The sequence below is a fragment of the Solibacillus sp. FSL R7-0682 genome (assembly GCF_038005985.1).
Classification (GTDB): Bacteria; Bacillota; Bacilli; order Bacillales_A; family Planococcaceae; genus Solibacillus.
The window spans coordinates 577,501-634,592 of sequence record NZ_JBBOUI010000001.1 but is presented as its reverse complement, the minus strand read 5'-3'; the positions used below and the strand labels follow the sequence as shown (position 1 = coordinate 634,592).

Below are 57,092 nucleotides of genomic sequence, written 5' to 3'. Positions count from 1 at the left end.
TTGCTGTAAATAGAATGCTGTCGTTAAGCCTGTGATTCCACCGCCAACGATAACAACCTTTCTCTTTTTTAACGTCACCTTCATCATCACTCTCTATGTTAATTCGTTAATTTTTTATTAATCGCATCAACCATTGCATCAATAAATAATGGATGCGTATTTGGCATTGTTGGACGATAATAGCTTGCGCCAATTTCATCACAAACGACTTTACACTCAATGTCGTTATCGTATAAAACTTCTAAATGCTCTGTAACGAATCCAACTGGTGTATAAATGAATGCTTTATAGCCCTTTTGTTCAAATAATTCTTTTGTTAAATCTTGTACATCTGGTCCTAACCATGGCTCTGGTGTTTGACCTGCAGATTGCCAGCCAACTTCTACATTTTCAATGTTAGAAGCTTGTTCAATTAGACGCGCTGTTTCAATTAATTGCTCTTCATATGGATCACCAGCTAATTTAATTTTTTCTGGTAATGAGTGATTAGAAACGATTAAGCAACAATTATTCCGTTCTTCATCAGACATTTTTGCTAGCTCACCATTAACAGCCTCTTTCCAAAACTCAATAAACTTCGGCTCGTCATACCACGCTTCTACTGACGTAATATTTAATGTACCACCAAGTTTTTCTGCAGCTTCTTTTGCACGGCCATTGTATGATTTAATAGAAAATGTTGAGAAGTGTGGTGCTAGAACGATTGATACCGCTTCTGTAATTCCTTCTTTAACCATTGCTTCTACAGCGTCTTCTACAAATGGCTCGATATGCTTTAAGCCGATAAATAATTTATATTCCACTTCATCTTGAACTTCATTTAAGCGTGCACATAAACTTTGTGCTTGTGCTTCTGTCATTTTCGCTAAAGGTGAAATACCGCCAATTGCACGGTAACGCGCTGTTAAATCATCAATATGTTCTTGTGATGGTTTACGACCGTGACGAATATGTGTGTAATAACGTTCAATATCTTCTTCTTTATATGGCGTACCATATGCCATTACTAATAAACCGCGTACTTCTTTCATGTTTTATCACCTCTAAAAAATTTTTAAACGTCTTTTTACGAACTATTTGAAGAATGTATGTTAGCGATTTAATAATTTTTCACGGCTATAGTCATGAACGAATGTCGTTAATCGCTTCAGTACTGCTGGGTCTACTTCCGGGAATACACCGTGACCTAAATTGAAAATATGGCCGCCTTTATGAGCTAAACCTTGGTCAACAATATCCTTTGCACGTGCTTCAAGAACATTCCAGTCTGCTAGTAATAATGTTGGGTCTAAGTTACCTTGTACTGCTTTAGTTACACCGCGTGCCTCTGCGTCTCGGATTGGTAAGCGCCAATCTAATCCAACAACGTCAATCGGTAGATCATGCCAGTCACTCACTAAATGAGATGCGCCAACACCGAATTGAATTAATGGCACATTTAGTTGACGTAGCTCACCAAAAATGCGCGTCATTACAGGCTTAATGAAAATACGGTAATCTTCAACACTTAAAGCGCCAACCCAAGAGTCAAAAATTTGAATAGCTTTTGCGCCTGCTTCGACTTGCGCTGTAATATCGGCAATAATCATATCCGCTAGCTTATCCATTAATGCAAACCAAGCTTGTGGCTGTGACACCATGAATGATTTTGTTTTTGCGTAGTTACGGCTTGGCCCGCCTTCAATCATATAGCTCGCTAATGTAAATGGTGCACCGCCAAAACCAATTAACGGCACATTTAATTGCTCTGTTGTAAGTAGCTTAATTGTTTCTAAAACAAACGGCGTATGCTCTTTTGCATTAAACTCACCAAGTTTTTCAACATCCGCTACTGTGCGAATAGGATTTGAAATAACCGGGCCAACACCTGCTTTAATTTTTACATCGACACCGATTCCTGGAAGTGGCGTTACGATATCTTTATATAAAATTGCGGCATCCACATTATATTGTTCTACAGGTAAACGCGTAACGTATGCACATAATTCTGGTTGCATCGTAATTTCTTCTAATGAATATTTTTCTTTAATTTCACGATATTCTGGTTGTGAACGACCTGCTTGGCGCATAAACCAAACTGGCGTATGTTCTACTTCTTCACCGCGTGTTGCACGTAATAAGGTATCATTAAATTTCGTCATGTTTGATTTCTACCCTTCAATTTAATATTTATACTTCTAATTACTAAAAACGTCATTGATATCCATTATCGACTATAAACTTTTCATTTATTAATGTATAGTTTTCTTAAGAAAATGTCATAAAATTGTTCCTTTCTACAGGATTTTTTTGACAAATAGCTTGAACACCTTTATAAATGGAAATAATACAGTAAAAGGAGGGCTTAGCCATGAATTTTTATGTAACATCAGGGACATCTGATTATATGGAAAAGTTAATTGCAAAGCATCAACAGGAGCCACTTATTTTACTTCACGGCGATGGGAACTCTGTTGTCTTGCATGAAACGGAAAAGAAATCAATTTTTGCAGTTCCTCGTAATTTTGAAGTGCTAGATAGTAAAGGAACGTTTGAGCAAAAGGGCTTTTTCACTTTTTACAATATGCCTATTATGTCAGATGATCGTCCAGTTTTCGAGAAAAAGGTTTTAGATGTAATTCCGTCGTTAGGAACAAATGATGCTGTTATAGCATATCGTTTTTTAAGACCAATAAAAGCTGAAATATATTTATTAATTATTCAATGGGGTGGACCGGTTTCATTTGAAGTATGGAAAAACAGTGAAAACTATACTACTTCTATCGCTCCTATCATTGAAGGCACTGCTTCAGCAATGCAATCAATGTTTAATGCGTCTTCTTATCTTACGACATATAGTGCACCACCGAAAGAATAATGCTTAATAAGAGCTATTCCTAATTTAGGGTAGCTCTTCTAATTTCTAATCATTAGTTAGGAGGAAATGCCGTGAAAAGGCAGCGTGATATTTTCATCGCTTTTTTTAGATCAGGTATTTTAGGTTTTGGTGGTGGGCCAACAACCATTCCACTTGTACATAAAGAAGTCGTAAAAAACTTCGAATGGATGACAGATGAAGAATTTTCAGATGTGATCTCTATTGGGAATACATTGCCTGGACCAATTGCGACAAAAATGGCTGGCTATATTGGTTATCGTGTTGGTGGATGGCTTGGACTTATTAATGCAATTATTGCCACAGCTTTACCAACTGTAATTATATTAATTATTTTACTTAGTTCATTAAAACAATTTAGCCATTCAAAATTTGTTAGCGGGATGACCAATGGAGTTATTCCAATTGTTGCTGTAATGATGGGTGTTTTAACATGGGACTTTATAAAGAAATCCAAAGCCTCCTTAGGAATAAAAATTGCTAGTGTTATTTTTATCTTTAGCTTTGTCGGCATTGTATTATTAAATATTCACCCTGGCATTATTATCGCCGCTTTACTTGTTCTAGCATTTGCATTACCTGTTAAAAGAGAGGAGGATGCCTCATGACGTACTTCCAACTATTTTTGGCGTTCTTTTTCCCAAATATTCTTGCGTATGGTGGTGGCCCTTCTGCTATTCCACTTATTGAACATGAGGTGGTAGATAAATATGGCTGGATGACGAAAACTGAATTTAGTGAATTTCTAGCCCTTGCCAATTCTCTACCCGGACCGATTGCAACAAAAATGGCCGGTTATATTGGCTTTGAAGTAGCAGGTATTGCCGGGAGTGCAATCGCTTTATTTGCAACGATTGGTCCTTCCTTAGCATTGATGCTTATATTATTAAACTTATTATACAAATATCGGAATTCTCCGCGTGTTAAGCGATTATCAAATTTTGTCTTACCAGCAATTGCCGTATTATTACTAACGTTAACTTTTGATTTTTTGCAAACTTCATATGAATTAATCTCAATAGTGCCGACAATCTTACTTGTAATTGCAAGTTATTTAGCCTTAGAAAAACGAAACATTCATCCGGCGTTTGTTATCGCAGCAGGCTTATTAATCGGTGGTTTTTTCTTATAAATTATTTATTTTACCAACCGATACTATAAACAAATATCTTTTTGGAGGTGAGCACTATGCGAATTGGTAGCTGGAGTGCTACGGGATTAACAATTTACAATAATTATACGCGTAACTATAACGCCATGAATAAAGCGTTGTACCGTATTTCTACAGGCTATCGTATTAATAGTGCTGCAGACGATGCAGCTGGACTTGCGATTTCCGAAAAAATGCGAGCTCAAATTCATGGGTTAAATATGGCTGGCAAAAATATTCAAGATGGCATTTCTTTAATTCAAACAGCAGAAGGTGCACTAAACGAAACCCATGCAATCATCCAGCGAATGCGTGAATTGTCTGTTCAAGCTGCTAGTGATACTCTCACCGATGATGACAGAAAATTAATCGACATTGAATTTCAAGAATTAAAGAAAGAAATTACGCGCATTTCAACAGATACGGAATTTAATACACGTACTTTACTCAATGGTGACTATAAGGATCAAGGCTTAAAACTCCAAGTAGGAGCAAATAGTGGGCAAACGATTGAGGTGTTAATTGGTGAAGTAAGCAGTAATTCTTTAGGCATGGATCAATTATCTATTGCTACAAGAGAGGATGCAGAAAAATCGATTTCAGCTCTTGATGCTTCACTAAGGCAAACTTCGATGGAGCGTTCGCGATTAGGGGCTTACCAAAACCGATTAGAGCATGCTTACAATGTAACAATGAATACATCTGAAAACTTATCGGCAGCCGAATCTCGTATTCGTGACGCGGATATTGCAAAAGAAATGATGAACTTTGCAAAAGCAAGTATTTTAATGCAGGCAACTCAATATGCAATGAAACTTCATATGCAACAAGCCTATTCCATTTTAAATCTGTTAAATACTGGGCTTAAAAAATAGAGCAGTTAGCTTTTTATTCGCTAACCGCTCTATTTTTATTTTGACATCCTTAATGTGATCTCACTGACAACGAGAATCACGACAGGAATAATATAAAATTGAGGCTGCATAATTGCGCTAAGCATAACAAGTACGGCTTGTATAAACGCTAATAATCGGAGTAATTTGGCAACTGCCTGCTTACGGGTTTCACGTGGTATTGGATAGAGCATATCCATACGGAATTCGCCTGCAGACATGAGCGCATATTTTAACTGTAATGTTGTCGCAAATGCCATTGCCGCTACAACAATCCATGTGACAAACGGTATCGTAATAAACATTGCCACAATAGCAGCTATTACTGTTAATCGCACCCATAAATAAAAGTGATCATCTGTACGTACAAATGTACGATACACTAAATAAGCTTGCGTATTTTCCTTTTTGAATGAAATGCCTTTATAAAGCACATCTAGCCAAGCTCGGCGCTTAATGGACCCTTTTAAATGTGGTACGTCTGTAAAGTAATTGGCGAATCGATAAAAGCTCATCATTCGATTTTGTTCTAGTGAAATAAAGTGCTCGTACGGTACGGGTTGATTGATCATTTTTTTATTTAATGTAAAGGCGTAATAAGCGAGCATCACTAAAAACACAGCGCCAAATAATCCATCCGTTAAAAATGATTGTATCGCTAGAATAGATACGGCAATTCGAACAATACGGTCTAACGCAATCGAATGCCCACGACTAACATAGCGATAATAAAACTCGCTACGCACGTTAAGGTATTTTAATACAATAATAAACACAACAACAGACCAAATTTCAGCAACAGAAAGCTCAGTTACTTCTTTTAATAAAGGGATTGAAACAATAAATAATACGGTCGGAAGTAATAGTTGTGACCAAAACGTCCAGTTCATAGCCTTTTTAAAGTAACTTTTCATTTGACTCTCTAATGGAAGTAAATATACTTGGTCAGGCTGCTTTAATAAGGTAACTGGTCGACTAAATGTTACGAGGACACCGATAACGATAGCAATTAGCCATTCTGCTGGAAAATCTGGCTGTACAACTTTTAACCATTCACTATATTGATAGCCACCCGCTCCTATAATAAAAACTAGCACAATTGCAATATGCCCAGTAAAGACGAAGCGCATATATTTCATTACTTCGCCTATATAATGCTCAAAGCGCTTTGCCCAAACGTTATGCATGTTGTTCATCGTCTTGCTCCTTCGCCATCGCAATGTACAAGTCATCTAATGAAGCTGTAGGCATATTGAATGCTTTTCGTAAATCCTTCATTGTTCCTTGTGCACGAACGCGTCCCTCATGTAGCAAAATAATTCGGTCACAATGTTTTTCAGCTGTTGATAAAATATGTGTCGACATCAAAATCGAAGCGCCACTTTTCTTCTTCTCATCCATTTGATCAAGTAATGATTGAATACCAAGCGGGTCTAACCCTACAAATGGCTCATCAATAATATAAAGGCTTGGATTAACTAAAAAGGCACACATAATCATTACTTTTTGACGCATCCCCTTTGAAAAATGGGATGGGAACCAATTTAAACGCTTTTCCATTCGAAACTCTTTAAGTAGAACTTCCGAACGGCTTGCTAACATTTTTTCATCTAATCCATATGCCATCGCTGTTAATTCTAAATGCTCTTTTAATGTCAGCTCTTCATAAAGGACAGGCGTTTCAGGAATGTATGAGAAGCTTGAACGATACTTGTCCATATTTTCCTGTAGCGTTACACCATTTAAACGAATTTCTCCTTCACGCGGTAAAAGTGTGCCAATAATGTGTTTAATCGTTGTACTTTTACCTGCTCCGTTTAATCCAATTAGTCCAACAAGCTCACCTTTATTTATTTCAAAAGACAAATCTTGAATAACAGGTTTTCGAGTATAGCCACCTGTTACATTTTGTAATTGTAATATTGTCACAGTCGTCACTCCTCTTTTCTAAAATTTAGTTTATCAAAAGCTAATACATATTTACACTGAATGTCCCTACTACCTTTGTGATTTATAGCATTTAGTGAAGAATTTCCCTTTGGAAAAGTTAATTTCCATACTACATATGATAAAATAGAGAAAAAAATTTCATGTGAGGAGTGAAAAAAATGAGCGATTGCTTATTTTGTAAAATTATTGCTGGTGAAGTACCAAGTTTAAAAGTCTATGAGGACGAGCATGTCTATGCCTTTATGAATATTATGCCAGTAACCAAAGGGCATACATTATTAATTCCAAAAGCACATTGTAAAGATTTATTTGAAATGCCAGAAGACGTTGCACGTAATTTATATGCAGCAGCACCAAAAGTTGCAAATGCTATTAAAGCCGCCTTTAATCCAGTAGGTATGAATACGTTAAATAATAATGGTGCAGAGGCAGGCCAAACAATTTTCCATTACCACCTACATTTAATCCCTCGCTACGATGAGACTGATGGGATTAACGTTGAGTGGAATGCTGATGAAGTTGAATTCCCAATACTAACAACACTATCAGAAAAAATTAAAGAAAATCTATAATATTCAAATTTTACTAAACTTCTATTGTATTGCAATTTCAACAAAATCGACGTACAATTTGAATAAGTTTTCGCTAATGGCAACGAGTGCACATTAGGAAAACCAAATTAGCTTAGAAAAGTTAGAGGAGACGAGACAGATGAATACAAAAAATTTAGTTTTTATGGCGCTATTAATTGGTGTCGGGACGGCGTTATATATCGTTGTGCCAGGATTTGTGCAAGGAATGAAGCCGGACTTCATATTAACGATGATGTTTATTGGGATTTTACTATTCCCTACATTTAAAGAAACCTTTTTGTTAGGTGTCAGTGCGGGTGTCCTATCGGGTTTGTTTACAACTTTCCCTGCAGGATTTATTCCTAATATTATCGATAAATTTGTCACAGCATTTGTTTTCTTAGCACTTGTACTAGTATTAAAAAAGGTCGTTTCAAACATTGTTGTTTCAGCAATTTTAGTTGGGTTCGGCACATTAATTTCTGGTATTGTGTTTTTATCTGTTGCATTATTGGCAATGGGAACAGATGTAGGTTCGACTTTTATCGTATTATTCACAGGAGTAGTCTTACCAGCAGTCGCATTTAATGTAATTGCTTTCCTAGTCATTTTCCCGATTATCGTGAAATTATTAAAGCGTTCAAACTTCCAAACATCTTTGTCACAGGCTTAATTTTGATAGAAGCTATTTTGCTAAAAACCATTAGCAAAGTAGCTTCTTTTTCATTTTATCAATTCATGGTTTAATAGAAGTAGATTTTGGAAATGGATTTAGATAGTAAAATGCTTACTTCGAAAGGATGAAATAATATGAACGCAAAAACATTCATTTTAGGATTAACGACTGGACTAATAAGTGGGGCTGCAGTTGTTTTATTTTCTGCACCGCAATCTGGCGCCCAGCTCCGTCAAAATATTTTAAGCAATTCTGTTAATGCAAAATCAAAACTACAAGAAATAAAATCAGAAATTCAAAATGTATCCTATTCTGTCACTGCACTAAAATCAGAAGCCCAAAATAATATCCCTACAATAATAAATGATTTGAAGGACACTTTTTCTAACTTCACAGAAGAAATCCAGCCTCAAACTGCAAGATTAAAACAAGAAATTGAAGGTTTACAGAATTCTATAAGTGAAATCGAGAAAAATATCCCTTCAGACAAAAATAATATTTAATGAATAACCATTCATCTATAGTCAAATAATACTATTCACCTTCTAAAAAACATGCAGTTTAATCCTAATAATATCTTTTTTTAGCATTTTTTAAGCAATATTCAATTATTCAAATTTTGGAACTTTAAAGTTTTTTCTTTTATTGCTATAATATTTTAAAATGCTAATGGAAAGAAGAAGGTGATTGTTTTGACGGAAGATTTATACTCACAAAGAGAGGCTATGCTATTTAGCCAACGCGTTGCACAGCTATCAAAAGCGCTTTGGAAAGCTATTGAAAAAGATTGGCAAACATGGATAAAGCCTTTTGATTTGAACATTAATGAACATCACATTTTATGGATTTCTTATCACTTAAAAGGCGCCTCGATTTCTGATGTGGCTAAATTTGGCGTCATGCATGTATCTACAGCCTTCAATTTCTCAAAAAAATTAGAAGAACGTGGTTTACTAACATTTTCAAAACGTGATGAGGACAAGCGTAATACATATGTAGAGCTAACACCTGCTGGCTCTGAATTGATTTTACGCATGTATGAGCACTATCACGATACAGAACATACTATTTTAGAAGGCTCATTACCATTAAAAGAGATTTATGGTAGATTCCCAGAGTTTTTAGATGTGATGGCTGTTATCCGTAATATTTATGGAGATGACTTTATCGAAATTTTTGAACGCTCCTTCATGAACTTTAAGGAAACGATCGATGAAACAGGTCGACCTACAACAAAAATTTAATTTCCTTAAGTTAAAAGAAATGGCACTCAATTTATTTGATGTCGTTTCTTTTTTATTTTGCTGATTTCGATTATAGTTGTTTTAAGATGTTTAACCTATTAGTATCAATGACATAACATATTTAGGCTTTTTTTAGGAGGATGTTTGTGCACTGCTGGAAAACAATCAATATTGAACGGGAATATGGTACAACTAGACTTTATTTGTTATCAATCATTTTATTCGTATTAGTATTTTGTTTCTCTTATATACTTTTTAGCTTTAATTTTACTGGGCGCCATATGGATCGTTTTCTATGGTTACTTGTGTTAATTTCGCCTTTTATTTATCCATTGCATAAGGCACTGCATTATGTTGCTTTATTTAAACACCGACACTCTATTAAATATCGTTTTAAAATCCAATATCATTTCGTACCGATTGTGCGTATGCGGTTGCAAAATAGTATTCCAAAATGGACTTATATCGTAGCACTAGTCACACCCTTTTTTGTTTTAAATAGTTTGTTCATTTGGGGTGGGTTTGCAGTACCTCAATATGCGCATTATTTTAGCTTTTTATTAGCTTATCATTGTAGTATTTGTTTGATGGATTTTTTATATGTGAAAAATTTAATGTCTGCACCAAACAATGCTATAATTGAGGAAACACCAAGGGGCTATGAAATATTAGTACCACTTGATATTTAATATGCGTGTTTTTATAATACATGAAACTTAAGTTGTAGAGAGGAGGAATAGTTTTGCTACTACTTATTGTAATCCTATTCTCAGTAATATACTTATTCCAAATCAATCGTATGACAGCTGCACTTTGTTATCGACGTGAGATACCAGAAGAAAAGCAACCAAAAATTTTCAGAACGATTAACGTACTTATTACGATTTTACTTGTAAGTCTATATGTAGAAGTTTTATTAGCTGTTTAACTTGTTAAATAAAATTCAAAAGAAAACATAAATAAAGGTGACGCGCAAACGTCATTAGTTACGATTTTGCGCCACCTTTAAAAAGCCTTTAACGCCTCATCTTATGTTAGAGAGTTAGTATAGAAACGCTGCTCCTACGATGATTAATAAGATGAATAATACAACTATTAACGCAAATCCAGAACCATAACCGCCGCCGCCATTATAGCCACCGCCGCCCATAACGTCACCCCCCTTCTCTAAAACTATCCTATGCATGTGTGTTTGTAAAACTTAGGCAATTCAGTAGTGCAACCATTTTGTTTTTGAAACGTTTATGTTATAGTTACAATTGCATTAAATGAAAGTTAGGAGCGTATATAAAATGAAAAAAACTCTTTTCGCATTAACAGTTGCTGCATCAATTGGTTTAGCAGCATGTAGTAATCCTGGTGATGAGGTTGTCGTTTCAACTAGCGTTGGTGACATTACTCAGGAAGAATTTTATAACCAAATTAAGGATATCGCTGGCGACCAATTATTACAGCAGGTTGTTGTCGAGAAAATTTTAAATGACAAATACAAAGTAACAGATGAAGAAATCGAAGAGGAACTAAAGGGTGTTAAAGAGCAGTACGGCGAAGGTTATGAAGCTGCATTAGCTCAAAGCAACTTAACTGAGGATGCGTTAAAAACGAATATTCGTTTCACTCTTTTACAACAAAAAGCTGTTGCTGACGTAGAAGTTACAGATGAAGAAATTCAAAAATACTACGACCAAGCTTCTCAAGAGCTTAATGCTCGTCACATCTTAGTTGAAGACGAAGCATTAGCAAAAGAACTAGTTGCAAAATTAAAAGCTGGTGAAGATTTCGCTAAATTAGCGAAGGAAAATTCAGTTGATACTGGTTCAAAAGAAAAAGGTGGCGAACTAGGTTGGTTCTCTGTTGGTACAATGGTACAAGAGTTCAATGATGCAGCGTATGCACTTGAACTTAACACAATTAGTGAGCCAGTAAAATCAGATTTCGGCTACCACATTATTGAGGTAACTGAAAAACGTGATGTGAAAGATTACGGTACTTTAGAGGACAAAAAAGAAGAAATCCGCAAATCAATCGCTGCTACTAAAGGTGACTGGGATACAAAAATGGCGGAATTAATTAAAGAAGCAAAAGTGGATGTTAAAGATAAGGATTTAAAAGAAGCATTTACACAATTCGACTCAGCTAAATAATTTCTGTTTACGAAATTTCAATAAAAACAAAAATGCGAAGCCCGTAATTATGGACTTCGCATTTTTTTAGTTTTTCTTCACAAACTCTGATTTCAGCTTCATTGCACCAAAGCCATCGATTTTACAATCAATGTTATGATCGCCTTCCACTAGACGGATGTTTTTTACGCGTGTTCCAATTTTTAACGTAGAGGAACTTCCTTTTACTTTTAAATCTTTAATGACAGTCACTGTATCCCCATCCACTAATACGTTGCCATTCGCATCACGAACAACTAACCCTTCCTCTACTTCAGCTTCCGAAGTTTGTGACCATTCATGAGCACATTCAGGGCACACATAGTTTAAACCATCTTCATACGTATATTCAGAACCACATTTTGGACATTTTGGTAATTGATCCATAAAATAACCCCCCTACTATTTCTACGTCTATACTGGCACACTTAAGTATTAGAAACAAGCTAATGGTCATCAACATGCTTTATTTGTACACAACTCAATTAAAAATTAAGTTGTCACTTAAAATTTCCGATCCTTTCCATGCTCAGTGAGCCAAAGTCCTATTCCTAAAATGACCGCTCCACCAATAATATTTCCAATTGTTACAGGAATTAAATTATGTACTACTCCACTAAATGTAATTGTATCACTATGGGGAATCAGCATTGCTAATGAGAAGAGCATCATATTTGCAATACTATGTTCAAACCCTGATAAAATAAACGGATAAATACAGCAGAAAATAAGTAAAATTTTTGCCACTTCATTTTTTACACGATAAGTACACCAAACAGCTAAGCATACAAGTATATTACATAGAATTCCTCGGAATAAAAGCTCCATTGTTGTAGCAGACATTTTAATGATTGTTACCTTTTCTACAAAAGCCGCCATATCTCCCACTACATAGCCAGTCATAAATAGCATCCATGCACAAAAGTATGCACCGACAAAGTTTCCACTATAGCTGATTGTCCAAACTTTTATTAAATCAAGCCATGTTGTCCTTTTCTCTAATGCACCAATCGTCATTACTAAATTGTTTCCAGTAAAGAGATCTACGCCCCCAAATGTGACCATACATAAGGCAATACCAAATGTTACTCCTTGTATAATTTTCATCGTTGGTACTTCTGTTGGTGACAGCAAGCCTCCTATTACAATAAAGGTTATCATGCCAAAGCCAATAAATAAGCCGCCAAAAAAAGCGAGCATTAAGTAGGCAAAGATACTTCTCTTTAATATACTCGCCTTCTTTTTCGCCATTTCCCCCATCACTTGGAAAGTTTCGTTCATTTCATTCCCTCACTTCGTATAACTATGTAAAAATTATAACAAGGAATGTTAGCTGTGCGTCATATATTTAGTACAGTTCAATGTGAAAAGCTGTATAATCGTACTTAACATAAATACTTTTTCGTTCTAAAACCGAACATTTCATTTTTGATTTGTACAAAAATTCGTGTATTTGAGATTCATTTTTCTCATTTATGTGTTTTCAAAAAATAATTTCATGAATTTTCCCACATTTATTCAAAAAGAGTATATTATCAGACTATAGATAATTTATAAATCATAAGGAGTGTTTCCATTGACAGTAACAACTAAACGCGCATACAACTTTAATGCAGGTCCTTCTGCATTACCAATCGAAGTATTACAAAAAGCCCAAGCAGAACTTGTAGATTTTAAGAGCACAGGCATGTCAGTTATGGAACTTAGTCATCGTAGCGCTACTTTTGAAGAAGTCCATAATCAGGCAATAGCACGTCTACGTAAACTTTTCGACATTCCAGAAAACTATGAGGTGTTATTCCTACAAGGCGGCGCTAGCTTACAGTTTACAATGATTCCGATGAACTTCTTAGCAGAAGGCCAAAAAGCAAGCTATATACAAACTGGCGCTTGGTCAGAAAAAGCATTCAAAGAAGCAAAACTTTTTGGTACACCAGTAGAAGCAGCTAGTACGAAAGAAAACAATTATAAAAACATCCCTGCGATTACAGATATTAATATCGATGCGGATGCAGCATACGTTCACTTAACATCAAACAACACAATTTTCGGAACTCAATGGAAAATATTCCCAAAAACTGGTGACATTCCATTAATCGCTGATATGTCTTCTGATATTCTTTCGAAAAAAGTGGATGTTTCAAATTTTGCCATGATTTATGCTGGCGCACAAAAAAACCTAGGTCCTTCAGGAGTAACAGTTGTCATTGCTCGTAAAGATTTCCTTGAAAAAGCAAACACAAACATTCCTACTATGCTAAAATACGAAACACATGTAAAAAATAACTCTTTATATAACACACCTCCAACATTCGGTATTTACATGTTAGGTGAAGTTTTAAAATGGGTAGAGCAACAAGGCGGCTTAGAAGCGATTGAAAAGCAAAATGAAGAAAAAGCAAAATTAATTTATGATGCAATCGATCACTCTAACGGATTCTACTACGGCCATGCAACAGAAGATTCTCGTTCATTAATGAATATTACGTTCCGTGTTGCGGATGAAGTTTTAGAGAAGAAGTTTTTAGCTGAAGCGAAGGAAGCAGGATTCGTCGGCTTAAATGGTCACCGTTCTGTTGGCGGCTGCCGCGCATCTGCATACAATGCTGTACCAGTTGAAGCATGTAAAGCACTTGCTGACTTCATGGTGAAATTCCAACAAGCAAATCAATAAATTATGTTAGTTAAGTTATAAAATTTAATATCCCCCTTTTAGTAAATAGACATCTATTTTATACTCTGTTTATTAAAAGGGGGTTTTTCATTAGCTTAAAACTTTAAGGGGGTGGAGATATGAGAAAATGGCATTACAGCTGGATTATTTTGATAGTAACCTTCATTGCCATTATTGTCGCTGGCATTATTCGTTCGTCTGCTGGAGTTTTTATCGTACCGTTTGAAAATCAATTTGGCTGGAGCCGTCCATCCATCTCTTTTGCATTTGCATTAAGCTTATTTTTATATGGTTTTTCAGGACCATTCATGGCTGCATTTGTTGAAAAGTATGGTCTTAAACGAATGATGCTAAGTTCGATGACTTTCCTTTCTATTGCCCTAGCTTGTACATTCATTATGCAAAAGGAATGGCAGCTAATACTTATTTGGGGTATTATGATGGGAATTGGCTCAGGTTTATTTTTAACAGTTCTAAGTACACAAGTTGCAAATCGATGGTTTGTAAAGCGCCGTGGTTTAGCTGTGGGGATTTTAACAGCGGCTACTGCGACGGGGCAGCTAATATTATTGCCTGTGCTTGCTACTTTAGTAGAAAACTATTCCTGGCAAACTGCCATTTTTTTAATTTTTATTTTGAGTTTACTAATGATTATCCTTATTGCTATTTTTATGCGAAACTTCCCATTCGAAAAAAACATTGCACCCTATGGTAGTGATGAAATAATCCAACCGAAAACATCAACGGACAGCAACCCTTTTTCAATGGCTATTCATGCCCTACTTGAAGGTTTGAAAGCAAAAGAATTTTGGCTATTAGCTGGGAGTTTTTTTATTTGTGGCTTATCAACAAGCGGCTTAATCGGCACTCATTTTATTTCTTATTGCATTAGCTACGGTATTCCTGTTGTAACAGCAGCAGCCATGCTTTCTTTTATGGGCATCTTTGATTTAATTGGAACAACACTTTCAGGCTGGCTGTCAGATCGATTTGACAATCGTTGGTTGCTATTTTGGTATTATTCATTACGTGGGCTTTCACTATTAGCATTACCCTTTGCTTTAGCTTCAGGATCTTTCATTTGGCTCATGATATTTGCTATATTTTATGGTCTAGATTGGATTGCTACAGTGCCACCAACAATCGGTTTAACGCGGCAACGCTTCGGACTTGAAAAGAGTGCAATGATGTATGGCTGGATGGTTGCCTTTCATCAAGTTGGAGCAGGTGTTGCAGCTTACTATGGTGGCGTATTTTACGAGGCGTTTGGCTCTTATAAAATGGCCTTTTTATTAGCGGGTGGCTTCTGTCTGCTTGCTAGCTTATTCGTCATTTTATTAAAAAAGCAGCCTAAAATGGGAACGGTATAATAAAACGGCTTGAATCCTTGTTGAGGACTCAAGCCGTTTTATGTATGTTAAATTTTTGGTTTATAAAATGAACGGTTATCTAATGGGAATAGGCGCTCTGTAAATTCACCAGGTTTTGTTTTATCTAGGGCACGTGTTAGCATATTCATTTTAGCATCAATATTATCAATATAATGCAAGATTTCTGCTTCCTGAATCATCGGTTTTTTCGGACTTCCCCACTCTTCTTTCCCGTGATGAGACAACACTAAATGTTGTAAGAGCATTACTTCTTCTCCATCAATTTTTAGCTCTGCTGCGGCAAGTCCAATTTCATTCACCATAATTGAGATATGTCCGAGTAGATTCCCTTCAACTGTATAGGCTGTGCCAACTGGACCACTTAATTCAATGACCTTACCGATATCATGTAAAATAACCCCCGCATAAAGTAAATCTCGGTTTAACGTTGGATATAAATCACAAATCGCACTACTTAATTTTAACATTGAGACAACATGATCAATTAAACCAGAAGCATAATCATGGTGATTTTTTGTTGCTGCTGGAAAAACCATTAAGCTCTCTTGATGTTTTTTTATAATATGACGTGTAATACGTGAAATATTTGGATTTTGAATTTGGAAGAAAAATTCATTTACTGCTTCCATTAACTCTTCTTTTGGTATAGCAGATGTCGGCAACAAATCACTAATTTGCACACCTTCATCTTCTCTCGCAGGACGAATTTGTTTTACTCGTAGTTGGTTTTTACCACGGTAATCATGGATTTCTCCGCCTACTTTAACGATAACTTGTGCGCGATATAAATTTTCGTGCTCTTCATTTGTATCCCAAAGCTTTGCCTCAATGTCTCCACTTCGATCTTGCAAAATTAGTGACATAAATGGCTTACCAACAGTAGTTACTCCCTTTTTTGCCTCTTTAATTAGTAAAAATTGTTCCACTTGTTCACCAGGCTGGAGTTTTGTAATTCCATTCACAAGCAATCGCTCCTTTATACTCTATTAATAAATATTGTATCATGCATTACAACCTTTTTTCGATTAAAAGGACACTTTTTTATGTTCATGAGCACGCCATATATTTCTATATATTTTAAAAATTTGCGCAATGTTTCGTGAATTATGAAGCTTTTTTTTGTATAATAGTACTATCTTTCTTATAAAGGGTGGTTTAAATGGAGAATTATCGTTTTACTGCATTTGAAAAAACGGGAGAAACTTTATTTGATGAAGTGTGGACTTTTGAAAATGATGACGCAGCAAAAGTTGAGGGGCAAAAGAATATCGAAGAAAAAGGGATTGCGGAAAAGACTCATCGTTTAGTAAATTCTGCTGGAAAGTTAATTTTATTCCACGTTTAGTGTACATATTAAAATCGACATCTTATGAAAACGTTGAATACTATTTTGCTTCCCATTTTTAAAACTTAAAAGAGGTGCCCTCGAAAAGGACACCTCTTTTTTTTATGCTAATCGTTTAATTTTTTCAAACAATTCTTGAGTAGTTGGAACTTGTAAATACATACGCATACGTACAATACGATTTAGTTCTTTTTTAATCATCTCATTTGCAAAAACTGCGCGATCAGTTGAGGAGTACATAGCACGCATTTCTTCTGGCATATTATAAATTTCATTAAAATCGTGTAGCACTTGCTGAAGTTCTTGCTCATTCAATAAATATTGCTCAGAAAGCTCTACTAATTGTGTATTAAAAATTTCAAGCATTTTCACGGCATCATCCTTTATAACTAAGTCTAGCACTTTTTTCACGATTTTCGTCGTAACAATGCTCCCTAAAATTAAACCGATAATCCCACCAATTAAACTAATAACAGCTGTACTAACATTTGGAATTGTAAAACCAATCCCTCCACCAACGATAAGCCCGATAATACTTCCTACAACACTTGCAGCAGTTTTTGATACGTTTTTAAATAATTGGGCAGGTGACATTTGTCCTTTAATCGTTCGGACAATATCTACAGTAGACATAACACCCGTCACAATTGCACCTGTAACAACATTCGCATTTAAAAGCATAATAGCTTTTTTAGCTACAATTGAGCTGTACATTGCTTTTTTTGTAGCACTGCCTGCCATTTTTTTGACGACAGCCTTTGCACCATTTTTTTTGATTGCACTTGAAACACCTTCATCTAAATTTATGTGTTCAACAATGTTGACTAAGTGAATCTGCTCTTCAATGACTTCTTCTGCAAAGGATTCACCGATTACAGACAAGCCTGTTAATACTGCATTTTCAACTGCGTCATCTCGGTTTGCACCATTCCATTTACTTTGTGCAAACGAAATAGCTGTACTCATACCAATCGTTTCATGCAAAAATGAAATGCAGCCTTGATCATCCATCTGTAGGTGATGAATATTGCCTGCTTCTGCAATGTGACGAACTTGGAAATACGTAAATGCACCTTTTTTAATGTATTTATTTTCATTAAAATATTTATATACTTCATCAAATTGATCGAATGCTACTTCTAAATAATTGATTTGTCCCTCATCAAGATCACTTAATTGGATTTCGCATACTTCAATTGTTTTTTCGACTGTCGGGTAATAGACATTATGCAAAATTTTTCTATGATTCTTTGATTGCAGTTGTTGTTCCACGAAGTTACCTCCAGTTTTTAATCCTTCATAATCATAAATGGATTCGCGAAAGTTGTACAGATTTTTTAATTGAATAAAAAAAGATACCTTACTAGCAAACGCGAGCAAGATATCTTAAGTTCATTATTTTCCTGTAAATTGTGGTGTCCGTTTTTCAACGAATGCTTGAATGCCCTCTAAATGGTCTTTCGTATGGCGCATTTTTACTTGACCTTTTGATTCTCCGTGTAAAATTAAATCAAGTTCCTGTAAATTTGCCTCATGTAAAATTTGCTTCGTTTCGATCATCGCTAATATTGGAGATGCAAGTAGCTTCCCTACCAACTGGTCTACTGCTGTAGAAGCCGCTCCTTCTGGTACATTGTGGTCGATTAAACCTAAGTTTAACGCCTCTTCTCCGTTCAGCACTTTCCCTTCCCAAATCATTTGCTTCGCTTTTACTGTTCCAAGACGCTGTTTCATAAAGAAATGTCCCGCACCGTCCGGTATTAGTCCAATCCCGATAAAATTCATCGCAAGTTTACTTGTTTGTTCCGCAACTATAACATCGCTACCTAACGCTAAACTAAAGCCTAGTCCAGCCGATGCACCGTGGATTTGGGCAACTGTAATCATTGGTAATGTATAATAGGCCTTAACTAAACGAGCAATGTCCCCCATAACTGAACCAAAATCTGAAAAGTCCTCAGATGCGACCATCATTTTGACGTCGCCACCAGCTGAAAATACCTTTCCTTCTCCTTTAATGACAAGAATTTGTACATCCTTTTCATTATGTAATGCTTCAAAGCAATCTGCCAATTCCCGCATCATTGTAAAATCCATTGCATTCATCGCCTGTGGACGATTTAATGTCAATGTCGCTTTACGCTCAGCAATTTCTAAATTAATCGTTTCATAATTCATCCTATACACCCCTTATAAATGAATAATCATTCATTTCGACAACTGTATCGATATTTCCTCTATTTACTTAAATATTTCCCCACTTTTAAGCCGGTAAATAAACATCCACCCACAAAAGTTCCTTCTAATGAGCGGTAGCCATGTACTCCTCCTCCACCAAAGCCACTTACTTCCCCTACAGCAAATAAGCCTGGAATTGGATCCCCATAATTATTTAATACTTGACCATTTAAATTTGTTTGCAAGCCGCCTAATGTTTTACGGGTTAGAATATTGAGGCGCACCGCAATAAGCGGACCAGCTGTTGGGTCGAGAATTTTATGTGGCTTTGCGGCACGAATTAATTTATCCCCTAAATAATTGCGCGCTCCATAAATTGCCGTCACTTGCGCATCTTTCGAAAATGTGTTTTCAATTTCCCGATCACGTGCCAATATTTGCTCCTTAATATGCATAAAATCAAGTAGGGTACTACCTGCCAATTTATTCATGCCTTCTACAAGCTCCTTTAAACCGTCTGCAATAACAAAATCCTCTCCATGATCTTTGAATGCCTGAACCGGTGCCGGTGGGCCAGGTAACACACGTTTTAATAGATCTTTCATACTTTTATTCGTTAAATCTGGATTTTGTTCAGAGCCTGATAAAGCAAATTCCTTTTCTATCATTTTTTCTGTTAAAATAAACCAAGAATAGTCATAGCCTGTTTGTTGAATAGCTTCTAGTGTGCTTAATGTATCGAAGCCTGGAAAGTTTGGTGCTGTAAATCGATTGCCCCTCGCGTCAAACCACATTGACGAAGGTCCTGGTAATATGCGAATCCCATGGTTTTCCCAAATTGGATCCCAATTTCTTAACCCTTCTGTGTAATGCCACATACGGTCTCGATTGACTACTCGTCCACCTATCTGTTCTGTAATTTCTAGCATTTTCCCGTCTACATAGGCAGGTACACCGCTGACCATTTTTTTCGGCGGCGCACCTAAGCGAGAAGGCCAATTTCTTTTCACAAGCTCCAAATTTGCCCCGATACCGCCACTTGCAACAATAACTGCATTTGCCGTATATTCAAATGCCCCAATTGCCTCACGTGAGCTTGCTTCACCACGTCTTATAACACTAGCCTCTAAAACGTTTCCGCGAACACCTGTTATTGTGTTATTCTCTGCAATAAGCTCTGTTACTTGATGACGAGGTTTATAATGAATTGAGCCTGACTCCGCTGCTTCGAGTACTTGATTTGCAAATGGTTCAACCAGCGCTGGACCTGTTCCCCAAACAATGTGAAAACGTGGCACTGAATTACCGTGCCCTCCTGCAAGTGACCCCCCACGCTCTGCCCATCCGACTACAGGGAAAAATTGAATTCCGTAAGATTTTAACCAACTATATTTTTCTCCTGCAGCAAAATCTACGTATGCCTTTGCCCATTTAAATGCCCAGCTGTCTTCATCTTCGAGCCTATCAAAGCCTGCCGAGCCACACCAATCTTGCCAAGCAAGCTCTTTGCTGTCTTTTATGCCTAATCGACGTTGTTCGGGGGAATTTACTAAAAATAATCCACCAAAAGACCAAAACGCTTGTCCACCAATTGAATTTTCTGGTTCTTGATCTAGCAATAATACTTTTTTTCCTGCATCAATTAATTGGCAAGTTGCTGTTAATCCCGCTAAGCCCGCTCCTACAACGATTACATCATAATGCATATCCCCATCTCCCTTGCAAATGTGTTATTTATACAAATTCGTTTCATTTCTAATTTCCCCTTCATTCATTTTTTGAAGAAAATTTTATGAGTTTCCATTGTTCACAAAATTATGTCACTTTGATAAACACGAAAAACTTAATAAAAATTTGAATAATTAAATTTTCTGTATTTTCAATAAAAAAGCAGTATATCAACATCGTTAGCGCTTACAATTTATTTTTACAAATACGAACAATTCAAATAAAAAAATAATTATAGTTCGTAAAAACGGTTTATACATTCCTTTTCTATCAATAAATTTTTATTAATTTTATTTTTTTCGTTGACAAAGGTGAACAATCGGGTTTATGATGTTAACAAATTTAATCACGACAAACTATTGTGATAGAGACATGCTTTTCGTTTCGTATAGCAAAGAGAACTGGTGGTCGGTGTAAACCAGTGTATACTTCGAATTAGTTCCACTCTTGAATAGAATAGCTGAAATTTTTGAGTAGGTTATTCCGTCCCATGCACGTTACGCATATGATAAGGTTGAACGTAATTTTTTCTGAATGTTGCGTCAACGAATAAGGGTGGTACCGCGATTCTATTGTTTTTATAGCCTTTCGCCCCTTACAGTAACATGTAAGGGACGGAAGGCTTTTTTATTTTGAAATGTGAATTGGGAACAGTTAAAAAAAGGGAGAGAATTTTATTATGGCAACAGAATTAATCGAAAAAGCAACAAAAACAATTAATGTATTTATCGCAGATCCACTAAGTGATGACGGTATTTTCCCGTTACGTCAGGAAAGTGAATTAAATTTAAATATTATTGTAGATACAGGGCTTGCACCAGAGGAATTAATCGCTAAAATTGCGGATGTACATGTACTACTTGTCCGTTCTCAAACAACTGTAACACGTAAAGTTATCGAAGCGGCTAAAAACTTAAAATTAATCGGTCGTGCCGGTGTAGGTGTTGATAATATCGATTTAGCTGCTGCAACAGAACATGGGATTATCGTAGTAAATGCTCCAGACGGTAACACTAACTCTGCAGCAGAGCATACAATTGCAATGATGACTTCTTTAGCTCGTTTCATTCCACAAGCTTTCAATACACTTAAAAATGGGAAATGGGATCGTAAATCTTACGTAGGTGTTGAGCTTAAAAACAAAACATTAGGCGTAATTGGTATGGGACGTATTGGTGCGGAAGTAGCTTACCGCGCGAAAGGTCAACGCATGAATGTCATTGCCTATGACCCATTCTTAACAGAAGAGCGTGCTAAGGAACTTGGTGTTACGAAAGGAACAGTTGATGAAGTTTGTGTAGCAGCAGATTTTGTAACAGTTCATACACCATTACTACCTGAAACTCGAAACATCATTAATAAAGAACGCTTTGCAATTATGAAAGATGGCGTTCGTATCATTAACTGTGCACGTGGCGGTATTATTAATGAGGACGATTTATATGATGCCATTGTTGAAGGTAAAGTTGCCGGCGCTGCCCTTGACGTATTCGTTGAAGAGCCTGCAACAGATCACAAGCTACTTACATTACCACAAGTAATTGCTACACCACACTTAGGTGCATCTACTGTAGAAGCACAAGAATCAGTAGCAGTAGACGTTTCAAATGACATTATTAAATTCTTTAAAACTGGAACAGTTACAAATCCAGTAAATATGCCTTCAATTCCAAAGGAAAAGCTTGCAGAAGTAGCACCATTCTTTGAATTAGCTGAGAAGCTTGGTAAATTCTTAATCCAAGTGACAGAGGAAAGCATTCAAGAATTAAATATTTCATATGCTGGTGAAGTAGCGAACTTTGATGTTCGTCCATTAACAGCTAATGCAATTAAAGGTTTATTGTCAACAAACCATGGAACACATGTTAATGATGTAAATGCACGCTATCTAGCGGAACGTATCGGCATTAAAATAAATGAACACAAAACAACTACAGCTAAAGGCTTCACAAACTTAATTACTGTTGAAATCATAACAGATACTGAAAAGCATACAGTTGCAGGTACTTTATTAAATGGTCTTGGTGCACGTATCGTAAAGGTTGAAGGATTCGTAGTAGACGTTATCCCTACAGGAAACCTTCTATACATTAAAAATACTGACAAACCAGGCGCAATCGGCCGTGTCGCTACAAAGTTAGCTGAAAAAGATATCAACATTGCAACGATGCAAGTAGGTCGCGACCACGTTGGAGGATCTGCTGTCATGATGCTTACTGTTGATAATGAAGTAACGACGGAAGATTTAATTTATGTCGCTAAGCTTGAAAACATTGATGAAGTAAAAGCTATTTCTCTATAATTTTCCTCTCCCTATAGTAGCCTTCCACTACTATAGGGCTTTTTTTATAAATGAAGCATGAAATAAAGCAATTGCACATACTTTATAAAGTTACAGTTCCTATAAAGTGTTTATTTATGTTTGATAACAGGAATTGTATACTAATATTAACTAACAGAATTTCCCTTGTGTTTAGATTAACCAGAAAGAAGGCGTTTCTCTATGCGTAAAATAAAATCTATTCCGTTCCTTATGTTAATCGTAACTTTTTGTTTAATCGTTTTCTCTCCATTAACAAATGCTGAATATAGTCCTATTATAAAAATTACAACAGCCGATGTGGATCTTTACGATGAAAACTTACAAGAAAAATCACTTTCATTGTCTAAAAATAGTATTGTAATCGTACTTTCAGAAGAAAATGGTTGGGCAAAAGTAAACTATAAATCGAGTGTTGGCTATGTACAAAGTAAAAGCTTAAAGCAAGCAGTAGGTCAACACATGATTGTCAAATCAAAGGTAGAACCACTCGTACGTATTACAGATACACAACAAAGTGAGGCAACAGGAAATTTACCAGTAAATAGTATTGTTGAAGTTTTTGAAGTGGGTTCACCTAGCTTTGTCTTTGTACGGTCTGAATACTTAGCTGGTTACGTTTACAAAAATACACTCGTTAATCCTACAGAAGAAGCTCGAGTTGTTAAAGAACAAGCTGGATTAATCGTTTATAGCGCAATGAAAACGTCCAGTAATCAAATTGGGCATCGTGCTGTTAATAGTAAAGTGACAATGCTTGCAAAATATAATGGTTGGGTATTTGTGAAAACAAAGGACTACGCAGGCTATGTTCAAGGCAGTGGATTAAAACATGATTTAAAGCCTTCAAAGGAATCGATAAAAAAACCTACTGTTCCTAAGCCAAACCTTACAGGCACAAAAAAAATAGCCTTAACATTTGATGACGGTCCAAATGCTAAAGTGACACCACAAGTTTTAAAAACATTAAAAAAATATGATGCAAAGGCTACCTTCTTCGTTGTCGGAGAAGCTGTAAAAAAACATCCAGCTGTTTTGAAGGAAGTTTTTAATGATGGACATGAAATTGGCAACCATACGTATAATCACACTAAATTAACGACACTTACTGTAAAGCAAATGCATCTACAAATCCAATCAACGGATTCTGTCGTACAGGCAGCGATTGGTCAAAACCCAACTGTTTTCCGCCCACCATATGGTGCCTATAATAAAACGGTAACGAACCAGTTAAACGTGCCAAACGTATTATGGACAATTGATACCTTGGATTGGAAGCATCATGATCCTAAAAAAACATTACAGGCAGTTAAGGATAACGCCAAACCTGGTAGTATTATTTTAATGCATGATATTCATCAAGCGACAGCAAATGCTTTAGATGACATTCTTGCAATGCTGCAAAAACAGGGCTATGAATTCGTTACAGTATCTGAGCTGTTAAATAATAAATAAACTCAAAAAAAGTTCCGCTTCGCTTAATGGGAAGAGGAACTTTTTTATTTATAACGATTAATTTCTGCAAAAGTTAAGTATTCTGATACGGGCTTTGTGTCTGGCTCGAGATGTGTAGTAACTACTGTTAAATCTATATTTTTTGAAACACCTAGCGCAACTATGAAAACTAAAAATAATGTACCTACCGCGAGTAACGCTGATAAAACTTGATGTACTTGTCGCATGTCTTTATTCGAATGTTTTTTATCTTTCTTTCGTACAAGTTGTAAAAACCGAGCTTCGTTTTTTGACAATGTGAGTACATGGGCGCATGCTAGGCATAGCTCGGCAACATGTTTCTTAATTGTAATAATACTAATCTCAACATCTTTACTTGAACGACCGCAATTTTCACAATAACACATCCTATCTCTCATCGTTCACACCCTCTCTTAGCTTTTTACTTTTTGCATTTACCTGCAAATTGAAGCTACTCCTATTTTACCATAAATTTTTAGAAAATTCTTTATTTTAAAACATTATTATTATATGACCAAATTAAAAGGAGGCGGGACATAAAAAAAATTAGGCTTTTCCTAAAAGAAAAAGCCTAATTTTTTGCTATAGAAGGAATTGATATCCGTTCTGGGTTATTATGTAGTTACTACAACGTTTTTACTAATTTTAAAAACTCAGTTAATGAAGTTACTTCGTAGGTTGGTGTTACATCTGGGTTTTGTTGCTTATTTTCACGGTTAATCCATACATTACGCATGCCTACACGTGAAGAACCTAAAATATCTGTCATTAAGTTATCCCCTACCATGATACCATCATCTTTTGTTATTTGTGCTTTTTCCATCACATATTCAAAAATCGACGCGTCTGGTTTGCCTTTACCAAAATCTCCTGAAATAACAATGTGATCAAAATATGGAACAATTTCAGGCGTAATTTCTAATTTTAAATTTTGTAAGCTTGGTGCCCCATTTGTTAATAAAACAAGCTGGTATTTTCCTTTTAACTCATCTAATACCGCAAATGTATCTTCATAGAAGAACGGTGCTGTTTTACGCTCAGCAACAAAACGCTCACCTAACTCTGCTCCAAACTTAGCATCCTCTATACCTAATGCCGCCAAACCATTCGTCCATGCTTGTGAACGGTAACCGGGTACAATTTCTTTCATCTTTTGAAATTGCGGTGTTGGGTCATCGAATGCTCCCCATAATCCTTCAAAAGGGTTAATACCGATTAAAACTGTATAATCATAAGTTTCATATCCCTCATATAAAGCACGAGCAGCAACACGTACAGCTTCCTCAAGCTCTACTGCATCCACATTCTTTTCAACACTTGCATATGCACAAGTTTTTTCAAAAGCTGTTTTTACAGATTTTTGATCAAATAATAAAGTGTCATCTAAATCGAAAATAATTGTTTTAATCGCCATCATTTCGCTCCTAAAATGTATGTATTTCGTTCTCATTTTAACATAGTAAAGCGTGGATTTTTCATCCCATTTTGATTTTTCTAAATTTTTGTATTAAAAAGAGCTTCCTAGGAAACTTAGCTAGATTTTCTATTCTATCAAAGTCTCCCTAAAGCCCTTATTTTATTACTGCTTATTCCGTAATTGTTGCATTAAATTTTGAATGCGCTGTTTTTGTTCAATTGTTTCTTCTTCAAGAACTTCAATGTGGTACGTGATGCCATCGTCTTGAATTCGTACGATGTCTCCTTCTTTAACTGTTACCAAAATTTCTGAGCGTTCGATTAAAAGCTGTTCCGTTTCTTCTGGGCGCTTTAAAAAAATCGCATAATCTCCTTCAAATCGGTCTAATGTGTAGTTATGGGATTTCACTTACAACTTCTCCTTTCGCATTTCGTAATTGAGCGGCATCTCCCGAATTTAACCAAATTTGTTTTTTTGTCCATAGTAATGAATCGTTACCTTCTTTTGCATCTGATCCGCTTGTTACATAAATTGTTTTTCCTACGGCTAATTGTATGTTCGGGAATTTGTATACTTGATTTCCTTCTACGGAAACTAGCTGCCAACCTTGCAGATTGATTGTTTCCTTACTATTATTTTGAATCGCTACGATTTCTGCTTGTAAGTCCTTACTAATCAGCTCTACTTTCCCGGTAGTTGGTAATGTAATCGAACTTGTCGCACCAATACCAGTCCATTGTGGGCTGTTCACTTCATAGGTATCACCATCTGTAGTTACAACAATTGTACCTGCCTCTGCTGTACTAAATATATCACTATCTACTTGCTTTAATACATCGATTACTTCCGCATGAGGATGCCCATATTTATTATCTTGCCCATAGCTTAAAATTGTTGCTAGTGGTCTAACTTCTTTGACGAATTGTAATGAGCTACTTGTATTTGAACCATGATGCCCAGCTTTTAAAATCGTCGCCTCTACATCTATACCCTTTGCGAGCATTTGTTTTTCCATTGATTGGTCAGCATCTCCCATTAATAAAAACGAAATATCACCATAAGCAAGCCGCAGCACAATGGAGGCGTTATTATTGTCTGTTGCATGCTCATCAGCACTTAATACATCCACACTTAAAGATGAATCAAGTGCAATTTGATCACCAACTTTAGGTACTGTAAAAGGTATATTTTTATTATTAATTAAACGAAGCATCTCTTCATAGGTTTGTGATGTATGTACTTTTCCCGAATCAATAAATTCTTTAACAGAAATCGAATTTAATACAGATATTAACCCACCTATATGATCGGCATCTGGGTGGGTTGCCACAACATAATCTAATTTTGTAACACGTTGTTCTCTTAAATATTGGACAATTGTTTCCCCTGCACCTTTTACACCACCATCAACAAGCATTGTCTTACCATTTGGGGCTTGAATAAATATTGAATCCCCTTGTCCAACATCAATAAAATGAACCGACATCTCCTCACCGGTAATAGGGCTTTGTTTTGTTGTATTTTCTGATACCTCTGAACAGCCCGCTAAAATCATTAGCACCGCTATTAATATAAATAATAATTTTTTCATTGCTACAAATCCTTTTCTTTTTCTATTTCGTAGTTTACATATTCACTAATTAAAAAGGTGACTGACTCAAAAATAAAACTTCATCATTTTGACTTAGGTCAAAATGATGAAGTTTTGTATTTCACAAATTGATTTTGGTTCCAATCTTGAAATCATTATTTATATAGCTCGTCTAAAATCGCTATTTTTTTCTCGATGGCGTCCTCGAATGTCATAATGTATGCTGCTGGATCTTTTGGGTTGTGGAATTGAGTAATCTTCCCTGTTTCGGGATGTACAAATTTTGAAGAGGCACCACAGCCAATTCCCAAAATTGTTTGCACCTCTTCCATAATAACAATATTGTAGATCGACTCTTCACTCGGCTTACAATATCCTACATTTTCTAAGTTACCTAAAATATTTTTTTGTCTGTATAAATAATATGGTACATAGCCATTTTCAGCTGTCCATTTTGTCGCCATCTGCATCATCTGGGCTACAGTATCTCGGTCTGCTACTTTATATTTATCTTTATTGCGTGTCATTTCTGACGCACGTTTAAAGCTTAATGTATGCACTGTTAAACTTTCAGGCTGCATTTTCGCAGATTCTTCTAATGAATGCTGGAATTCTTCAATGCCTTCGTTTGGTAAGCCAATAATTAAATCCATATTAATATTGTTCATGCCTAAATTACGAGATAGCCAGAACTTTTCAATAGTTTCGTCAACCGTATGATGGCGCCCAATCGCTTTTAATGTTTCTTGTGTATAGCTTTGTGGATTCACTGAAATTCGGTCAATGCCCCATTTTTTCAACACGTCAATTTTTTCTGGCGTAATCGTATCTGGACGACCGGCTTCTACCGTAATTTCTCGGATTGACTCTGGATTTGGGAATGCATCAAACATTGTTTTATATAATGCGTCCATTTCATCCGCTTCAATCGAAGTTGGTGTACCTCCACCCCAGTAAATAGAAGTAATACGCATATTTTTTTCCGTCAGCCATTTACCCATTTCACGAAGCTCAATGTGTAGCCCGTCAATAAATTTTTCAACGCGACCTGCTTTACGATTAGACTGAATCGCATAAGCTGGGAACGTACAATATGCACACATTGTCGGACAGAACGGCACGCCAATATAGATTGAAATTTCACGGCCAAGCGCATCTAAATCTGGGATAATTGTCAATTGACGCTCCACAATAGCTTTCATTAATGCAATCTTTTGATTAGAAATACGGTAATCTGACTTTAGTATAGCCGCGATTTCTTCATCATTCATTCCGGCTTTACGGTATTTATGATAAAGCTTTGTTGGACGTACTCCTGTTAAAATTCCCCATTGCTGAGTCATGCCAGAGTATTGCTCTAAAACATCTAGCATCACATGGGATAACGCACGCTTCATGCGAATACTCTGCTCTTTCTCTGTACCTTCATTCGTATACCCAATCGAATAATTACTCGTATAAGTTTGTCCATCAACGATTAATGTGGCAGCAGTTGAAATCGTATAGTTTGCATCAATTGCATGTTTAAACTGAATCGTCATATCCGATCCATCTTGTTCAATTTGAATAACCGAATCCTCATAAAATAGATTCGCAATATGGTTTAATACACGTGTCCAATCTTCTTTAAATTGTTCATTTATATGAATTGTTTTCATTATAATTCTCTACTTTCATTTTATATAACAAAATCCATCTCATTGTAACAAAAAATGTGATGGAATAAACGGATGATGCTTAGCTCATTTTATCCTATTAATAAACTCGTTAAAATAGATAATTTTAGATTAACCACTATTCATTATACTCCATAAATAGAACGGGTAGTTATTAGTAGTTTACACTGTGGCAATGTTATTTATCTAACATTTTTGAAAATTTTTGGATATTTTTGTTAGACTATAATGACTGAATATTTTATAATTTTAATAAATAGTCTTTATGGAGGTGAAAATATGAATATTTTAGAGGGCAAACCATCATTTCGTTTTAAAAACATTATCAATCAACTTTCTGTCGGTATCGATACATTTGATTTAAATCGCTGTGATGAACGTACATTTTATATAACTATTATAGTGGGACATGCCAATCATTCTACTTGCTGTGATTTAATTTTTTTAATCGACCGTGATGAGCTTTTTGGAGCAATTTCGTTAAATAACCTTTACGATAATATCCAACAGTTCTTTTCACGACACTTTAATTACCATTTACTTTATACAGATGAGATGCAGCTTGCACATATTGCAACGAAAAATCATAAATTTTTAGAGAGTATACGACTATACACCCAAAAGTACCCAAAAAATCAAATGAAATTATCCATTTAAAAAGGTCCACACAATTGTGTGAACCTAAGGATTTTAAAGGCCATCGTACAAGGATTGAATTGGTTGCGTTATAAGACGGTTTACCTCTTCAATTACTGAGCTTAATGCCATTTCCGCTTCAAGCATTGCTAATATTTTTACGTCTTGCTGTGCTAATTGAGCCGTTTTTTGTAGAAAAACATATTCCTCTTCTGTAATTTCCTCGCCTCCAGCTTGTTTTTGCTGAAGTTTCATTTGTACATCACGGAAGTTTGTGAATAATGCTTTCGATTGCTCGTCTGCACGAACGTCTTCTACTGCCTTTTGTAAATTAACAAACTCCTCTGTTTGACGGAATGTTGCTTGAAGCTTATTAATATCATCATAAATGTTAATCATCTTTAGCCTACTCTCTTTATTTAATTCGTCATGAAGACGATAACCGCTTGGATAATCCCAACAAGACCTCCAATAATACCACCTAGCCACGTAATTAACTTCAACTCTTTACTAATGATTCCTAATACAAGTTCCTCTAGCTTGGCAATCGGGAAGGAATCAACTTGCTCGCGTACAACTTCCGCTAAGTTAAGACGCTTTAAAACATCCTCAATCTTTTCTTCAGCTGCTATGAACAGTTTATTCACAACTTTAGGTAACATTTCATCTGTAGCCCATTGTTTTCCATTTGGCCAATAATCATTAATTGTTTTATCTAAACGAGCCTCTATTTTTAATTCACGCTTCGCATAGCTTTTGATACTATCCTCAATCGTATCAAAGTTTATATCATTCATAAAGTCCATTGCAGGGCGATTTTTTATTTTCTCCCATTCAGTGCTAAAAATGCGATTTAATAATGCCGCTGTCCCTGGTGCTTGTAAGAACTTTACTAATTCACGTTGTACTTTTTCTACAAGCGTTGAAGAGTCACCTAAAAACATTTGAATCATCCCACCTAATGACCCCTTCGATGATAAAAAATCATCCAACATGTTTTTAATTGTCATTGAACCTTCAGGAGATAAAAAGTAATCTTCGCCCTTTTGTAAAATTTGCTCGACGGCCTCTTCTATTTTCCGATCCAATACTGGCTCGATGTCTGATGGTAGCATTTCTCGAATGGTCTTCGTCGATAATGTATTTTTTACAGATTCAAATTGAGAAGCAATGATGCCATCTACTTTATTTTCTACCATCATTGGTACATTATTAAATCCAGTTAGCTTAATCCAATCGTGGATTGTTTTATCCTCTGTAAACACTTCTTGCGTCGCTTTTTGCCGAACAAAAGATAAAATATTGGCGCGTATATCTTCTGATAAAAACTTCTTTTTAATCGTTTCTGGAGTTAATAAATAGTCCGATACAGTTTTTCCTAGCTGAATCGCTAAATCTTCACGACGTTTTGGGATAAGTCCCGGTGTTAGTGGTAAACGCCATTTTTTAAAGTAAATAGGTTTATATGGTCGGAACAACATCTTGATTGCCATGTAGTTTGTTGCTGCACCAACAACTGCTCCGACAACACCTAATAAAAATAGTAATGAAAGAAATTCTCCCATTTATCTCACTCTTCCTTATTAATTTCTTCTAGTGAAGTTAATACTTAATTCCCTAAACTAGAGCATCTAATTTCTATTATTTCGAATTTCCAATAAAAATTGCAACAATGTACTACTTTCCTGTACGATAAAATAGGGAGGGAAGTTTCATGATTCAACATTTTAGCTATAAACCATTATTTGAAAATAGCCAAATTCCTGGCTGGTCAATTACTTTCTTTTATGAGCAACAACGTTATACGGCAGAATATTATAAAGACGGTAGTATACAATTTATCGGCCCAACACCTGGGCACGAACAGCTAGCCAATGTAGAAAAAATGATCCATGAATTAATGTTATTCCATGTTTATGAGTAAAAAAAGAAGTATAAAACAATCTAAATAACTTAAAAATAGTAAAAGAGCACCTCAAAAGGAGATGCTCTTTTTATGCGCGTTCGAGTTAATCATAAACTAACCCTAATATTGGTAAGTAGTTTGAATGCTGGCGATTTTTTTTATAACCCTTTTCCAATGGCTAATTTATCATTATCTACCATTTTACAGTATCATAATCATTCTAATAATTCAATATTTCAAAAATTTAATTAGCTTCTCTATTTTTATTAATAGTTTTCGTCGGTTACTACATTCATTATAAGGTTTAACCAATTAGGCATTAGCTAGCCACCAACCTCCAACTATATTTTTTATACTTATATTGGAATTTTGATTGTTCATATACGTTACTATAGGATAAAAGTATTTACACCTTTATAAAAAATATAAGATTTACAACTTATTGTAGATAAATATGAAGCTAGTAAACATTTTTTTCCTCTTTTTTCAAATTCATAATTTGTATTTTTTTTTAAAATAATTTATCATTGTGGTATTAAATTTTTTTTAGGAGGTGTACTCTTTATTAGCCACGCCCATTTGCGCCGCTAATAGAGAATATATTTGGACGTAGACATAGTTGAGCTAACCATTAGGTTGACAGCATTTGCTGTCCTAATTGCCGCTACGGCATTTTTCGTTGCAACTGAGTTTGCAATAGTTAAAGTAAGAACAACAAGAATTGACCAGCTCGTTGCTGATGGTAATAAACAGGCAATACGCGCTAAAAAAGTAATTTCAAATTTAGACGAGTATTTATCAGCTTGTCAACTTGGTATTACTATTACTGCTTTAGGACTTGGGTGGCTTGGAGAACCAACCTTTGAAATTGTTCTTCACCCATTATTCGAGTTCTTTGGCTTAAGTGGTAGTATTACTTCTGTTCTTTCATTTATTGTTGCCTTCTCACTCGTAACGTTTTTACACGTTGTCGTAGGGGAATTAGCCCCAAAAACTCTTGCTATTCAAAAAGCAGAATCTGTTACATTAAAATTATCTGGCGTGTTAATTCTTTTCCATAACATTATGTACCCGTTTATCCGCGCTTTAAACGGATCAGCACGTGCATTGACTGGATTATTTGGCTTAAAAATGATTTCTGAAAATGAAGCAGCACACTCTGAGGAAGAGCTTCGTATGATATTATCAGATAGCTACAAAGGTGGAGAAATCAATCATTCTGAATACGAATACGTAAACAGTATCTTTGAGTTTTCTGAGCGTATTGCGAAGGAGATTATGGTACCTCGAACTGAAATTATTAGTATCGAAAAAGACCAAACAATTCGAGAAGTATTTGAATTTATGGGCATCGAGCAATATACACGTTATCCGGTTACAGATGGTGATAAAGACCATGTCATCGGTTTAATCAACATGAAGCATTTATTAACTGCTTACATTAAGGATCCTTCAAACGGAGACAAAAAAGTAGAAGAATATATGCAGCCTGTAATCCGTGTGATTGAAACAATACAAATTAGTGATTTATTATTAAAAATTCAAAATGAACGTATTCATATGGCGATTTTAATGGATGAATACGGCGGTACTTCTGGTTTAGTAACAATAGAGGATATTATTGAAGAAATTATCGGCGACATTCAGGATGAATTCGATGAAGATGAAGTTCCTGAAGTTCAAGAAATCGCAAAAGACCATTACATCCTAGATTCTAAAATGCTTTTACAAGAAGTAAATGATATTTTAGGAATCGATATTGAAGATGATGATATCGATACAATTGGTGGGTGGTTCATGACGCAGCGTTTTGACGTTGAACAAGGTGATACGATTGAAGAACAGGGCTATCAATTTAAAGTGACAGAATTAGATGGACATCATATCCTATATTTAGAAGTGACAAAGCTTCTTGAAACAGATAAAATTGAAGAACAACTAGACTAATATGTATTCGACACTCCTTTTCATTTAAAGGGGTGTCGTTTTGTGTTGAAAAGAAGTTTTGCTAGGAGGAAACATTGTGGAGCTATATACAAACTTACGCGCAGGAGAAAAGGGCGCATGGCTTTCAATCGGTACGTATATTTTATTAAGCGCGGTAAAACTTATTGTCGGTTATTTCGGGGCATCGGCAGCTCTTATGGCAGACGGTTTAAATAATACGACCGATATTATTGCCTCTATCGCTGTACTTATTGGATTAAAAATTTCTCAGAAGCCACCAGATTCAAATCATCAATACGGTCATTTACGTGCTGAAACAATTGCATCGTTAATTGCAGCTTTTATTATGATGATGGTGGGATTACAAGTATTAACAAGTACGATTCAAAATTTAGGGAACGAGTCGCACGAGGTGCCATCAATTTTAACCGCAGTTGTTGCATTAATTTGCGCCGTCGTGATGTACTTTGTTTACCGATATAATTTAGCTCTTTCTAAAAAAATTAAAAGCTCTGCCGTTAAAGCAGCTGCATATGATAACCGCTCAGACGCACTTGTAAGTTTAGGTGCGGCAATTGGGATTTTAGGAGCCATTTTCGGGATGCCCATCATTGATAAAATTACGGCAATCATTGTTGGTGTAATTATTATAAAAACAGCCATTGAAATCTTTTGGGAAGCAGTTCAAACTCTTACCGATGCCTTTGATATAGAAGAGGCTGAAACACTAAGTAAACTCATTGAAAATGTAGATGAAGTTGTATCTCTTGTTGATTTAAAAGGTCGATCCCATGGAAATATGAGCTTAATTGATGTAACCGTAACAGTGAATCCTTTATTAAATGTTCGTGAAAGTCATGAAATTACAGAAAAAATAGAGCATACAGTAAAATGCCTCAACCCTTATTGTATGGTGCTAGTCCATATTGAGCCTCATGAATTACCTCATGCCACAGAAGAAGATTATCACTTCTAGCAACAAATAAGCCACGCATTTTACTTGAAAAATGCGTGGCTATATTTAATATCCACTACCTTCTGTCAAATTATGCTTCACTGCATAAAGAGCGGCTTGTGTACGGTCCTGTACTTGCAACTTTGTAAAGATATTAGATATATGTGTTTTAACTGTCTTTTCTGTCACATAAAGTGATGACGCAATTTCTCGGTTGCTCTTTCCTTTTGTAAGCTCAGCTAATACATCTTGCTCTCGTGGTGTTAAAGGATTTATAATGTGTGGTTTACTTTCTTCTTCACGCAAGCCTTCTTCAAGCTGTGTAGTTGCTTCTGGATGCAACGTATTTTCTCCGCGCATTATTTGACGAATGGATTCCACTAAATCGTCTGGTTCAATATCTTTTAACTGATATCCCGATGCACCGGCTTCCATTGCAGGAAGGACATGGTCTTTGTCTGAAAAGCTTGTCAGCATTAATACTTTAGTATTTGGCCAGTTCTTTTTAATTTTTTTTGTCGCCTGAATTCCATCCATTTCTGGCATAACTAAATCCATTAATACAATATGTGGCTCTAATAGCTTTACTAGCTCAACAGCTTCTAAACCATTTTTTGCTTCCCCAACAACTTCAATATCCTTTTGGGTTTTCAAAAAAAACAATAAGCCCCTTCGAACAACGTGATGGTCATCTGCAATTAATACTTTGATCATGGCGCTCCCTCCCTAATACGGCAAACGAATTAATAATTCCGTTCCTTTTCCTATTTCACTTACCCAATCTGCTGTCCCACCGACTGCATGTGCACGGTCCTTAATGGATTGAATACCAAACGATGGAATGTCACTATGTGCCTCAATTTTAAAGCCACGCCCTGCGTCCTTCACAACGAGTAGAACATCTGTTGAAGTTACTGTCACATATAACTGTGCAGATGTAACACCCGCATGACGTCGTACATTATTTAAAGCTTCCTGTGCGATTCGGAATAATGTCTCCTCTACCCTTGATGGAAATTGAATGACACCAGAAACATTTACGGTTAACTTCAAATTCAGCATTTCAGCGTAGACCTTTATTGCCTCAATTAAACCACTTTCTAATCCTTTTGGTCGCAACTGCCAAATTAATGCACGCATTTCAGTTAAAGCTTCTTGTGTAAGCTGTTGAATGTCCTTAAAAGTTTCTTTGATTTCTTCCTGGTCGCTCATTTCTATACCAGCTCTTGCTGTTAATGTTACAGAAAACAACAGTTGGTTGACAGAATCATGTAAATCCCTAGCGAGCCGATTTCTTTCCTGTACTAGTGCAATTTCTTGTTGCTCATTTGTTAAATAAATTCGTTTGATCGCTGAGCCCATTTGAAATGCTACCGATTCTAATAAATCAAGCTCTTCATCTGTAAAACGCACCGTATTTTTTGACGCTACATTTAATAAACCAAATCGCTCTTGCCCCGATTGCAGTGGGACAGTTGCATGGTGCGTAATGGAATTATGATCGCCTATATTCGCTTCAATCGCACTTTCAATTCGTTGGCACTCTATTATATTAGATGCTTTTTCGAGCTCGTTGTTACGAAAACGTGACACGCACCAACAACCGCCGCGCTTCAAATGCTGACAATTATTATAAGCAAGTGCCTCCGGTAAATTTTGTTTGACGACGAGTTCAGATTTCCCCTTTTCATCAATGAAAAAAATCCATCCTGTTTCAAACTTCGTTCCACTTAGAAATTTTGATAATGCCTCGTTTAGCATTGGCACCATTTCGGTTTCTTCGTTCAATAATTCAGCTATTTCTTTTAATATTGCAATATTTGAATGGTCAGTTGTCATAAGTTCAGTCGTCCTTTTCATTCTTTCCTTTATCATACCATTAGCCTAATTAAGTGCGCATCGCTTTCCATCTCATACTTTTGAATGAAAAAATCCTGCTACTTATGAGGTAGCAGGTTGTCTTTCTTATTTCAAATAATCTACGCGATATACATCATGTCGACGGTCTTTCAAATGCTTCACTGTACCATCTTGACGTTGGCGTCGTAAAATTTCTAAATCAACATCACCGATGAGAACCATTTCTAAGTTGGGACTGGTCTCTCCGACAATACCGTCTCGTGCAAATTCAAAATCACTTGGAGCAAAGATACCCGATTGAGCATATTGAATGTCCATATTTTCAGTTTCTGGCAGGTTACCCACTGTTCCTGAAATGACTGTATAAATTTGGTTTTCTACAGCACGTGCCTGCGCACAATAGCGAACCCTTAAATAACCTTGACGATCTTCTGTACAGAACGGGGTAAAAATAATGTTAGCCCCCATATCTGTCGCAATACGAGCAAGCTCTGGAAACTCAATATCATAGCAAATTTGAATAGCAATTTTCCCACAATCGGTATCAAACACTTCTACTTTGTCGCCACTACTAATGCCCCACCATTTCCGTTCGTTCGGTGTAATATGCACTTTATACTGCTTTTCAATCGTGCCATCACGTCTAAATAAATACGCAATATTGTAAATTTCCTCGTCTTCTTCCTCAACGAAATGCGATCCACCAATAATATTAACGTTATAGCGCACCGCTAAACTTGTAAATAATTCAATATACTGTGGTGTATATTCTGTTAACTTACGCACGGCCTGAGATGGGGACTTTTCATTTAAAAAACTCATTAGTTGCGTTGTAAAAATTTCTGGAAACACGACGAAATCCGATCCCGCATCTGATCCAACATCCACAAAGTATTCACATTGCTTTGCAAAATCATCAAAGGAATCAATCGCGCGCATCATATATTGTACGACACAAATTCGCACGGGATAACTCGTTTTAAAATGACGCTTAGAGTTTGGACGATAATCTACATTATGCCATTCCATTAATGTCGCATATTTCCCTGATGCAACATCATCATTTAAATAATTTGGATTAATGCGCATCAATATAAAGCCGTTCATCATTTGGAATGTTAACACTGGATCGTATATTTTATGGCGACTTACTGCATCAACATATTCACGTGGACTCATTTCACTAGAATGTACATGGAAATTTGGTATACGCCCTCCAATAATAATGGATTTTAAATTGAGTGAACGAGCTAAATCTTTCCGCGCTTCATAAAGTCTTTGCCCTACCTTCATACGGCGATATTCAGGGTGTACCATCACTTCAATGCCGTATAAATTATAGCCTTCTGGATCATGGTTTGTAATAAAACCATTATCGGTAATATCGTTCCACGTATGGCGATCATCATATTCATCAAAGTTTATTCGTAAACTTGAACATGATCCGATTACTTTCCCATCAAGTTCTGCTACAATTTGTCCTTCCGGAAAAATCGATAAATGACTATATAAATGAGCCCTTTCCCAAGGCTCCATTCCTGGAAATGATATACGCTGAATTTCTAATATTGAATCTATGTCCTCAGTCGTCATATTCCGAATAATCATTGGTTTTTCAAATTTTGAAATGTCTAAAGCATCTGTCATAAAAAAGCTCCCCCTTTACCATTAAACTTTCCCTAAAAATTAGATCTATTAAACGTAGTAATTTACTTTTTCTCGAATTCAAACTATAATCAAATAAAGTTAAAATAAGAAATTCGAGGTACTTTTATTTATGTCTAAAAAACTTGAAAATGCCTTACTCATGATTTGGATTGTTTCTTTAACTGCGACGCTTGGGTCCTTGTATTTTTCTGAAATACGAGGCTATATACCATGTACTCTGTGCTGGTATCAGCGCATCCTCATGTATCCAATTGTCATTATTGCGACTGTTGCCTACATACAAAAAAATTCAAAAATTGCTTTAACAACAGCCGTATTTTCATGTATCGGTGCAGTAACATCCTTATATCATTACAGTTTACAAAAGTTAGATTTTTTACAAGATGCTGCTCCTGCTTGTGGTCTTGTCCCATGTACGGGTCAGTATATTAACTGGTTCGGATTTGTAACGATTCCATTTTTAGCTTTAACAGCATTTCTACTAATCGCCGGAACTAGTCTTTATATGTTAAAGGTTTTAAAGGAGGAAAAATAACGTGAAAAAATTAGCCATCTTTGGTGGAATAATCGTTCTATTATTTGCAGCGATTATTTTCTTAACTAACATGTCAAATGAAGATAAGCTTAAGGACAATCCATATGGAACAGATGAATTAAAGCAATCAACTATTGATTTATTAAATGATAAAAACTACCAAAATATTATTTTACCCGATGCTTTAGCAGAGAAAATTGCAACTGGTGAAGGTGTCGTTGGTTATTTCTTCAGTCCTGAATGCTCACACTGTAAAAATTACACACCAAAACTAATGCCGATTGCTGAGGAATTAGATATCGAGGTCGATCAATTAAACGTATTAGAGTATCCAGACGAATGGGCAAAATACAACATCGAAGCTACACCAACATTAATTTACTTCGAAAACGGTGTAGAGGTAAATCGTATTACTGGTGATGCACCAGATGAAACAACTCGCCAATTTTTTAACGATGTTGTGTTAAAATAAACATAAGACAAAAATCGTGTTCACTCTAGAACACGATTTTTCATTTGGAGGAAAATAAATGTTTACTTATACAATTAACGAAAACGGACTGACAGTTGAGGAGCTATTACGTACAAAATGGCGTCTTGGGAAAAAGATTGTGCATGAATTACGTATGGCAAAAGCTGTAACAATCAGCGATGAACCGATTTTATGGAAAGAGCCTTTAGATAAGGGGACGAAAATTCAGTTTGCGTTTGACGTTCCAGCATCAAATTATGAACCAACAACAGAATGTAACGTTGTAATCCGTTATGAAGATGAACATTGCTTAATCGTCTCGAAGCCTAAGGGTATGGCAACACATCCGAATTCACCAGATGATAAAAATACATGCATGAACCATGTCATGCGCCACATTTTAAATAATGGTGGTCATTATGTAGAGCATGTTCATCGCCTCGATCAAGGGACAAACGGCTTGTTATTAGTCGCGAAGCATCCGATCGCGAAATCCATTTTTGACCGTATGATTGAGGAAAAGACAATCATACGCACATATGCAGCAGAAGTACAAGGAAACATTCGCACCGATAGTGGGACAATCCGTGAAGCCATCGGAAAAGATCGTCACCATAATACGCGTCGTGTCGTATCCCCTACTGGACAACATGCTGTGACGCACTATGAAGTGGTGAATCGCTATAAAGGGACTTGTGTAGTTCATGTCGTTTTAGAAACAGGGCGTACCCATCAAATCCGTGTGCACATGGCACATTTAGGTCACCCAATTGTAGGTGATACAATGTATGGCGCACGCGAAACAAGCTCTGGTGATTACGCCCTTCATGCCATTCAACTTGCTTTCGAGCACCCATTTTTAAATGAATCGGTTGTAGTAAAAGATCAATAAAAAAACAAAAGATGGGCTACCTTATGCTCATCTTTTGTTTTACATAAATTTATTAAAAATCAAATTTAAAATGATCTGGATTTTGACCAAAACGTTCATTACGATTTAAACCATTAAGCTGTGCCATTGTTTCTAAAGATAGCTCGAAATGGAATAGCTCAGCATTTTCTTTAATACGGGCTGGTGTTACCGATTTTGGAATGATAATAGTGTCATTTTGCAAATGCCAACGTAAAATGACCTGAGCTGGTGACACATTGTACCGCTTTGCGATTTCTTGAATTTGTGAATCATTTAACACATGCCCACGACCAAGTGGTGACCAAGCTGTTACGGCAATATTATTACGATCACAAAATGCCTTTAGCTCCTGTTGATTTAAGTACGGATGCACTTCAACCTGGTTAACCATTGGCGCAATATTACAGCTCGCTAATAATTCTTTTAAATGATTTTCATGATGATTCGATACACCTGGCACACGAATTAATTTTTCATCATATAAACGTTCAATGGCACGATACGTATCCACATATTTTTCAGCAACTGGCCAGTGTGTTAAATATAAATCAACATAATCCATATTTAGCTTCTTTAATGATGTTTCAAAAGCGCGTAATGTATTGTCATAGCCTTGATCGCTATTCCACACTTTCGTTGTCACAAAGATATCTTCACGAGGAATTTTAGCATGACGGATCGCCTCACCTACCTCTTCTTCGTTAAAATACAATGCTGCTGTATCAATCGCACGATAGCCAACGTCAAGTGCAGTTGCAATTGCCTGTAATGTTTCTTCCTTGTCCGTCATTTTGTAGACGCCTAACCCTACAAGCGGCATTTCAATCCCATTTTCAAGAATTTTTGTTGAATGTAAATTCATAATGTCACCTCTTTTATAGAATATGCTAATTATACATAGAAAAATTTATCTATTCGACTATTTCTACTGCTAGTTTGAAAGTTTCAAACATATATTAATTAATGTAACATTTAGTAACAAAAATTCTTTCTTCAGCAAGTATTAAATACCTTTCATTTAGGAGCTGATTAACTATGATGGACACACAGTTAACTTTGACAGGATTTTTAAAACGTGGAGAGCGGTTTTTTCCAAACAAGCAAATTATATCAAGAACAAGCCCTACTATGACTCATCGATTTTCGTTTAAAGATTATGTAAAACGCACGCATCGTTTAGCTGATGCCTTAAAGAAGCTCGGTATGAAGCGTGGGACAAAGGTTGGGACATTTGGATGGAATCACCACCGTCATTTAGAAGCTTATTTTGCCATTCCATGTAGTGGTGCTATTTTGCATACAATTAATATTCGTCTAGCACCAGAACATATTGTTTATATTATTAATCATGCAGAAGATGAGATTTTATTAATAGATGGAGATTTATTTCCTTTAGTGGAACCTGCATTAATCCATTTAAAAACGGTGAAGCATGTCATTGTCATGACTGATGATGTAACTTTACCTGAATCAAGTTTCCCAAATGTACACAGCTATGAGCAACTCTTACAAGAGGCTGATGAAAGTTTTGTATTCCCTAAGGATTTAGATGAAAATATGCAAGCTGGTATGTGCTATACATCTGCTACTACAGGTATGCCAAAAGGTGTCATGTATACACACCGAAGCATCGTTTTGCACAGTATTGCCCTTGGCTTATCAGAATCTTTTGGGCTAAAGGAAAGTGATGTGGCGCTTCCTGTTGTACCAATGTTTCACGTAAATGCATGGGGATTCCCTTTTGCTGCTTTAAACTTTGGTTCAAATATTGTACTTCCTGGTCCGATGTTTACACCTGCTCTATTACTTGATTTAATCGAGCAGGAAAACGTGACAATTACTGCGGGTGTACCAACAATTTGGATGGGTGTGCTTGCTGAGCAACAAAAGCAACCACGTGATTTATCTTCTATTCGTTTAATCATTTCGGGCGGATCTGCCTCACCAAAAGGGCTGATTCAGGCTTACATTGAAAAATTAGGTGTACCATATGTCAATGCTTACGGTATGACTGAAACTTCACCACTTGTAAGTATGTCACACCCTACAACTGAAATGACTAAATACGAAGCAGAGGATTTATTAGATATCCGTGTAACTCAAGGATTAACCGCCTCACTAATTGATACAGAAGTAGTTAACGAAAAAGGAGAAGTACCTTGGGACGGTGTAACGATGGGTGAACTAAGAATTCGTGGACCATGGATTGCTTCGGAATATTATAAGGATGAACGGACGAATGAAGCATTCCGCGATGGCTGGCTCTATACAGGCGATATCGCAGTCATGACTAAAGAGGGCTATATTAAAATTACAGACCGTACAAAGGATTTAATTAAATCCGGCGGTGAATGGATTTCGTCCGTTGATTTAGAAAATGCGCTCATGTCCCATCCCGCTGTATTAGAAGCTGCGGTAATTGCCATTCCACACCCAAAATGGCTGGAACGCCCTCTTGCTTGTGTCGTATTAAAGGAGAATGCATACGCTTCCAAAGAAGAACTTATCTCTTCTCTTGAAAATGACTTTGCCAAATGGTGGTTACCGGACGACGTGGTATTTTTACAAGAGATTCCAAAAACATCTGTTGGAAAGTTTTTAAAAGCAAAGCTTCGTGAAGACTTGAAGAGTTATGAGTTACCTATAGATTAATTAAGAGTATGAGGCTGGGTCAGAAGTGAAAATTTCTCTATATACGGTAAAGTACAGTATTAAAAATTGGATACTTAATAAATTGGTTGTAGCGGAGGGGCGACTCCTGGGGAATAATGTGACGTCTGAGACTACAGGCTCAGGCCACGCACCCGGAAAGCGTCCCCCGCAACGGAAACCAATTACGAAAAAACATCATTTTTCTCACTCGAGAAAAATGATGTTTTTGTTTTGTCCCAGCCTCACGCTCTTTTATTTTTCTTTTTTCTTCTTTGTTTTTTCAAGTAACTCTTCGTCATCAAACTGCTGAGGATCTGCAATGCGGGCAGTTTCTTCTAGTTGCTGCTCATCACGCATATTTTCCATTTGCTTCCCTAATAATTTCAATTCATCAAGAGAATTAGCCATATTTCCATTTACAATTTCATCTCGATTAGTCATATGAACACCTCCTTTTTAAAATTTAAATTTACCAAATCCGATCCATTTCTGACATAAAATAAAGTAGTAATAACCATAATTTGTGATATACTGAATGGAGATATAATTAGAACATGAGGAGGATACTTCCATGAAATTAATATTAATTCTTGGAGTTTGCGCATCATTTTTATGTGCCATCTTTACAGCTGGTTATGATAGCAAACCATTCTCTAAAGAAAACTAATCACTATTAGCTTTCACATGAAAGGCAATCGTATTTAATGACGATTGTCTTTTTTAATTTAGAAAAGTATTTTCTAGTTTGACTTTTACTTTTGTTGCGATTATTATTAGTTACATTAAGTAACTTAATGATTAAAAATAACTTAAAGAGGAGATTTCATTCCATGGCAATACATTTTCATAAAAAACCAAACTTATATGCTTCTCATGTTCAACTAAAGGTTTCCAACTTAGCACGTTCACTTGAATATTACACAACAATTATCGGCTTCAAAATTCTAGAACAAACATCGAATACTGCTTATTTATCAACAGATGGGAAAACAAGCTTGCTATCGTTAGTCGAAGTGCAAAATGCCAAACCTTTACAAACTGGTTTTGCTGGTCTTTACCACTTTGCTTTACTATTACCCTCTCGTAAGGACTTAGGAAACATTGTTCAGCATTTTATAAATTTAAATGTGCGCCTTGGAGCGGCGGATCATGATGTTTCAGAAGCTTTATATTTAAATGATCCAGATGGTAATGGAATTGAAATTTATATTGATCGTGATGAATCTGAGTGGACTTGGTTTGAAGGTGATCAGGTGCATATGGTAACTGAGCAATTGAATTTCCAACCTATTCTTGCAGCAGCAGATGGTAAATGGGCCGGTCTACCAGAAGACACAGTAATGGGACATGTGCATTTATCCGTAGCTAACCTTGATAAATCTGAACAATTTTATACAAACGTTTTAAATTACAATGTTGTTACTCGTTATGGTGCTCAGGCGTTATTCGTTTCTACAGGAAAATATCATCATCATTTTGGCTTAAATACGTGGAACAGTGCAAACGGGCATGCACCAACAGATGATATGGTTGGTTTAAATTCTTTCACTATCGTCTTAAAAAATGCCGATTATGCAGAAGCAGTTAAACAAAATCTACACGAAAATGGGTATGCTATTGAAAACTATGTTGGAGCACCAATTCATGGTGGTACACAAGCATTTTCAACAGTTGACCCAAATGGTTTACGCATCATATTTACAATTGATGGTGAATAAAATGATAGTTATAATCATCGCTTAAAAATAAGCGATGATTTTTTATTAGGAATGAAACTTCCTGATACATTCGACCGTATAGTAATTAACTCAATTACAGACGGAGGAATTATAATGTCTCTTTTTAACAAAGTATTAGCAAGTGTTGGTATCGGTGCAGCTACTGTCGATACAAAATTACACAAGTCTACGTATTCAATTAACGAAACAATTACAGGTGTTGTGGAAATTGTTGGCGGTAATACTGAACAGCAAATTGATGCGATTTATTTATCTCTTTACACAAACTATATTCGTGAAATTGATGATAAAAAAGTTACAGACACAGCCGTTTTACAAAAACACAAAATTAATGAGCCATTCACAATTCAAGCAAATGAAAAACGTGAAATTCCTTTTTCTCTCCCTTTACCTGCGATTGTTCCCGTTACCACTGGCCAATCACGTGTATGGATTCAAACAGGCTTAGACATTAAAAATGCAATCGATCCAACAGATAAAGACTTTATCAATATTCAACCGACTCGTTTAGCGAGCAATGTTTTATCAGCAATTCAAAACTTAGGATTCCGTTTACGTAAGGTTGATTGTGAACAGGCACCATCTTATTTACGTAGCCGCAGTCCGATCGTACAAGAATTTGAATTTACTCCGACAAACAATACTTATCGTCGGTATCTAGATGAATTAGAGGTCGTATTTTTAGATCAATCACCAAATGCAGTTGAAGTTCTACTGCAAGTGGATCGCCGCGCACGTGGCTTAGGTGGCTTTTTATCGGAAGCATTAGATATGGATGAGAGCTTCATCCGTCTAACGCTCTTTGAAAACGACAATCTTTCTACAAAAATAGCTCAGGCGATCGAAAACAAAATGAGATAATTTCATGTTAAAAAGGCATGGTACACAAAGTTCGTGTACTATGCCTTAGTTTATTTTAAGCCAGGATAATTTTGCTGACGTAATGCTTCGTAAATAACGATCGCAGCAGTATTTGACAAATTTAATGAGCGAATATGATCACTTTGTGGAATGCGTAAACATTTATCTGCACGCTTCTGAGCGAAATCTTTCGGTAAGCCAGTCGTTTCACGGCCAAACATGAAATATATATCCTTCGATGTATCGCTAAAGTCATGTGTTGTATATGGCTCATCACTGTATGTTTCGATTAAATAAAGATCTCCATCCCTACTATAGTCAAGAAAATCCTCTAATGAATCATGGTAGACCACATTCACATGTTCCCAGTAATCTAATCCTGCCCGTTTTAACATTTTGTCATCGGTAGAAAAGCCTAAAGGGCGAATTAAATGAAGTGATGTATTTGTACCAGCACAGGTTCTTGCAATATTACCTGTATTTGCTGGAATTTCTGGTTGGTATAAAACAATATGATTTGGCACGATAAATCCTTCTCTCGTTTATTATTCATTAAGATAACTAGAAATTTCCGGCTCTAAGCATCAATAAAAGCTAAGCCTTTTTCTATTTCAACTAATACTTCTTCGTCTTGTTCCTTTGCTTTGGCGGCAAGTAAAATCTCCTTTGCCCCTTCAGCTCCAATTTTTCCGATTGCCCACGCCGCTGTTCCTCGAATGACGGGACGCTCATCTTTTTTTAACACATCAATAAGTTGTGGGATGGCAGACTGTTCTTTAAAATGCGCAAGCGCTAAAATAGCATTTCGCTGAATCGGCTTTTTTCCGCGCCATGAACCTGAGACATGTCCAAACTTTGCTTTAAATTCTTTATTTGAAATCGATAATAATGGTTCTAACAAGGGTTTTGCGAGTTCTGGATCGGGTGTAAATTCATCATGTATCCAGTTCAGCTTTCCTTTATTTTTTGGACAAACCGTTTGACATGTATCACAGCCATATAAACGATTACCGATTTTCGTGCGAAACTCTTCAGGTAAAAAACCTTTTGTTTGCGTTAAGAAGGCAATACAGCGCTGGGAGTTCAGCTGCCCTGGTGCCACAATCGCACCGGTCGGACAAACATCAATACATAAATTGCAATCACCACAGCCGTCTTCTAACGGCTCATCTGGGGCAAACGGGATATTGGTCATCAGTTCACCTAAATAAACATACGAACCAAATTCGGGTGTAATAATCGAGCAGTTTTTCCCGCTCCAGCCAATGCCTGCTCGTTCAGCAACAGCACGATCTACAAGCTCCCCTGTATCCACCATTGACTTTATTTTAACATTTGCCACGCGCTCGACTAACCATTGCTCTAAAAGCTGTAATCGCTCGCGCACAGCGGTATGATAATCGATACCCCACGACGCGCGACAAAATATGCCTCGTCGCTCTCCTTTTTTTCCTTGTGGTGCGTCCTTCATGCGAGATGGATAAGCAACTGCTATTGCCACAATACTTTCCGCACTGTCTAATAATTTTAAGGGCTCTGTTCTAAGTTCCACATCGGATTCTTCAAAGCCTGATTGAAAGCCAAGCTCCTGCTGACGGCGCAAGCGATTTTTCAACTCGTGAAATGGTGCTGCAGTCGTAAAGCCAATTTTATCGACACCGATTGATTTTGCATATTGTATGAATTCAGCCTGTAACTGATCAACTTTCATTTCACTCGCTCCTTACAAATGGTACACTTTACATAAATAATTTTAGTAGGTGATCTATATGAACATTTCTATTAATGATTCCCTTTTCACAATCAACAACCAATTTAAAATTGGCATTATCCATTATAACAAAATTATTGTAGAAGAATCCCCTCAAATGATTAAAGGACGCACACAGCTTTATCAAGAAAACTTATTTTTTGAGCTTCAGGATACGCCAGTTACAGAACGTGCAGGTATTAAAGAATGGCGACAACTCTGGAAGGCTCTCGGTGCAGATCCAAACAGATACCGCCCCTCTGCTGAGAGCTTAATGCGCCGTATTGCTAAACAGCAATATTTAACTCCGTCTCACTTAGCTGTAGACTTAAACAATTTCTTTTCATTGCAATATGAGCTACCAATTGGTATTTATGATGTCCATACATTAGAAGGAGATATTGAAATTACCTTAGGTGATGACACAACAGGCTATGAAGGATTAAATGGACGTCATAACACATTAGCAAATATTCTATATTCAAAAGATGCACTCGGTGCTTTCGGTAGTCCTTACGTAGACTCAAAACGTAGCGCGGTAACGAAGAATACTATAGAAGCTCTACAAATCTTCTATTTACGTCCCTCATTATCAGATAGTAATTGTGAGCAATTGCTGGGTAGTTCTGGTAAAATGTTTACACAGATAAGTGGTGGTGATTTCAAAACCGCACTACTTACGAGCGAAATTCGAACAGTTCACATTTAAGGAGTGATTGTAATGGCCATCAATTTAGCTGAGGCAGTAAAATTAAAAAGTATTATTATGAAAAAAATTCAAGAGCTTTCACATTCTACTCATCAATTAACTCATGTCATTATCGAAAAGGGCGAACAGCCTACAAAGCCTGAATACTCTTTAGAAATGCTAGAGGATGAGCTAAAAACATTACGTAAAGACTCACGCAAGCTTGATGCACTCACGTGCCAATATTGATCATACAATTACGTTTAACGATGAAGATATGCCAATCGTGGAGGCCATTGAATTGGCCAATCAGCTCCGTGCAGAAGTAGCCTTTTGTAAACAATTAGGCTCTGAAGAAAAGGAATCCTATTATCATAACTCTGGCGATGCAATGCTTTACCGGGTGGCTTTATTCGAGCCAATGAAATATCGAAATCGTGCAAACGAACTAGAAAAAGAAGCACATCGCTTATCGAACACTATTAATGCCAAAAATTATCAAATCCAAATTGATTTTGACGATAGCAATTACTTCTAACCTCAGGGCGGTGAGACTCCAAACTGAGTAATAACGAGTGAACTTTATGCTTTAAGCAAACTTAAATCAACCGATTAACATTCACCTGTTACACTGTTACCCTTTACTAATAACCAACCATAGTAAAAAACAGACAATCCGTGAATTAGATTTTCTGTTCACTCGTTATTAAAAGGCACCTCTCGCAATTTTTGCGAAGGTGCCTTTGTTTTATTTCTTTAAGTAATTGGCAAACACATAATTACTCTACGCCTGGTAAAACCCGTACATATTTCTCATCCGCATTTAAAATGACATCGACCCCTAATGGAACTGCAATGTTTGGCTCGCAATGACCGATCTTAAAGCCAGCAATAGTTGGTTTGTTAAGTGGTTTTAAATACCCTCCTATTACGTTTAATACCTCTTCCTCGCCGCTTGAGCCCAACATATTAAAGTCTCCAATCATAAAGCCTGCTGCCAACTCTAGCTTTCTCGATAAGCGCAATTGATTCATCATATTATCAATTTGCTCGAGTGATTCACCCATATCCTCTAGAAGGACTACTTTATTGCGTACATCGACTTCAAATTTCGTTCCTAATGTACTTACAAGGCGATTTAAGTTTCCACCTGTTATTTCCCCACGCACAGCTCCAGGTACGATTGTGCGAAGTGGTGAGATGTTTTCACCGTATTGAATTTCCATTGGCATGAATAACTGCTGGAACATCTTTTTTGAAAGCTCATCTAGCTCCCCTGTTGGACTTGATAGCATCGGCCCATGGAAAGTAACCAAATTCGAATACTCATTGACTTGTGTATGTAAAGTCGTTCCATCAGAAAAGCCCCAAATGATTTTCGGATGATCTTCAATTAATGGGTAGCTAATTTTATCAATAATACGTGAAATTCCATAACCACCTCTCACTAGAAAGACTGCCTTCACTTCAGGATCACGAATCATTTGGTGGAAATCTTCTAACCGTTCCTCATCGCTACCAGCTAAATACCCATTGTATGATTGTATTGTTTGTCCAATTTTATATTTAAGACCTAACTCGTCTAATAATGCTAATTTATCGCCTAATGCTTCCAGCCTGATTGGACTACTTAATGCAACAAGTCCAACTGTGTCACCAACGTTTAATCTTTCTGGACGGATCTTCATCTTCTATCTACCTCCATTTTCTACTGTCGTAATTGTATCATAGCGTTTTACGTAAATCCCATTGCAAATCGTTCCTATCAGCTCCTATAATAGTAAAATGAAACTTTAAACAATATTTCCACGGAATAATAGATTTCACCATCCACGCTTTTATAGGGCGAAATCATTTCTTACATAAGGAGCTGTACGACTATGAAATTTCCACCACAGCTACTACTCCTGTTAGCTACATTATTATGGGGTGGTAACTTTGTTATTGGACGTGCGATTTCTGGAGACATTCCTCCTATCACGCTCGCATTTTTACGCTGGATCGTCGCATTTTTAATTTTTTTCCCAATCACCTATCGCCGTACTAAAAAAGAATGGCCTATTCTTAAACAACATTGGGGTATTGTCCTTATATTAGCATTCACTGGGGTTGCAGCATTTAATACACTTGTCTATATCGGACTTCACTATACAACCTCTATTAATGCTTCATTAATGAATTCTTCGACGCCCATTATGATATACATATTAAGCTTTATTTTGTTAAAGGAACATTTATCGAAATATCAAATTTTCGGGACATTACTATCCCTTACTGGAGTTATCTTTATCATATCAGGTGGTTCCTTGAAAAGCCTTCTTTCATTTACGTTTAATAAAGGAGACTTAATCGTACTTATTGCTGTATTTTGTTGGAGTATTTATTCATTGCTCATCAAAAAATATGCAGGTAAATTACCAGGCAACTCTACATTTTTAGTAACGATTGCGATCGGTGCAATTATGCTTATTCCGTTTACTGCTTATGAATTACTTGCAACAGAGCATTCGATTACATGGAGCATTTCTACAATAAGTGGCATTTTATACGTAGGTATCGTTGCCTCTATTATTGCTTTTCTAAGTTGGAATACTGGAGTTGTTGCATTAGGAGCAAATAAAGCCAGCATTTATTTAAATTTCATCCCTGTATTTGCAACCATTTTTGCTGTGCTATTTTTAGATGAGCGATTATTCGTGGCTCAAATAATTGGTGGCTTAACAGTAATTGCAGGTGTAATCGTCTCTACAATAAAAAAATAGACAAAAGGAGTGCAGAAAATAATTGCACTCCTTTTCTTATTTTACCTCTGTGTAAATAACGACAACATCTGCATGAGTGTGTAAGGCACTTGCAGGGAAATCCTCGGAAATCACACCACTACGTAAGCGATCAAATGCATCTTGCTTAGTAGCCCCAGCAATTAATAATACTACCTTTTTGGCATTTAATATTGTTTGGATCCCCATTGTAATTGCTTTAGTCGGTACATCATTAATCGAATTAAAGTATATTTTATTAGCTTCACGAGTTGAGGCAGTGAGATTTACAACATGCGTACCTGTTTTAAAGGATGTACCGGGCTCATTAAATCCAATATGACCATTAACACCAATACCTAGTAATTGAATATCAATATCCCCAGCCTGTTCAATCAGTTCCTCGTAATGAGCTGCAGCATTACATAAATCATCCGTATTACCTTTTGGCACAAATATATTTTCCGGTTTTATATCAATATGATTAAATAAGTATTGATTCATATAATAATGATAGCTAGCTTTATTTGCTGGATCAATTCCAACATACTCGTCCAAGTTAAACGTTTTTGCCTCAGCAAACGAAATGTCCCCAGCTCTATACGCTTGAACAAGTTCTTGATAAAATCCTTTTGGCGTGCCACCTGTCGCCATCCCAAACACCGTATTCCTATTTTTCTTTAACTGATTTTTAAATATGTCAGCGGCTAGTTTACTTAACTCATCATAATTATTAGCCTCTATCCATTTCATATTAGTTTCTGTATTATTCAAGTAACTTCCCTACTTCCGTAAATTTAGCAAATACATTCTAATGAGGTATAATGATTTAAATTAAACTACAATATGTCCATTCTAATTGAATTCCATTAACATTTCTTCGATATAAATTAAAGTTCACAATTTTATTGAAATTATAACTGTTTTTATTAAATGAATAGCAACTCGTTCATATTAAATAAAAAAAAAAATCCTTAATTTCTTAAGGATTCTTCACGTGAATTGATACGGATACTCTAGATATTACTTAATAAACAAAACCACATACTTGCAATAATTTAGCACCCTTCGACAGTAAATAAAAAGATGACGTTTGCTATATTCAGGCTTCACCGTTTGCTATATGCCATAAAGAGTAGGAATTTATTTAATAGTAAAAACCAATTCATTATTTAACTTATAATCTTTTTGATTTAGATAAAATTCAACAGTTGCATTAACTGTAACTTTGCCAAGATCTAAATGCGTTGTATCAATGTCAGTTGTATTAAGTATGACGGGTTGACCTTTTGCAAAAGTGTAAGGAAGAGCAATATCCTCTCTCGAATAGCGTGGACTAATTTCTTCTCCAAGTTCATTCAATACTTCCGAGGTGATTAAATTTCCTCCACCTCTTACTATTACTTCGGAAGATTTCCCGTTATACAAAAGGTTTGCTTCAATATCAACTTTTTCACCTTTGGAGTATATTTTTTTATCGCTTGTAATTGTAAAAGTAAAATCATCTTCATCTGAAGAAACTATTTGCATCTTATTTAGTTGTTTATTATTTTGTTTTTCATGACTAATTGTGTTTTCATCATTATAATTACAACCAAATAGTATCAATACTAAAAGAGGAATTAAAATTGACTTAATTTTCATCTTGCACCTCCTTTTATATTAATTGGTAATAGGTGTTCTACCTAAATTCACAAAAAGCGTCAAACCCTTGTTTAATAAGGCTTTGACGCTTTTATTGTGTAAGCTACATTAAGCTAAGTATACCGATAGTCGGGGTCGAACCGACACTCCAGAAGGAACCGGATTTTGAGTCCGGCGCGTCTGCCAATTCCGCCATATCGGCAAAACAAAAAAAGAGTAAAAAAAAACCGGTTTAACCGATTTGATAAATTATGGAGGCGGCAACCGGATTTGAACCGGTGATAAAGGTGTTGCAGACCTGTGCCTTACCACTTGGCTATGCCGCCATAATATTGGAGCGGAAGACGAGGTTCGAACTCGCGACCCCCACCTTGGCAAGGTGGTGTTCTACCACTGAACTACTTCCGCAAAATAAAAAAATGGCTGGGGTACCTGGATTCGAACCAGGGCATGACGGAATCAAAATCCGTTGCCTTACCGCTTGGCTATACCCCAAAGCTTTAAATGTTTTATATTAAAAATGGGGCGACTGATGGGAATCGAACCCACGAATGCCTGAACCACAATCAGGTGCGTTAACCACTTCGCCACAACCGCCATGAAAATTATTATGTTTATTTTAAAAATTGGCAGGGGCAGTAGGAATCGAACCCACACTGACGGTTTTGGAGACCGTAGTTCTACCTTTAAACTATGCCCCTATAAAGATGGTGGAGGGGGACGGATTCGAACCGCCGAACCCTAAGGAGCGGATTTACAGTCCGCCGCGTTTAGCCACTTCGCTACCCCTCCAGGTAATGGTGCCGGCGAAAGGAGTCGAACCCTCGACCTACTGATTACAAGTCAGTTGCTCTACCAACTGAGCTACACCGGCAAAATCTTTATATGGTGGGTCAGGACGGAATCGAACCGCCGACACTTAGAGCTTCAATCTAATGCTCTACCAACTGAGCTACTGACCCATATAAATTAAATTTATTAAAATGGCGGTCCCGACCGGGATCGAACCGGCGATCTCCTGCGTGACAGGCAGGCATGTTAACCGCTACACCACGGGACCATTTGGTTGCGGGGACAGGACTTGAACCTGCGACCTTCGGGTTATGAGCCCGACGAGCTACCACTGCTCCACCCCGCGATAATACTATTTTTTTATGGTGGAGGATGACGGGCTCGAACCGCCGACCCCCTGCTTGTAAGGCAGGTGCTCTCCCAGCTGAGCTAATCCTCCATGCTGGATTTAATAATGGAAATGGTGACCCGTACGGGATTCGAACCCGTGTTACCGCCGTGAAAGGGCGGTGTCTTAACCACTTGACCAACGGGCCATTAATAAAATTGGCTGGCGGAGAGTAAGGGATTTGAACCCTTGATGCAGGGTTACCCGCATACACGATTTCCAATCGTGCTCCTTCGGCCTCTCGGACAACTCTCCAAGATTAATATGGCTCCGAAGGTAGGACTCGAACCTACGACCAACCGGTTAACAGCCGGTTGCTCTACCACTGAGCTACTTCGGAATGATTTATATGTAAGCCTAGCGACGTCCTACTCTCACAGGGGGAAGCCCCCAACTACCATCGGCGCTAAAGAGCTTAACTTCCGTGTTCGGTATGGGAACGGGTGTGACCTCTTTGCCATCATCACTAGACTTATTTTGAAAGACATTACTTATTATACTACATCTTGCATAAATATCAAGTGTTTTTTAATATTTTTTTGATGATTTTATTCATCTTTTGTTCTTTCAAAACTGGATAAACGTTTCATTGAATTTGCAATAAAATGTGGTTAAGTCCTCGACCGATTAGTATTCGTCAGCTCCATACGTCACCGCACTTCCACCTCGAACCTATCTACCTGATCGTCTTTCAGGGGTCTTACTTACTTGCGTAATGGGAAATCTCATCTTGAGGGGGGCTTCATGCTTAGATGCTTTCAGCACTTATCCCGTCCACACATAGCTACCCAGCGATGCCTTTGGCAAGACAACTGGTACACCAGCGGTGTGTCCATCCCGGTCCTCTCGTACTAAGGACAGCTCCTCTCAAATTTCCTACGCCCACGACGGATAGGGACCGAACTGTCTCACGACGTTCTGAACCCAGCTCGCGTACCGCTTTAATGGGCGAACAGCCCAACCCTTGGGACCGACTACAGCCCCAGGATGCGATGAGCCGACATCGAGGTGCCAAACCTCCCCGTCGATGTGGACTCTTGGGGGAGATAAGCCTGTTATCCCCGGGGTAGCTTTTATCCGTTGAGCGATGGCCCTTCCATGCGGAACCACCGGATCACTAAGCCCGTCTTTCGACCCTGCTCGACTTGTAGGTCTCGCAGTCAAGCTCCCTTATGCCTTTACACTCTTCGAATGATTTCCAACCATTCTGAGGGAACCTTTGGGCGCCTCCGTTACCTTTTAGGAGGCGACCGCCCCAGTCAAACTGTCCGCCTGACACTGTCTCCTACCCCGCTAAGGGGCATGGGTTAGAAGTTCAATACAACCAGGGTAGTATCCCACCGACGCCTCCTTCGAAGCTGGCGCTCCGAGATCTCTGGCTCCTACCTATCCTGTACAAGTTGTACCAAAATTCAATATCAGGCTACAGTAAAGCTCCACGGGGTCTTTCCGTCCTGTCGCGGGTAACCTGCATCTTCACAGGTACTATAATTTCACCGAGTCTCTCGTTGAGACAGTGCCCAGATCGTTACGCCTTTCGTGCGGGTCGGAACTTACCCGACAAGGAATTTCGCTACCTTAGGACCGTTATAGTTACGGCCGCCGTTTACTGGGGCTTCAATTCGCAGCTTCGCTTGCGCTAACCACTCCTCTTAACCTTCCAGCACCGGGCAGGCGTCAGCCCCTATACGTCACCTTACGGTTTTGCAGAGACCTGTGTTTTTGCTAAACAGTCGCCTGGGCCTATTCACTGCGGCTCTCATGCGCTTGCACGCTCAAGAGCACCCCTTCTCCCGAAGTTACGGGGTCATTTTGCCGAGTTCCTTAACGAGAGTTCTCTCGCACACCTTAGGATTCTCTCCTCGACTACCTGTGTCGGTTTGCGGTACGGGCACCTCTCACCTCGATAGAGGCTTTTCTTGGCAGTGTGAAATCAGGAACTTCGCTCATACGAGCTCGTCATCACAGCTCAACGTTATAGTGTGCGGATTTGCCTACACACACGCCTTACTGCTTGAACAGAGACAACCAACGCTCTGCTTACCCTATCCTACTGCGTCCCCCCATTTCTCAAACGGTGAGGAGGTGGTACAGGAATATCAACCTGTTGTCCATCGCCTACGCCTATCGGCCTCGGCTTAGGTCCCGACTAACCCTGAGCGGACGAGCCTTCCTCAGGAAACCTTAGTCATACGGTGGACGGGATTCTCACCCGTCTTTCGCTACTCATACCGGCATTCTCACTTCTAAGCGCTCCACCAGTCCTTCCGGTCTGACTTCAACGCACTTAGAACGCTCTCCTACCACGCATACCAACGGTATGCATCCACAGCTTCGGTGAATCGTTTAGCCCCGATACATTTTCGGCGCAGCGTCACTCGACCAGTGAGCTATTACGCACTCTTTAAATGATGGCTGCTTCTAAGCCAACATCCTGGTTGTCTAAGCAACGCCACATCCTTTTCCACTTAACGATTACTTTGGGACCTTAGCTGGTGGTCTGGGCTGTTTCCCTTTTGACTACGGATCTTATCACTCGCAGTCTGACTCCCGTGTATAAATATCCGGCATTCGGAGTTTGTCTGAATTCGGTAAAGCGAGATGCCCCCCTAGTCCAAACAGTGCTCTACCTCCGGTATTCTCAATCACGAGGCTAGCCCTAAAGCTATTTCGGAGAGAACCAGCTATCTCCAGGTTCGATTGGAATTTCTCCGCTACCCACACCTCATCCCCGCACTTTTCAACGTGCGTGGGTTCGGGCCTCCAGTAAGTGTTACCTCACCTTCACCCTGGACATGGGTAGATCACCTGGTTTCGGGTCTACGACCACGTACTAATTCGCCCTATTCAGACTCGCTTTCGCTGCGGCTCCGTCTTCTCAACTTAACCTCGCACGTAATCGTAACTCGCCGGTTCATTCTACAAAAGGCACGCTATCACCCATTAACGGGCTCTAACTACTTGTAGGCACACGGTTTCAGGATCTATTTCACTCCCCTCCCGGGGTGCTTTTCACCTTTCCCTCACGGTACTGGTTCACTATCGGTCACTAGGTAGTATTTAGCCTTGGGAGATGGTCCTCCCGGATTCCGACGGAATTTCACGTGTTCCGCCGTACTCAGGATACACTCAAGAGGGAATGACTTTTTGACTACAGGGCTTTTACCTTGTTTCGCGGACCTTTCCAAGTCGCTTCATCTAAATCATTCTTTTGTAACTCCGTATAGAGTGTCCTACAACCCCAAAGAGCAAGCTCTTTGGTTTGGGCTCTTCCCGTTTCGCTCGCCGCTACTCAGGGAATCGAATTTTCTTTCTGTTCCTGCAGGTACTTAGATGTTTCAGTTCCCTGCGTCTGTCCTCATCACGCTATGTATTCACGTGTAGATACTATCCGATTAAAGATAGTGGGTTCCCCCATTCGGAAATCCCCGGATCAAAGCTTACTTACAGCTCCCCGAGGCATATCGGTGTTAGTGCCGTCCTTCATCGACTCCTAGTGCCAAGGCATCCACCGTGCGCCCTTATTAACTTAACCAAAAGTTAACACTTAAAGCATTCGCTTTAAGATTTGAGTTACACGTCAATGTTACTTGACTTGTTCAATATCTA

The 57,092-nt window shown here is 37.3% G+C and carries 59 protein-coding genes, 15 tRNA genes and 2 rRNA genes (1 of these 76 running past the window's edge); 30 read left to right on the top strand and 46 right to left on the bottom strand.

From position 1 onward, the window contains the following. The 3 genes in view from hemG to hemE are tightly spaced (at most 60 nt apart) and all read right to left on the bottom strand, a layout consistent with a single transcriptional unit that may run on beyond the window. A protein-coding gene (hemG, locus tag MKZ17_RS03295) for a protoporphyrinogen oxidase (RefSeq protein ID WP_340722372.1) crosses the window boundary here: on the bottom strand, nt 1-84 show its 5' end (the start). The gene continues 1,350 nt to the left of window position 1, outside the view; only the first 84 of its 1,434 coding nucleotides appear in the window; the start codon lies at nt 82-84; its stop codon lies off the left edge, out of view. 14 nt (nt 85-98) lie between these two features. Continuing rightward, nucleotides 99-1,031, bottom strand: a complete 933-nt coding sequence (gene hemH / locus MKZ17_RS03290; protein WP_340722371.1) for a ferrochelatase — start codon at nt 1,029-1,031, stop codon at nt 99-101. A 60-nt stretch (nt 1,032-1,091) separates the two neighbouring features. Next, nucleotides 1,092-2,141, bottom strand: coding sequence for a uroporphyrinogen decarboxylase (gene hemE / locus MKZ17_RS03285; protein ID WP_340722370.1), 1,050 nt, complete (start codon nt 2,139-2,141; stop codon nt 1,092-1,094). Nucleotides 2,142-2,350: 209 nt separating this feature from the next. Here hemE and MKZ17_RS03280 point away from each other — a divergent pair, with 209 nt between their 5' ends. The 4 genes from MKZ17_RS03280 to MKZ17_RS03265 all read left to right on the top strand — a co-directional run bounded on the left by MKZ17_RS03280 (nt 2,351) and on the right by MKZ17_RS03265 (nt 4,900). Further along, complete coding sequence (locus MKZ17_RS03280) at nt 2,351-2,857, top strand: Target of RNAIII-activating protein (RefSeq protein WP_340722369.1); 507 nt, start codon at nt 2,351-2,353, stop codon at nt 2,855-2,857. Nucleotides 2,858-2,928: 71 nt separating this feature from the next. Beyond that, the gene (locus MKZ17_RS03275; protein WP_340722368.1) at nt 2,929-3,483 is read left to right on the top strand and encodes a chromate transporter; all 555 of its coding nucleotides are present in this window, start codon (nt 2,929-2,931) and stop codon (nt 3,481-3,483) included. Beyond that, nucleotides 3,480-4,007, top strand: coding sequence for a chromate transporter (locus MKZ17_RS03270; RefSeq protein ID WP_340722367.1), 528 nt, complete (start codon nt 3,480-3,482; stop codon nt 4,005-4,007). Before MKZ17_RS03275 ends, MKZ17_RS03270 begins: the two co-directional genes overlap by 4 nt. A 56-nt stretch (nt 4,008-4,063) precedes the next feature. Beyond that, nucleotides 4,064-4,900, top strand: coding sequence for a flagellin N-terminal helical domain-containing protein (locus tag MKZ17_RS03265; protein ID WP_340722366.1), 837 nt, complete (start codon nt 4,064-4,066; stop codon nt 4,898-4,900). A 35-nt stretch (nt 4,901-4,935) separates the two neighbouring features. On the opposite strand, the gene MKZ17_RS03260 is transcribed toward MKZ17_RS03265, so the two are convergent. Together MKZ17_RS03260 and MKZ17_RS03255 are read right to left on the bottom strand one after the other, a co-directional pair. Further along, on the bottom strand, nt 4,936-6,114 hold the full coding sequence (locus tag MKZ17_RS03260; RefSeq protein ID WP_340722365.1) for an ABC transporter permease: 1,179 nt from the start codon (nt 6,112-6,114) through the stop codon (nt 4,936-4,938). Beyond that, nucleotides 6,098-6,847: an ABC transporter ATP-binding protein gene (locus MKZ17_RS03255; RefSeq protein WP_340722364.1), complete on the bottom strand. Its 750-nt coding sequence runs from the start codon at nt 6,845-6,847 to the stop codon at nt 6,098-6,100. The genes MKZ17_RS03260 and MKZ17_RS03255 overlap by 17 nt, the downstream gene beginning before the upstream one ends. Nucleotides 6,848-7,026: 179 nt before the next feature. On the opposite strand from MKZ17_RS03255, the gene MKZ17_RS03250 reads away from it, so the two are divergent. From MKZ17_RS03250 to MKZ17_RS03225, 6 genes are all read left to right on the top strand, one after another. Further along, a complete protein-coding gene (locus tag MKZ17_RS03250) occupies nt 7,027-7,440 on the top strand; it encodes an HIT family protein (RefSeq protein ID WP_340722363.1) in 414 nt (137 codons plus the stop codon). A gap of 139 nt (nt 7,441-7,579) precedes the next feature. Continuing rightward, a complete protein-coding gene (locus tag MKZ17_RS03245) occupies nt 7,580-8,113 on the top strand; it encodes a tryptophan transporter (protein ID WP_340722362.1) in 534 nt (177 codons plus the stop codon). A 137-nt stretch (nt 8,114-8,250) separates the two neighbouring features. Next, a complete protein-coding gene (locus tag MKZ17_RS03240; RefSeq protein WP_340722361.1) occupies nt 8,251-8,619 on the top strand; it encodes a YtxH domain-containing protein in 369 nt (122 codons plus the stop codon). Nucleotides 8,620-8,802: 183 nt separating this feature from the next. Next, nucleotides 8,803-9,360 (top strand): HTH-type transcriptional regulator Hpr, encoded by a 558-nt coding sequence (locus MKZ17_RS03235; protein ID WP_340725493.1) that lies wholly within the window; start codon nt 8,803-8,805, stop codon nt 9,358-9,360. A 146-nt stretch (nt 9,361-9,506) separates the two neighbouring features. Further along, nucleotides 9,507-10,049 carry a DUF3267 domain-containing protein gene (locus MKZ17_RS03230; RefSeq protein WP_340722360.1) on the top strand — a complete coding sequence of 181 codons (543 nt, stop codon included), beginning with the start codon at nt 9,507-9,509 and terminating at the stop codon, nt 10,047-10,049. Between the two features lie 53 nt (nt 10,050-10,102). After that, on the top strand, nt 10,103-10,288 hold the full coding sequence (locus MKZ17_RS03225) for a hypothetical protein (protein WP_340722359.1): 186 nt from the start codon (nt 10,103-10,105) through the stop codon (nt 10,286-10,288). Between the two features lie 114 nt (nt 10,289-10,402). Here the strand turns inward: MKZ17_RS03225 and MKZ17_RS03220 are convergent, their stop codons facing one another. Continuing rightward, nucleotides 10,403-10,510 carry a YjcZ family sporulation protein gene (locus tag MKZ17_RS03220; RefSeq protein ID WP_340722358.1) on the bottom strand — a complete coding sequence of 36 codons (108 nt, stop codon included), beginning with the start codon at nt 10,508-10,510 and terminating at the stop codon, nt 10,403-10,405. A 142-nt stretch (nt 10,511-10,652) separates the two neighbouring features. Between MKZ17_RS03220 and MKZ17_RS03215 the strand changes: the two genes are divergently transcribed. After that, nucleotides 10,653-11,504, top strand: coding sequence for a peptidylprolyl isomerase (locus tag MKZ17_RS03215; RefSeq protein WP_340722357.1), 852 nt, complete (start codon nt 10,653-10,655; stop codon nt 11,502-11,504). 66 nt (nt 11,505-11,570) lie between these two features. Here the strand turns inward: MKZ17_RS03215 and MKZ17_RS03210 are convergent, their stop codons facing one another. Continuing rightward, the gene (locus MKZ17_RS03210) at nt 11,571-11,909 is read right to left on the bottom strand and encodes a zinc ribbon domain-containing protein YjdM (protein WP_340722356.1); all 339 of its coding nucleotides are present in this window, start codon (nt 11,907-11,909) and stop codon (nt 11,571-11,573) included. 117 nt (nt 11,910-12,026) lie between these two features. Continuing rightward, the gene (locus MKZ17_RS03205; protein WP_340722355.1) at nt 12,027-12,803 is read right to left on the bottom strand and encodes a formate/nitrite transporter family protein; all 777 of its coding nucleotides are present in this window, start codon (nt 12,801-12,803) and stop codon (nt 12,027-12,029) included. Between the two features lie 295 nt (nt 12,804-13,098). Between MKZ17_RS03205 and serC the strand changes: the two genes are divergently transcribed. Further along, entirely contained in the window at nt 13,099-14,196 is a 1,098-nt protein-coding gene (serC, locus tag MKZ17_RS03200) for a 3-phosphoserine/phosphohydroxythreonine transaminase (protein WP_340722354.1), read from the top strand. 119 nt (nt 14,197-14,315) lie between these two features. Next, entirely contained in the window at nt 14,316-15,566 is a 1,251-nt protein-coding gene (locus tag MKZ17_RS03195; protein WP_340722353.1) for an MFS transporter, read from the top strand. 47 nt (nt 15,567-15,613) lie between these two features. On the opposite strand, the gene yhaM is transcribed toward MKZ17_RS03195, so the two are convergent. Continuing rightward, complete coding sequence (gene yhaM / locus MKZ17_RS03190; protein WP_340722352.1) at nt 15,614-16,549, bottom strand: 3'-5' exoribonuclease YhaM; 936 nt, start codon at nt 16,547-16,549, stop codon at nt 15,614-15,616. Between the two features lie 197 nt (nt 16,550-16,746). On the opposite strand from yhaM, the gene MKZ17_RS03185 reads away from it, so the two are divergent. Further along, a complete protein-coding gene (locus MKZ17_RS03185) occupies nt 16,747-16,932 on the top strand; it encodes a YhzD family protein (protein ID WP_340722351.1) in 186 nt (61 codons plus the stop codon). 102 nt (nt 16,933-17,034) lie between these two features. On the opposite strand, the gene MKZ17_RS03180 is transcribed toward MKZ17_RS03185, so the two are convergent. From MKZ17_RS03180 to MKZ17_RS03170, 3 genes are all read right to left on the bottom strand, one after another. Further along, nucleotides 17,035-18,204 carry a hypothetical protein gene (locus tag MKZ17_RS03180; protein WP_340722350.1) on the bottom strand — a complete coding sequence of 390 codons (1,170 nt, stop codon included), beginning with the start codon at nt 18,202-18,204 and terminating at the stop codon, nt 17,035-17,037. A 123-nt stretch (nt 18,205-18,327) separates the two neighbouring features. Then, nucleotides 18,328-19,110 carry an enoyl-CoA hydratase gene (locus MKZ17_RS03175; RefSeq protein WP_340722349.1) on the bottom strand — a complete coding sequence of 261 codons (783 nt, stop codon included), beginning with the start codon at nt 19,108-19,110 and terminating at the stop codon, nt 18,328-18,330. A 59-nt stretch (nt 19,111-19,169) separates the two neighbouring features. Next, a complete protein-coding gene (locus tag MKZ17_RS03170) occupies nt 19,170-20,816 on the bottom strand; it encodes an FAD-binding dehydrogenase (protein WP_340722348.1) in 1,647 nt (548 codons plus the stop codon). 701 nt (nt 20,817-21,517) lie between these two features. On the opposite strand from MKZ17_RS03170, the gene serA reads away from it, so the two are divergent. Both serA and MKZ17_RS03160 read left to right on the top strand, forming a co-directional pair. Beyond that, entirely contained in the window at nt 21,518-23,140 is a 1,623-nt protein-coding gene (gene serA, locus MKZ17_RS03165) for a phosphoglycerate dehydrogenase (RefSeq protein WP_340722347.1), read from the top strand. 201 nt (nt 23,141-23,341) lie between these two features. Further along, complete coding sequence (locus tag MKZ17_RS03160; protein ID WP_340722346.1) at nt 23,342-24,613, top strand: polysaccharide deacetylase family protein; 1,272 nt, start codon at nt 23,342-23,344, stop codon at nt 24,611-24,613. A 44-nt stretch (nt 24,614-24,657) separates the two neighbouring features. Here the strand turns inward: MKZ17_RS03160 and MKZ17_RS03155 are convergent, their stop codons facing one another. The 5 genes from MKZ17_RS03155 to MKZ17_RS03135 form a co-directional block, all read right to left on the bottom strand. After that, on the bottom strand, nt 24,658-25,032 hold the full coding sequence (locus MKZ17_RS03155) for a DNA polymerase III subunit delta (protein ID WP_340722345.1): 375 nt from the start codon (nt 25,030-25,032) through the stop codon (nt 24,658-24,660). Between the two features lie 227 nt (nt 25,033-25,259). Next, the gene (locus tag MKZ17_RS03150; RefSeq protein WP_340722344.1) at nt 25,260-26,048 is read right to left on the bottom strand and encodes an HAD family hydrolase; all 789 of its coding nucleotides are present in this window, start codon (nt 26,046-26,048) and stop codon (nt 25,260-25,262) included. Between the two features lie 165 nt (nt 26,049-26,213). Beyond that, a complete protein-coding gene (locus MKZ17_RS03145) occupies nt 26,214-26,459 on the bottom strand; it encodes a DUF3006 domain-containing protein (RefSeq protein ID WP_340722343.1) in 246 nt (81 codons plus the stop codon). Continuing rightward, nucleotides 26,446-27,642, bottom strand: a complete 1,197-nt coding sequence (locus MKZ17_RS03140) for an MBL fold metallo-hydrolase (protein ID WP_340722342.1) — start codon at nt 27,640-27,642, stop codon at nt 26,446-26,448. The genes MKZ17_RS03145 and MKZ17_RS03140 overlap by 14 nt, the downstream gene beginning before the upstream one ends. Nucleotides 27,643-27,797: 155 nt before the next feature. Further along, complete coding sequence (locus tag MKZ17_RS03135; protein ID WP_340722341.1) at nt 27,798-29,300, bottom strand: coproporphyrinogen III oxidase; 1,503 nt, start codon at nt 29,298-29,300, stop codon at nt 27,798-27,800. A gap of 297 nt (nt 29,301-29,597) precedes the next feature. Between MKZ17_RS03135 and MKZ17_RS03130 the strand changes: the two genes are divergently transcribed. Beyond that, nucleotides 29,598-29,975: a hypothetical protein gene (locus MKZ17_RS03130; RefSeq protein WP_340722340.1), complete on the top strand. Its 378-nt coding sequence runs from the start codon at nt 29,598-29,600 to the stop codon at nt 29,973-29,975. Nucleotides 29,976-30,008: 33 nt separating this feature from the next. On the opposite strand, the gene MKZ17_RS03125 is transcribed toward MKZ17_RS03130, so the two are convergent. Together MKZ17_RS03125 and MKZ17_RS03120 are read right to left on the bottom strand one after the other, a co-directional pair. Beyond that, entirely contained in the window at nt 30,009-30,353 is a 345-nt protein-coding gene (locus tag MKZ17_RS03125) for a YlbF family regulator (RefSeq protein WP_340722339.1), read from the bottom strand. A gap of 20 nt (nt 30,354-30,373) precedes the next feature. After that, entirely contained in the window at nt 30,374-31,519 is a 1,146-nt protein-coding gene (locus MKZ17_RS03120; protein WP_340722338.1) for a DUF445 domain-containing protein, read from the bottom strand. A 149-nt stretch (nt 31,520-31,668) separates the two neighbouring features. Here MKZ17_RS03120 and MKZ17_RS03115 point away from each other — a divergent pair, with 149 nt between their 5' ends. The 3 genes from MKZ17_RS03115 to MKZ17_RS03105 all read left to right on the top strand — a co-directional run bounded on the left by MKZ17_RS03115 (nt 31,669) and on the right by MKZ17_RS03105 (nt 34,783). Further along, nucleotides 31,669-31,878, top strand: a complete 210-nt coding sequence (locus MKZ17_RS03115) for a YheE family protein (protein ID WP_340722337.1) — start codon at nt 31,669-31,671, stop codon at nt 31,876-31,878. A 618-nt stretch (nt 31,879-32,496) separates the two neighbouring features. Further along, entirely contained in the window at nt 32,497-33,807 is a 1,311-nt protein-coding gene (locus MKZ17_RS03110; RefSeq protein WP_340725492.1) for a hemolysin family protein, read from the top strand. Between the two features lie 76 nt (nt 33,808-33,883). Further along, the gene (locus tag MKZ17_RS03105; RefSeq protein ID WP_340722336.1) at nt 33,884-34,783 is read left to right on the top strand and encodes a cation diffusion facilitator family transporter; all 900 of its coding nucleotides are present in this window, start codon (nt 33,884-33,886) and stop codon (nt 34,781-34,783) included. A gap of 45 nt (nt 34,784-34,828) precedes the next feature. On the opposite strand, the gene MKZ17_RS03100 is transcribed toward MKZ17_RS03105, so the two are convergent. The 3 genes from MKZ17_RS03100 to MKZ17_RS03090 form a co-directional block, all read right to left on the bottom strand. Further along, nucleotides 34,829-35,476: a response regulator transcription factor gene (locus tag MKZ17_RS03100; RefSeq protein ID WP_340722335.1), complete on the bottom strand. Its 648-nt coding sequence runs from the start codon at nt 35,474-35,476 to the stop codon at nt 34,829-34,831. A 12-nt stretch (nt 35,477-35,488) separates the two neighbouring features. Next, the gene (locus MKZ17_RS03095) at nt 35,489-36,601 is read right to left on the bottom strand and encodes a GAF domain-containing sensor histidine kinase (protein WP_340722334.1); all 1,113 of its coding nucleotides are present in this window, start codon (nt 36,599-36,601) and stop codon (nt 35,489-35,491) included. A gap of 126 nt (nt 36,602-36,727) precedes the next feature. Then, nucleotides 36,728-38,269, bottom strand: coding sequence for a bifunctional GNAT family N-acetyltransferase/carbon-nitrogen hydrolase family protein (locus MKZ17_RS03090; protein WP_340722333.1), 1,542 nt, complete (start codon nt 38,267-38,269; stop codon nt 36,728-36,730). A 130-nt stretch (nt 38,270-38,399) separates the two neighbouring features. On the opposite strand from MKZ17_RS03090, the gene MKZ17_RS03085 reads away from it, so the two are divergent. The 3 genes from MKZ17_RS03085 to MKZ17_RS03075 are packed head-to-tail and all read left to right on the top strand — an operon-like array spanning nt 38,400 to nt 40,189. After that, nucleotides 38,400-38,825 (top strand): disulfide oxidoreductase, encoded by a 426-nt coding sequence (locus MKZ17_RS03085; RefSeq protein WP_340722332.1) that lies wholly within the window; start codon nt 38,400-38,402, stop codon nt 38,823-38,825. A gap of 1 nt (nt 38,826) precedes the next feature. Next, complete coding sequence (locus MKZ17_RS03080; protein WP_340722331.1) at nt 38,827-39,297, top strand: thioredoxin family protein; 471 nt, start codon at nt 38,827-38,829, stop codon at nt 39,295-39,297. A 58-nt stretch (nt 39,298-39,355) separates the two neighbouring features. After that, nucleotides 39,356-40,189, top strand: coding sequence for an RluA family pseudouridine synthase (locus MKZ17_RS03075; RefSeq protein WP_340722330.1), 834 nt, complete (start codon nt 39,356-39,358; stop codon nt 40,187-40,189). A gap of 52 nt (nt 40,190-40,241) precedes the next feature. Here the strand turns inward: MKZ17_RS03075 and MKZ17_RS03070 are convergent, their stop codons facing one another. Next, nucleotides 40,242-41,072 (bottom strand): aldo/keto reductase, encoded by an 831-nt coding sequence (locus MKZ17_RS03070; RefSeq protein ID WP_340722329.1) that lies wholly within the window; start codon nt 41,070-41,072, stop codon nt 40,242-40,244. A gap of 173 nt (nt 41,073-41,245) precedes the next feature. On the opposite strand from MKZ17_RS03070, the gene MKZ17_RS03065 reads away from it, so the two are divergent. Then, entirely contained in the window at nt 41,246-42,862 is a 1,617-nt protein-coding gene (locus MKZ17_RS03065) for a long-chain fatty acid--CoA ligase (RefSeq protein WP_340722328.1), read from the top strand. A 252-nt stretch (nt 42,863-43,114) separates the two neighbouring features. On the opposite strand, the gene MKZ17_RS03060 is transcribed toward MKZ17_RS03065, so the two are convergent. Next, complete coding sequence (locus tag MKZ17_RS03060; RefSeq protein ID WP_340722327.1) at nt 43,115-43,303, bottom strand: multidrug ABC transporter ATPase; 189 nt, start codon at nt 43,301-43,303, stop codon at nt 43,115-43,117. 389 nt (nt 43,304-43,692) lie between these two features. Between MKZ17_RS03060 and MKZ17_RS03055 the strand changes: the two genes are divergently transcribed. Together MKZ17_RS03055 and MKZ17_RS03050 are read left to right on the top strand one after the other, a co-directional pair. Next, nucleotides 43,693-44,580, top strand: coding sequence for a VOC family protein (locus MKZ17_RS03055; RefSeq protein WP_340722326.1), 888 nt, complete (start codon nt 43,693-43,695; stop codon nt 44,578-44,580). Nucleotides 44,581-44,694: 114 nt separating this feature from the next. Beyond that, complete coding sequence (locus MKZ17_RS03050) at nt 44,695-45,462, top strand: sporulation protein (RefSeq protein ID WP_340722325.1); 768 nt, start codon at nt 44,695-44,697, stop codon at nt 45,460-45,462. A 50-nt stretch (nt 45,463-45,512) separates the two neighbouring features. Here the strand turns inward: MKZ17_RS03050 and trmL are convergent, their stop codons facing one another. Continuing rightward, entirely contained in the window at nt 45,513-45,989 is a 477-nt protein-coding gene (gene trmL, locus MKZ17_RS03045) for a tRNA (uridine(34)/cytosine(34)/5-carboxymethylaminomethyluridine(34)-2'-O)-methyltransferase TrmL (RefSeq protein WP_445326936.1), read from the bottom strand. 50 nt (nt 45,990-46,039) lie between these two features. Continuing rightward, nucleotides 46,040-47,173 (bottom strand): tRNA epoxyqueuosine(34) reductase QueG, encoded by a 1,134-nt coding sequence (gene queG / locus MKZ17_RS03040; RefSeq protein WP_340722323.1) that lies wholly within the window; start codon nt 47,171-47,173, stop codon nt 46,040-46,042. Nucleotides 47,174-47,231: 58 nt separating this feature from the next. On the opposite strand from queG, the gene MKZ17_RS03035 reads away from it, so the two are divergent. Genes MKZ17_RS03035 through MKZ17_RS03025 form a run of 3 tightly spaced genes read left to right on the top strand, consistent with a single transcriptional unit; the run spans nt 47,232 to nt 48,438 of the window. Next, complete coding sequence (locus MKZ17_RS03035; RefSeq protein WP_340722322.1) at nt 47,232-47,921, top strand: B3/B4 domain-containing protein; 690 nt, start codon at nt 47,232-47,234, stop codon at nt 47,919-47,921. A gap of 12 nt (nt 47,922-47,933) precedes the next feature. Continuing rightward, on the top strand, nt 47,934-48,149 hold the full coding sequence (locus MKZ17_RS03030; protein WP_340722321.1) for a hypothetical protein: 216 nt from the start codon (nt 47,934-47,936) through the stop codon (nt 48,147-48,149). Further along, nucleotides 48,124-48,438, top strand: a complete 315-nt coding sequence (locus MKZ17_RS03025; protein ID WP_340722320.1) for a hypothetical protein — start codon at nt 48,124-48,126, stop codon at nt 48,436-48,438. Before MKZ17_RS03030 ends, MKZ17_RS03025 begins: the two co-directional genes overlap by 26 nt. Before the next feature lie 241 nt (nt 48,439-48,679). On the opposite strand, the gene MKZ17_RS03020 is transcribed toward MKZ17_RS03025, so the two are convergent. Beyond that, nucleotides 48,680-49,588: a S66 peptidase family protein gene (locus tag MKZ17_RS03020; protein ID WP_340722319.1), complete on the bottom strand. Its 909-nt coding sequence runs from the start codon at nt 49,586-49,588 to the stop codon at nt 48,680-48,682. A 192-nt stretch (nt 49,589-49,780) separates the two neighbouring features. Here MKZ17_RS03020 and MKZ17_RS03015 point away from each other — a divergent pair, with 192 nt between their 5' ends. Continuing rightward, nucleotides 49,781-50,662, top strand: a complete 882-nt coding sequence (locus MKZ17_RS03015) for a DMT family transporter (protein ID WP_340722318.1) — start codon at nt 49,781-49,783, stop codon at nt 50,660-50,662. A gap of 36 nt (nt 50,663-50,698) precedes the next feature. Here the strand turns inward: MKZ17_RS03015 and nagB are convergent, their stop codons facing one another. The 19 genes from nagB to MKZ17_RS02920 form a co-directional block, all read right to left on the bottom strand. Beyond that, complete coding sequence (nagB, locus tag MKZ17_RS03010) at nt 50,699-51,412, bottom strand: glucosamine-6-phosphate deaminase (RefSeq protein ID WP_340725491.1); 714 nt, start codon at nt 51,410-51,412, stop codon at nt 50,699-50,701. A gap of 390 nt (nt 51,413-51,802) precedes the next feature. Then, the gene (locus MKZ17_RS03005; protein WP_340722317.1) at nt 51,803-52,303 is read right to left on the bottom strand and encodes a hypothetical protein; all 501 of its coding nucleotides are present in this window, start codon (nt 52,301-52,303) and stop codon (nt 51,803-51,805) included. 120 nt (nt 52,304-52,423) lie between these two features. Next, nucleotides 52,424-52,505: transfer RNA gene (locus MKZ17_RS03000), tRNA-Leu, on the bottom strand. 50 nt (nt 52,506-52,555) lie between these two features. After that, nucleotides 52,556-52,629: transfer RNA gene (locus tag MKZ17_RS02995), tRNA-Cys, on the bottom strand. Nucleotides 52,630-52,636: 7 nt separating this feature from the next. Beyond that, a tRNA-Gly gene (locus tag MKZ17_RS02990) sits at nt 52,637-52,711 on the bottom strand. A 12-nt stretch (nt 52,712-52,723) separates the two neighbouring features. After that, nucleotides 52,724-52,798: transfer RNA gene (locus MKZ17_RS02985), tRNA-Gln, on the bottom strand. Between the two features lie 26 nt (nt 52,799-52,824). Further along, nucleotides 52,825-52,900, bottom strand: a tRNA-His gene (locus tag MKZ17_RS02980). Nucleotides 52,901-52,930: 30 nt separating this feature from the next. Continuing rightward, nucleotides 52,931-53,004 (bottom strand) — tRNA-Trp (locus MKZ17_RS02975). A gap of 7 nt (nt 53,005-53,011) precedes the next feature. Continuing rightward, nucleotides 53,012-53,095: transfer RNA gene (locus tag MKZ17_RS02970), tRNA-Tyr, on the bottom strand. 6 nt (nt 53,096-53,101) lie between these two features. Then, a tRNA-Thr gene (locus MKZ17_RS02965) sits at nt 53,102-53,177 on the bottom strand. 12 nt (nt 53,178-53,189) lie between these two features. After that, nucleotides 53,190-53,265 (bottom strand) — tRNA-Phe (locus MKZ17_RS02960). A gap of 22 nt (nt 53,266-53,287) precedes the next feature. Continuing rightward, nucleotides 53,288-53,363 (bottom strand) — tRNA-Asp (locus MKZ17_RS02955). A gap of 3 nt (nt 53,364-53,366) precedes the next feature. Next, a tRNA-Met gene (locus MKZ17_RS02950) sits at nt 53,367-53,441 on the bottom strand. 17 nt (nt 53,442-53,458) lie between these two features. Continuing rightward, a tRNA-Val gene (locus tag MKZ17_RS02945) sits at nt 53,459-53,534 on the bottom strand. A 22-nt stretch (nt 53,535-53,556) separates the two neighbouring features. Further along, a tRNA-Glu gene (locus MKZ17_RS02940) sits at nt 53,557-53,631 on the bottom strand. 15 nt (nt 53,632-53,646) lie between these two features. After that, nucleotides 53,647-53,738, bottom strand: a tRNA-Ser gene (locus tag MKZ17_RS02935). Between the two features lie 10 nt (nt 53,739-53,748). Then, nucleotides 53,749-53,823, bottom strand: a tRNA-Asn gene (locus tag MKZ17_RS02930). A 15-nt stretch (nt 53,824-53,838) separates the two neighbouring features. Next, nucleotides 53,839-53,954: ribosomal RNA gene (gene rrf, locus MKZ17_RS02925) — 5S ribosomal RNA — on the bottom strand. Between the two features lie 136 nt (nt 53,955-54,090). Further along, nucleotides 54,091-57,018: ribosomal RNA gene (locus MKZ17_RS02920) — 23S ribosomal RNA — on the bottom strand. Nucleotides 57,019-57,092: the final 74 nt, after the last annotated feature.

Excerpts from the sequence above, each read along its gene's own strand:
- MKZ17_RS03115 (WP_340722337.1), top strand. The coding sequence starts at position 31,669 with ATGATTCAACATTTTAGCTATAAACCATTATTTGAAAATAGCCAAATT.
- MKZ17_RS03260 (WP_340722365.1), bottom strand. The coding sequence starts at position 6,114 with ATGAACAACATGCATAACGTTTGGGCAAAGCGCTTTGAGCATTATATA.
- MKZ17_RS03015 (WP_340722318.1), top strand. The coding sequence starts at position 49,781 with ATGAAATTTCCACCACAGCTACTACTCCTGTTAGCTACATTATTATGG.
- MKZ17_RS03060 (WP_340722327.1), bottom strand. The coding sequence starts at position 43,303 with ATGACTAATCGAGATGAAATTGTAAATGGAAATATGGCTAATTCTCTT.
- MKZ17_RS03035 (WP_340722322.1), top strand. The coding sequence starts at position 47,232 with ATGAACATTTCTATTAATGATTCCCTTTTCACAATCAACAACCAATTT.
- serA (WP_340722347.1), top strand. The coding sequence starts at position 21,518 with ATGGCAACAGAATTAATCGAAAAAGCAACAAAAACAATTAATGTATTT.
- MKZ17_RS03130 (WP_340722340.1), top strand. The coding sequence starts at position 29,598 with ATGAATATTTTAGAGGGCAAACCATCATTTCGTTTTAAAAACATTATC.
- MKZ17_RS03140 (WP_340722342.1), bottom strand. The coding sequence starts at position 27,642 with ATGAAAAAATTATTATTTATATTAATAGCGGTGCTAATGATTTTAGCG.
- MKZ17_RS03220 (WP_340722358.1), bottom strand. The coding sequence starts at position 10,510 with ATGGGCGGCGGTGGCTATAATGGCGGCGGCGGTTATGGTTCTGGATTT.
- MKZ17_RS03210 (WP_340722356.1), bottom strand. The coding sequence starts at position 11,909 with ATGGATCAATTACCAAAATGTCCAAAATGTGGTTCTGAATATACGTAT.
- MKZ17_RS03070 (WP_340722329.1), bottom strand. The coding sequence starts at position 41,072 with ATGAATTTACATTCAACAAAAATTCTTGAAAATGGGATTGAAATGCCG.
- nagB (WP_340725491.1), bottom strand. The coding sequence starts at position 51,412 with ATGAAATGGATAGAGGCTAATAATTATGATGAGTTAAGTAAACTAGCC.
- MKZ17_RS03020 (WP_340722319.1), bottom strand. The coding sequence starts at position 49,588 with ATGAAGATCCGTCCAGAAAGATTAAACGTTGGTGACACAGTTGGACTT.
- MKZ17_RS03185 (WP_340722351.1), top strand. The coding sequence starts at position 16,747 with ATGGAGAATTATCGTTTTACTGCATTTGAAAAAACGGGAGAAACTTTA.
- queG (WP_340722323.1), bottom strand. The coding sequence starts at position 47,173 with ATGAAAGTTGATCAGTTACAGGCTGAATTCATACAATATGCAAAATCA.
- MKZ17_RS03195 (WP_340722353.1), top strand. The coding sequence starts at position 14,316 with ATGAGAAAATGGCATTACAGCTGGATTATTTTGATAGTAACCTTCATT.
- MKZ17_RS03265 (WP_340722366.1), top strand. The coding sequence starts at position 4,064 with ATGCGAATTGGTAGCTGGAGTGCTACGGGATTAACAATTTACAATAAT.
- MKZ17_RS03030 (WP_340722321.1), top strand. The coding sequence starts at position 47,934 with ATGGCCATCAATTTAGCTGAGGCAGTAAAATTAAAAAGTATTATTATG.
- MKZ17_RS03215 (WP_340722357.1), top strand. The coding sequence starts at position 10,653 with ATGAAAAAAACTCTTTTCGCATTAACAGTTGCTGCATCAATTGGTTTA.
- MKZ17_RS03270 (WP_340722367.1), top strand. The coding sequence starts at position 3,480 with ATGACGTACTTCCAACTATTTTTGGCGTTCTTTTTCCCAAATATTCTT.
- MKZ17_RS03280 (WP_340722369.1), top strand. The coding sequence starts at position 2,351 with ATGAATTTTTATGTAACATCAGGGACATCTGATTATATGGAAAAGTTA.
- MKZ17_RS03090 (WP_340722333.1), bottom strand. The coding sequence starts at position 38,269 with ATGACAGATGCTTTAGACATTTCAAAATTTGAAAAACCAATGATTATT.
- MKZ17_RS03150 (WP_340722344.1), bottom strand. The coding sequence starts at position 26,048 with ATGGCGATTAAAACAATTATTTTCGATTTAGATGACACTTTATTATTT.
- MKZ17_RS03170 (WP_340722348.1), bottom strand. The coding sequence starts at position 20,816 with ATGCATTATGATGTAATCGTTGTAGGAGCGGGCTTAGCGGGATTAACA.
- hemE (WP_340722370.1), bottom strand. The coding sequence starts at position 2,141 with ATGACGAAATTTAATGATACCTTATTACGTGCAACACGCGGTGAAGAA.
- MKZ17_RS03125 (WP_340722339.1), bottom strand. The coding sequence starts at position 30,353 with ATGATTAACATTTATGATGATATTAATAAGCTTCAAGCAACATTCCGT.
- MKZ17_RS03160 (WP_340722346.1), top strand. The coding sequence starts at position 23,342 with ATGCGTAAAATAAAATCTATTCCGTTCCTTATGTTAATCGTAACTTTT.
- hemH (WP_340722371.1), bottom strand. The coding sequence starts at position 1,031 with ATGAAAGAAGTACGCGGTTTATTAGTAATGGCATATGGTACGCCATAT.
- MKZ17_RS03065 (WP_340722328.1), top strand. The coding sequence starts at position 41,246 with ATGATGGACACACAGTTAACTTTGACAGGATTTTTAAAACGTGGAGAG.
- MKZ17_RS03050 (WP_340722325.1), top strand. The coding sequence starts at position 44,695 with ATGTCTCTTTTTAACAAAGTATTAGCAAGTGTTGGTATCGGTGCAGCT.
- MKZ17_RS03085 (WP_340722332.1), top strand. The coding sequence starts at position 38,400 with ATGTCTAAAAAACTTGAAAATGCCTTACTCATGATTTGGATTGTTTCT.
- MKZ17_RS03135 (WP_340722341.1), bottom strand. The coding sequence starts at position 29,300 with ATGAAAACAATTCATATAAATGAACAATTTAAAGAAGATTGGACACGT.
- MKZ17_RS03005 (WP_340722317.1), bottom strand. The coding sequence starts at position 52,303 with ATGAAAATTAAGTCAATTTTAATTCCTCTTTTAGTATTGATACTATTT.
- MKZ17_RS03155 (WP_340722345.1), bottom strand. The coding sequence starts at position 25,032 with ATGAGAGATAGGATGTGTTATTGTGAAAATTGCGGTCGTTCAAGTAAA.
- MKZ17_RS03245 (WP_340722362.1), top strand. The coding sequence starts at position 7,580 with ATGAATACAAAAAATTTAGTTTTTATGGCGCTATTAATTGGTGTCGGG.
- MKZ17_RS03240 (WP_340722361.1), top strand. The coding sequence starts at position 8,251 with ATGAACGCAAAAACATTCATTTTAGGATTAACGACTGGACTAATAAGT.
- MKZ17_RS03205 (WP_340722355.1), bottom strand. The coding sequence starts at position 12,803 with ATGAACGAAACTTTCCAAGTGATGGGGGAAATGGCGAAAAAGAAGGCG.
- MKZ17_RS03095 (WP_340722334.1), bottom strand. The coding sequence starts at position 36,601 with ATGACAACTGACCATTCAAATATTGCAATATTAAAAGAAATAGCTGAA.
- MKZ17_RS03075 (WP_340722330.1), top strand. The coding sequence starts at position 39,356 with ATGTTTACTTATACAATTAACGAAAACGGACTGACAGTTGAGGAGCTA.
- MKZ17_RS03100 (WP_340722335.1), bottom strand. The coding sequence starts at position 35,476 with ATGATCAAAGTATTAATTGCAGATGACCATCACGTTGTTCGAAGGGGC.
- MKZ17_RS03055 (WP_340722326.1), top strand. The coding sequence starts at position 43,693 with ATGGCAATACATTTTCATAAAAAACCAAACTTATATGCTTCTCATGTT.
- MKZ17_RS03120 (WP_340722338.1), bottom strand. The coding sequence starts at position 31,519 with ATGGGAGAATTTCTTTCATTACTATTTTTATTAGGTGTTGTCGGAGCA.
- MKZ17_RS03175 (WP_340722349.1), bottom strand. The coding sequence starts at position 19,110 with ATGAATTATGAAACGATTAATTTAGAAATTGCTGAGCGTAAAGCGACA.
- MKZ17_RS03250 (WP_340722363.1), top strand. The coding sequence starts at position 7,027 with ATGAGCGATTGCTTATTTTGTAAAATTATTGCTGGTGAAGTACCAAGT.